Origin of the sequence: Lysinibacillus sp. Bpr_S20 (assembly GCF_023337835.1) — a bacterium.
Taxonomy (GTDB): Bacteria; Bacillota; Bacilli; order Bacillales_A; family Planococcaceae; genus Lysinibacillus.
The window spans coordinates 57,672-115,342 of record NZ_JALNLQ010000011.1 but is presented as its reverse complement, the minus strand read 5'-3'; the positions used below and the strand labels follow the sequence as shown (position 1 = coordinate 115,342).

The following is a 57,671-nucleotide window of genomic DNA, read 5'->3' as shown; positions in this document are numbered from 1 at the left end:
AGGAAGGGGCGAATAGAATGGATCCAGTATGGAAAATTACAGAATTACGTCAGCAAATAGCTGTTATTGATGGTAAAAAAGCACCGGATATAGTATTAAAAAATGCACGTTATTTACATAGCATGCTCAAACAGTGGATAGTAGGGAACATTTGGATTTTAGGGGATCGTATTGTCTATGCTGGTGATAGAATGCCTCCGTTATTAGATGGGACAGAGGTGGTTGATTGTACGCATAAAACAATTGTACCAGGATATATTGAGCCACATGTTCATCCGTTCCAGTTATACCATCCGCAATCTTTTGCTGATTTTTGTGGACAGCTAGGAACGACAACGTTCATTTCAGATAATTTAAGCTTCTTTTTATCTTTAGAAAATAAGAAAGCGTTTTCAATACTAGATAATTTGAAAAAGCTGCCGTTTTCATTTTATTGGTGGGCTCGTTTTGATTCGCAAACTGAAATGGAACAGGAGGAAGAAATTTTTTCAAACACGTCCATTTTAGAATGGCTAGAACGAGATGATGTTTTACTTGGAGGCGAATTAACGGGCTGGCCAAAGTTGTTACATGGTGATGACCAAATGCTCTATCGGATGCAAATGGCTAAAATCTATGGGAAAAAAATTGAAGGGCACTTCCCTGGTGCATCCGAACGAACTTTAGCACGTATGAAGCTACTTGGTGCAGATGGTGATCATGAAGCTATGACAGTGGAAGAAGTAGAGCGACGTATTATGCAAGGGTATGCTGTAACGCTGCGTCATTCTTCAATCCGCCCAGACTTACCACATTTATTAAAAGGAATAGTTGAAAAAGAGCTACCGATTTTTGATCATTTAATGATGACAACAGATGGCTCAACACCTTCTTTTCATGTGGATGGTGTGATGGATAAATGTATTCAAGTAGCATTAGATGCTGGTGTAGCACCAATAGATGCTTATCAAATGGCTTCTTATAATGTGGCACGATATTATAATATGTCCAACTTACATGGCTTTATCGCAACGGGTCGATTTGCCTCTCTTAATATTTTACAAGATGAATGGCATCCAGTTCCTGAGAGTGTATTATCGAAGGGTGTTTGGTTAAAACGCGACGGAGAGCGAGTGCAAAGACTTGCTGAAATTGATTATTCAGCTTTCCCTGCATTTGACTTAGATTTTTCGTTAACGTCTCATGATTTTCAATTCTCCATGCCTTTTGGCATTGAAATGGTGAATGATGTTATTACGAAACCCTACAACTCATTAATTACTAGAGAAGGGCAGCTTGCAGATCATGATGAATGTTATTTAATGCTCATTAATAGAGAGGGCAATTGGCATGTTAACACGATGATTAAAGGTTTTGCTACTAGTGTTCAAGGCTTTGCCTCCTCTTATTCGAACACAGGCGATATTTTACTGATCGGAAAAAATAAAGACGATATGTTCAAAGCCTTTGAAGAAATGAAGGCGATGCGTGGTGGTATTGTCCTTGTTGAAAAAGGAGAAGTAATTACTGCAATTCCTTTAACAATTGGCGGTCTTTTATATGATGGAGATGTTAAGGAGCTAGCAGAAAAAGAGCAGTTCTTAAAACTAGCATTAGCGGATCGTGGTTACCAATTAGGGGATGCAATTTATTCACTATTATTTTTACAATCTACACATTTACCATATATCCGTATAACGCCAAAAGGGATTTTTGATGTTATGAAGAATAAGTTATTATTACCAGCAGTGATGCGTTAGTTGAAGTTTCCCTACCGGTATAGCCACAGAAATTACAGTTGTAATGACTAAAGGAGAGTAATGCTTGTGTTCAAATCAAAGAAACTATTTATCGCCATGGCTTTTAGTACCTTGTTGATAGGAGGATGTTCCAAAGATTCATCGGAAGTGAAGGAAGATGATACGACCAAGGTTGACGATGGGACTGCAATTGAAGAGCCTGTACAAGAAGGAACGAAAGTTGCTCCGTTAACAGGTGAAGCTGTGAAGGAAGAAATTACGCAACGCCCAATTATTGTTACCATTAATAATCATCCGAAAGCACGTCCGCAATCGGGAATAGAAGCGGCAGATATCATTTATGAAATGCTGGCAGAAGGCGATGTTACGCGTTTATTAGCAGTTTATCAAAGTGAGCTGCCAGAAAATATAGGGCCTGTTCGTAGTGCTCGATCTTATTTTGTTGATCTTGCGAAAGGCTTTGATGCATTTTACGTAGCACATGGCTATAGTCCAGAGGCAAAATCGATGCTTACTAATCATGTAGTCGACAATATAAATGGTATGGATTATGATGGTACACTTTTTAAACGTTCAAAAGATCGTGTTGCTCCACATAACTCGTATATTACATCTGAAAATATAGTAGACGGAGCGAAAAAAGTGGGCGCTTCAATGAGTTACCGTGAAAAAGTACAAGAGGCTTTTTATGAACCCGATGAACGTGGTAAAATAGGCAATGAAACAAGTCGAGTTGACATTTACTACGGAAATAGTGAGTATTTCCATAATTCGTATTTATATGATAAGCAAAGTAATCGTTATGGACGACAATCGGCTGGCGTTGACACAAAGGATATGTTAACAGGTGACACATTATCATTTGCAAATGTTCTATTTTTTGAAATGAAACATCGAACTATTGATAATGAGGGGCGCCAAGAAATTGATTTAACTTCTGGTGGAAATGCGTATGTATTTCAAAATGGCTATATGAGGGAAGTTAAATGGGCTAATATTGATGGAATACCAATGGCTGTTGAAGAGTCTGGGGAGCTTGTGAAGCTAGTACCCGGGAAGTCTTGGGTTAATTTCGTACCAACTTCACCAGGATTAAAAGCAATGGTGAAAACGCAGCCTTAAAGGGAGGAAAATTGCATGCAAATCGAAAAAATTCGAGGGCATCAAACAGATCAATTATTTAAAGCAGTGTTAGAGCTGAAAGACATTGAAGAATGCTATAAATTTTTTGATGATTTATGTACGATTAGTGAAATTCAATCGCTGGCACAACGCTTTGAGGTTGCGCATTTATTACGTTTAAAGAAAACCTATGAATCCATTAAAAAGGAAACAGGTGCAAGTACAGCAACTATTTCGCGTGTACGTCGTTGTTTTGATTATGGGAATGATACTTATGATGAAATGTTAGGTCGTTTGTATCCAGATGAAAAGCCGTTTCAAGCACCAAAAGAATAGTAGGTAAAGAGGCTGGGTAGAGGTTCTGCTCAGTCTTTTTCATTTTTTTGTAGACAGTCATAAGCTATACTTGTAAACGAATAGATAGAAAATGATAGGTGGTAAAATAGATGGATTATTTAGAATGGAGACATGTGTTCAAGCTAGACCCAGCTAAAGATATTTCAGATGAAGCACTAGAAAAAATTTGTGAATCAGGTACAGATGTTATTATAGTTGGTGGAACTGACGGTGTAACTTTAGATGGTGTATTAGATTTACTTGTTCGTGTAAGACGCTTTGAAGTACCAATCGCGCTTGAAATTTCTTCGATTGATTCGGTAACACCCGGTTATGACTATTATTTCATTCCAACCGTGTTGAATAGTGATGATCCAAAGTGGATTAAAAATCTACACCACGAAGCCATTAAAGAATATGGAGATATTATGGTATGGGATGAATTAGTCGCTGAAGGTTATTGTATTTTAAATCCAAATTGTAAAGTAGCGCAAGTAACAAATGCAAAAACGGATATATCTATTGATGATGTTGTTGCCTACGCACGTATGGCTGAAAATTTCTTTAGACTACCTGTATTTTATGTCGAATATAGCGGTACTTATGGAGATATTGAGGTTGTAAGTGCTGTTAAAAATGAACTAAAAAATACTCGACTGTTTTACGGTGGAGGTATTACATCTGCTAAGCAAGCTGCGGAAATGGCAAAATATGCAGATACAGTAGTAGTGGGTAATATTATTTACGAAGATTTAAAAGCTGCACTTGCGACTGTTAAGGCTGTAAAAAATAATATATAATAAATCATATAAGAACAAATGTTTGTAAGGCGGTGCGAAATGGAGCAGTTAACGAAAAACTTATTAGCAGGTATGAACCCTGAGCAGGAAAATGCAGTTAAAACAACTGAAGGACCGCTTCTTATTATGGCGGGTGCTGGATCAGGGAAGACACGTGTATTGACACATCGTATAGCATACTTAGTAATCGAAAAAGAAGTATATCCATCAAAGATTTTAGCTATCACATTTACTAATAAAGCTGCACGTGAAATGCGAGAGCGTATAGATGGTATTCTCGGTAATGGAACTGGCGATAGTATGTGGGTATCAACATTCCACTCAATGTGTGTACGAATTTTACGACGCAATATCGATCAGCTTGGGATATCACGTAACTTTTCAATTTTAGATTCTACTGATCAGCTATCCGTTATTAAAAATGTGATGAAGGATGAAAATCTTGACACGAAGCGTTTTGAACCGCGTGCGATTTTAAATGCGATTAGTTCAGCAAAAAACGAATGTAAAACTGCGGACGATTATGCAGGTCAAATGAATGAAAATAATCCTTATGAAAAAACAATTGCCCGTGTTTATAAAGGTTATGAAAAAAGACTACGCCGCAATCAGTCACTCGATTTTGATGATTTAATTATGACAACTATTACATTATTCAAGCGTGTACCAGAAGTGCTTGAATACTATCAAAATAAATTCCAATATATTCACGTAGATGAATATCAAGATACGAATAAATCCCAATATTTACTCGTTCAGTTGCTTGCTAAGAAATTTAAAAATATTTGTGTTGTAGGTGATTCAGACCAATCGATTTATCGTTGGCGTGGTGCAGATATTGGTAATATTCTTTCATTTGAAAAGGATTATCCAAATGCTAAAGTCATTATGCTTGAGCAAAATTATCGTTCAACAAAACGCATCCTACAAGCGGCAAATGACGTCATTCAAAATAATACAACACGTTATCCAAAAGAACTGCGTACAGAAAATGCCGATGGTGAAAAAATTGTATTGTACAAAGCTTATAACGAGCAAGAGGAAGCGCAATTCGTTGTACAAACAATCCAACAGCTTATTCAAAAAGAAAATCGTTCATTTGATGACTTTGCGATACTATATCGTACAAATGCTCAGTCTCGTGTGATGGAGGAAGTACTTGTTAAGTCCAATATGGCTTATCAAATAGTTGGTGGTACTAAGTTCTATGATCGTAAAGAGATTAAGGATTTACTTGCCTACTTGCGCCTCATTGCCAATAATGATGATGATTTATCACTTGCGCGTATTATTAATGAGCCAAAGCGTAGTATAGGTGCAACCTCCTTTGAAAAAATGGCGCGCTATGCGATTGAACAAGATCGCTCTATTTTTGATGCCATGAACGATCTTGTATTCATGGGGCTTACAGGGAAGGCTGCTAATTCAGCCGAGCAATTTTATGCGATGATTAAAGGCTTTACAGAAATGCAAGAGTATTTATCGGTGACAGAAATTGTGGAGCAGGTCATTGATAAATCTGGTTATCGTGCAATGTTACAAAACGAAAAGACGATTGAAGCAGAAAGCCGCTTAGAAAATATTGAAGAATTTTTATCAGTAACAAAGGCTTTTGAAGAGCGTAGTGATGATAAGAGCTTAATTGCCTTTTTAACAGATCTAGCGCTAATTGCAGATATTGATGCACTTGATAAAGATGATGCATCGAAGGGTAATATTATTTTAATGACGATGCATGCCGCTAAGGGCTTAGAATTCCCTATCGTCTTTATCATTGGAATGGAGGAAAATATCTTCCCGCATTCTCGTTCACTAGATGATATGGATGAAATGGAAGAAGAACGTCGTCTAGCATATGTAGGTATAACTCGCGCAGAGGAACGTTTATATTTAACAAGTGCACAAAGTCGTACAATTTTTGGGCGTTCTAGCTATAATAATGTCTCACGTTTCTTAGGTGAAATTTCGGAGGATATTACAGAATCAATATCCAAAGGAGGTTCTAAGCCTGAAGTTCCGTTTGCTTCTAGTAATCGTTCGGCAGGTGGCTATCAAAAACGTACACTTGGAGCAATTCAGAAAACACAGCCTGCAACAGCTCGTTTACAAACAACTGGTGGAGACCAATTTGGCTGGAAGGCCGGAGACAAGGCGATCCATAAAAAATGGGGAACAGGTATGGTTGTTAGTGTAAAAGGTGAAGGTGATAGTACAGAGCTAGATATTGCCTTCCCACAACCTGTTGGTATTAAGCGATTACTAGCACAATTTGCACCTATTGAAAAAGGGTAAGCGGGGGAAATGAAATGAACGAAATTGAACAGCGCATTGCGGAGTTAAATAAATTATTGCACGAATACGGTCATGCCTATTACGTGTTGGATAAACCTGTCGTAGCAGATAGTGTTTATGACCAATTATTACATGAGCTTATTGCATTAGAGGAAGCAAATCCATCACTTATTTATCCAGATTCACCGACACAGCGTGTTGGTGGGGCTGTGGTAGAAGGCTTTAAAAAAGTGACGCACGATTACCCTATGCTCAGCCTATCAAATGCTTTTAATGAAGAAGACTTACGCGAATTTGACCGTAAAGTGCGTCAAGCAATCGGTGATAACTTTTCCTATGTTTGCGAGCTAAAAATTGATGGTCTTGCCATTTCATTAAAATACGAAAATGGCGTTTTTGTACAAGGAGCAACGCGAGGAGACGGTGTTGTAGGGGAAGATATTACAGCAAATTTAAAAACGATTCGAGCAATACCTCTTCGATTGAAGGAACCAATTACAATTGAAGTACGTGGCGAAGCGTATATGCCTAAAAAGTCATTTGAAAAATTGAATACCCTCCGTGCTGAAAATGAAGAAGAATTATTTGCTAATCCTAGAAATGCAGCTGCTGGCTCTTTACGCCAGTTAGATCCTAAAATAGCAGCAAGTCGTCAGCTATCAACCTTTATTTATGCAATTGGGGGAGATGGTGAGGCATACGGTATCGACGGTCATGCAGAGATGCTCGATTATTTAGAGGGTCTAGGTTTTCCATCGAACAAAGAGCGCCAACGCTGTTCAACGATTGAAGATGTACTAGCCTTTATCGAAAAATGGACAGAAAACCGTCCGAATTTAGCCTATGAAATTGACGGTATTGTTATTAAGGTGGATCGCTATGCGCAACAGGATGAGCTTGGTTATACAGCAAAGAGTCCACGTTGGGCAATTGCCTATAAGTTCCCTGCTGAGGAAGTAGTGACAACATTACTTGATATTGATTTAACGGTTGGGCGTACAGGCGTTGTTACACCAACGGCTATTTTATCGCCTGTACAAGTGGCAGGTACAACGGTTCAACGTGCATCATTACACAATGAGGATTTAATTCGAGAGAAAGATATTCGACTAGGAGATACAGTCATTATTCGAAAAGCAGGAGATATTATTCCACAAGTTGTAGGTGTCATACTGGAGCAGCGCCCAGAGGACTCAGTACCATATGAAATGCCTGAAAATTGTCCTGTTTGCGATAGTGAACTTATTCGTATCGAAGGAGAAGTGGCATTACGTTGTGTAAATCCTGCATGCTTTGCACAAATTGCAGAGAGCATTAAATATTTTGTATCACGAAATGCTATGAATATTGACGGTCTTGGCGATAAAGTCGTTGAGCAATTATTACGTGCAGATTTAATTCATGATGTCTCTGACTTGTACCACTTAACTGTAGAACAGCTTGTCGAGCTGGAGCGTATGGGAGAAAAGTCAGCGGCGAATTTAGTCAATGCTATTCAGGCTTCCAAGGAAAATTCGATGGAGCGTTTACTTATTGGATTAGGTATACGACATGTTGGTGAAAAAGCTGCAAAAATTGTTTCAGAGGAGTTTGGTACGATAGAAGCGGTGATGGCAGCAACAGAGGACCAACTAGTGGCGATTCATGAAATCGGCGATAAGATGGCTTCATCCCTTGTCGAATATTTCTCAAATGAGGATGCACGTGCAGTCATCGGGCGCCTTGCTGATGTAGGCGTCAATATGACGTATAAAGGTAAAAAAGTAGAGGTAGCTGTAGGGGATAATCCTTTTGCAGGTAAAACAATTGTATTAACTGGTAAACTTGAGCAATTGACACGTAACGAAGCAAAAGCGAAAATAGAAGAGTTAGGTGGTATTGTTACAGGTAGTGTCAGCAAAAAAACTGATCTTGTTATTGCAGGAGCAGATGCGGGATCTAAACTAACAAAAGCTGAGCAGTTAGGTATTGAAGTTTGGAATGAAGACAGCCTTGTCGAACAATTTAACCTCGCCAAATAATGAAAAATATAAAGTTCAACACCAAAAATTGTGACGGGGATGCATGGAGATTACTAATAGAGAAAAGAAGGCTTAGCTTCACCTGTGATAATGCCTTCGTGACCAACCACATCTTGGTACGACGCTCAGGAAAAGCGCCCGTCAGAGCGGAAATTAACCACATGTTATGGTGATGAGCCAAATATTATAGTAAAGTAAGATGAATTGTCCTAGCTTCTTGGTGGAAAGTAGAGGTATTTTAGAGGTCTCTTTCTACCAAGAGGTAGGTATGAAATTTCAGTAAAGGAGTATTAAAATAATGAAGTCATTTCGACTCATTCCAGCAATTGTCGCTGCTGCAATGCTAGTCGGCTGTGTGCCTTCTAAAGAGAAGGGAACAGAGCTTACACAGGATACGCAACAGGAAAAAGCGGAAACAACTATTATTCCAAGCTTACAGATTGATGAATCATATTATAGAACACTAACTCCTTACAAACCAAGTGCCAGCAGAGGATTAGTAGTTTCAAATGTTTTTACAAAATATGATATGAAGGAAGTTGAAACAGGTTTAATGCGTCTTTCTCAAAATGAGTTTGACACAGAAAACTACTTCTTCCAAGAGGGGCAGTATTTAGCGGAAAACACAGTGGGAAATTGGCTTTCACGTAGTTCACAAAAGAAGGAAGGTTTAAATCCCCCAACGACGGATTCAATGCCTGCAGAAGAACGTGCAACAAAGGCCCCAATTTATTTATCACATATTGTTGAGCAAAATTATTTAACAAAAACTAGTGATAACAAAGTAAAATTAGGCGGTATATCGATAGGCCTTTCCTTAAACTCTATTTATTACTACCAAAAAGAAAAATACGGAGATTATTTTGAGCAACCAATTCCGGAGTCAAAACTCGTTGAGCAAGGGAAGAAAATGGCCGCTGAAATTGTGTCCCGCCTAAGAAGTCGTGACGAATTGAAAGATATACCGATTGTAGTAGGCTTGTTTAAACAAAAAGCTCGCAATGACGTAATCCCAGGAACATACTTTACCTATGGCGTAGCAAAAGCAGGTCAAAACGATGTATCTGATTGGAAAGGGATTGACGAAGAGTATGTACTATTCCCAACGAGCGAAACACAGGATGTATACCGAGATGATAGTAAAAACTTTATGAATTTTAAGCTAGATGTAGATAAATACTTTTCTAACTATACTAGTGTAGTAGGAACGGGCTTCTATAAAAATAAATCAATTCAAAAGCTAACGATTGAAGTGCCAATCCAATTCTTCGGTAAGCTTGAAATTATAGGCTTTACTCAATATTTAACAGGTGCTCTTATCAAACGATTTGATAACATCAATGTTGAAGTAAGTATTACCTCAATCAATGGTCCGGAGGCATTAATCGTAAAGAATGCCAACGAAAAGGAACCATACGTCCATATCTATTAAAGTATAGTCAGCCTTGTGCTGACTATTTTTTTGTGGAAGAAAAAAGAGATTTGATAATATTCGTTGGAAGAATTAATCAGAATGATGGATAGACTCTTTAGGGTGACGGATAGAAGAGCGAAAGCGACGGAAAGATTCCTCGGAGTGACGGAAAAAGTCTTCGAATCGACGGAAAGAAAAAAGGCGACGGAAAGCCCGGCCGAAGTGACGGATAGAAAAGCGAAAGCGACGGAAAGATTCCTCGGAGCGACGGAAAAAGCCCTCGAAACGACGGATAGCCTCCCCTACTCGACAAATAAAAGAAAGCACAGCGACACAATCCACGCCTTACTCCCGAAAAGCGAAGTCTATAAAAAGGACTCTTAAGACAGTCCCTAAAGACAACACTTCGTCATAGTAGTGAAAGTTTCTTTATTTTTGGTGAAAGTTGTGATTTTTAATATGAAAAATGTTATGATTATTTGCATGGTTAACTTTATTCAACCCTATTGTTATCGACAAAAACAATGATATGAATGAGTATTCGGAGGTGTGAAAAATGGCAAAATTAACAAAAGAAGAAGTTAAGCACGTTGCAAATTTAGCACGTCTTGCAATTACGGAGGAAGAAGCAGAGAAATTTGCGGAACAACTTGGTAAAATTACAGACTTCGCAGAGCAGCTAAACGAGTTAGATACAACAAATGTTGAACCAACAACTCATGTTTTACCACTAGTAAACGTAATGCGTGAAGATGTGGCAACAAAAGGCTTAGACCGCGAAGTAATGATGTTAAACGTAAAAGAACAAGAAGATGGTCAAGTAAAAGTACCAGCTATCATGTAATACTAAAACATAGGAGGATTCCTCATGACGTTATTTGAACGTTCAGCAAAGGAGCTACAAGCTGACATTAAAGCGGGTAACCTAACAATCGCTGACTTAACAAAAGAAGCATACGAACGAGTGGCGAAGCTTGACGGCGATGTACAAGCATTCCTTGCTTCAAACGAAGAAAAAGCAACTGCACAAGCAGCTGAAATGGACAAAGTTCCATTTGAAGAGCGTGGACCACTTTTCGGTCTTCCTATCGGTGTTAAAGACAACATCGTTACAGAAGGTTTAGAAACAACTTGTGCTTCTAAAATTCTAGAAGGCTTTATGCCAATTTACGATGCAACAGTAGTAAAAAAACTACGTGAAGCTGGTATGATCACTATCGGTAAATTAAACATGGACGAGTTTGCAATGGGTTCTTCAAATGAAAACTCATACTATAAAACAACAAAGAATCCATGGAACTTAAACCACGTGCCAGGTGGATCTTCAGGTGCATCTGCAGCAGCAGTAGCAGCAGGCGAAGTACCATTCTCACTTGGTTCTGATACAGGTGGTTCAATCCGTCAACCAGCAGCTTATTGCGGTGTTGTAGGGATGAAACCTACATATGGTCGTGTATCTCGTTTTGGTCTAGTTGCCTTTGCATCTTCTTTAGATCAAATCGGACCAATTACACGTAATGTTGAAGACAACGCTCTTTTACTTGAAGCCATTGCAGGATTAGACGCAAACGATTCAACTTCTGCAAACGTAGAAGTACCAAACTACGCAGCAGCCCTTACTGGTGATGTAAAAGGTTTACGTATCGCTGTACCAAAAGAATTCCTTGGTGAAGGTGTGGGCGAAGCAGCACGTCAATCAGTGCTTGATGCATTAGAAGTATTAAAAGGCTTAGGTGCGACAGTAGAGGAAGTATCACTTCCTCACTCGAAATATGCATTAGCAGCGTACTATATTCTTTCTTCTTCAGAAGCGTCTTCAAACCTTTCTCGTTTTGATGGTATCCGTTATGGTTTCCGTGCAGAAAATGTTAATAATTTGATGGACCTTTATAAAGAAACACGTGCACAAGGCTTTGGCGATGAAGTAAAACGTCGTATCATGCTTGGTACTTACTCACTAAGCGCAGGTACGTATGATGCTTACTACAAAAAAGCTCAACAAGCACGTACACTGATCAAAGCAGACTACGACAAAGTATTTGAAGACTTTGACGTAATCATTGGACCAACATCTCCTACACCAGCATTTAAAATTGGTGAAAACGTCGATGATCCAATGACGATGTATGCGAACGATATTTTAACGATTCCTATGAACTTAGCTGGTGTGCCGGCCATCTCAATTCCATGCGGTATGGAAAATGGTCTACCATTAGGCTTACAAATTATCGGTAAATATTTCGATGAAGCAACAATTTACCGTGTAGCTCATGCTTTTGAACAAGCAACGGAGTTCCATAAACAAGTTCCTCAAATTTGGGAGGGAAAATAACATGAACTTTGAAACAGTCATTGGTTTAGAAGTACACGTTGAGTTAAAAACGAACTCAAAAATCTTCTCATCAGCACCAGCCCATTTCGGTGCTGAACCAAATACAAATACTACAGTTATCGACCTAGGCTATCCTGGTGTCCTTCCTGTACTAAATAAAAATGTTGTAGATTTCGCAATGCGTGCAGCACTTGCACTTAACATGGAAATCGAACAAGAAACAAAATTTGACCGTAAAAACTACTTCTATCCAGATAATCCGAAAGCTTATCAAATTTCTCAATTCGATAAACCAATCGGTAAAAACGGCTGGGTTGATATCGAAGTAGATGGTTACACAAAACGTATTGGTATTACTCGTCTTCATATGGAAGAAGATGCGGGTAAACTGTCTCACAGTGGCGATCACTCTTTAGTTGACTTTAACCGTCAAGGTACACCACTTGTAGAAATCGTTTCTGAGCCAGATATTCGCACACCGAACGAAGCGTATGCGTATCTTGAAAAAATAAAATCAATCATCCAATATGCAGATGTTTCAGACTGTAAAATGGAAGAGGGATCTTTACGTTGTGATGCCAACATCTCAATCCGCCCATACGGTCAAGAAGAATTCGGTACGAAAACAGAGCTTAAAAACCTGAACTCATTCAACTATGTTCGTCGTGGTTTAGAGCACGAGGAATTACGCCAAGCGGATGTTCTTCTTTCAGGTGGGGTAATTGAGCAAGAAACTCGCCGTTTTGATGAAAAAACAGGTAAAACAATCCTTATGCGTGTTAAAGAAGGAACAGACGATTATCGCTACTTCCCAGAGCCAGACTTAGTACGTCTATCCATCGATGATGAATGGTTAGAGCGAGTAAAATCAGAAATTCCAGAGCTTCCAGACGCTCGTAAAAAACGTTATGTTGAAGAACTAGGCTTAACGCCATATGATGCAGGAGTTCTTGTTATTTCAAAAGAAATTTCAGACTTCTTCGAGGCTATGGTAGCTAACAATGCGGATGCTAAGCTTTCTGCAAACTGGCTTATGGGTGATGTTTCTGCATACTTAAATGCAGAACAAAAAGATCTAAAAGATACTGCATTAACGCCAGAAAACCTTGCGGAAATGGTGAAATTAATCACGGACGGTACTATTTCTTCTAAAATCGGTAAAAAGGTATTTGCTGAATTAGTAGAAAAAGGCGGTTCGGCAGCAGAAATCGTTAAAGCAAAAGGTTTAGTTCAAATTTCTGATGAAGGTGCATTACTTGCTATCGTTACAGAAGTTCTAGACAATAATGCACAATCAATCGAAGACTTCAAAAACGGTAAGGATCGTGCTATTGGCTTCTTAGTAGGTCAAATTATGAAAGCCACTAAAGGTCAAGCGAACCCACCAATGGTCAACAAATTATTACAACAAGAGATTGCAAAACGTTAATGACAATTGCAACAAAAGGCCAAGAGAGCAAATTTGTTTTCTTGGCTTTTTCTATACATACAAAAACAAGGTAAGTGTCAGTATTGTGCTTAGGTAAGTTACTGTGTGACCATTCCGCTTCGGGGATAATGAGATGCAGCTGACCCTGGTAAGCGAGTGACCAGAACGTCCATGATGGAACATAAATTAACTTAATATGGCTAATAATTACCAAATTAGCACTTAATAGTTGTCTTAAAAGAGTATTCATAGCAAAATATAGAATAGAACATGATAAAACTTTAGGAGGTCAATCAATGAAAACTGAACAACAATATTTCAATGATGCGATTTCGATTCAACAATATATGGAAAATATGACGACGTTAAAAGAAGAAAGCTTTCGTATTTATGATGGCTTCGAAGTGCCATTAAACGATGGCTTTGTCGAACTACTGAAGGACAAGCAACCAAAAATTTTAACAATTACTGAGGACTGGTGCGGAGACGCAATGTTAAACAATCCAATTATTCGTCGAGTTGCAGAGGCAGCAGGATTAGACATGCGCACAGTACTTCGTGACGCGGACACAGATTTAATTGATCGCTATTTAACAAATGGTGGCCGAGCAATTCCGGTTTATATTTTATTAGATGATGCTGGTCAAGTTGTTGGAAAATGGGGCCCCCGTGCACCAGAGTTACAGGAATTAGTAGTGAGTAAACGAGCTAGTTTACCTGCTAAAGAAGATCCTACATTTGAAGATGCACAAAAAGCGCTTTATGCTGAAATTCGTGAAGAGAATATGACGAACAAATCCTATTGGACATTTGTTTATGAGGATTTTAAAAAGCAAATAACAGCTGCATTGCAATAATGATAAGTCGTAAGGCTACATGTCAGAGAATGGAGGACATGCCTTGTTTGGGTTGACGATTGGAAGCTAATGCAACATTTAAACGAAAAATTCGTTGAAAGAAATAGAATCTTATGAAGCAGGAAGGTATGTTATGAAACGAGCAAGAATCATTTATAATCCTACATCTGGGCGTGAAGTGTTTAAAAAGCATCTACCAGAAGTATTAGCAAAATTAGAGGTAGCAGGCTATGAGACATCTTGTCACGCAACAACCTGTGAAGGCGATGCAACTATTGCAGCAAAAAATGCAGTTGAACGTGGCTTTGATATCATCATTGCAGTTGGTGGAGATGGCACATTAAATGAAGTTGTTTCAGGTGTGAGTGCATTCGAGAAGCGCCCGAAAGTTGGCTTAATCCCAATGGGTACAACGAATGACTTTGCCCGTGCAGTGCATATTCCCCGTAATATCGAAGCTGCCGTTGAAATCATAATTAAAGGCGAAACGTTGCCGGTTGATGTTGGTTTATTAAATGGGGAACGCTATTTCATCAATATTGCCGCTGGCGGACGTATTACAGAGTTAACTTATGAAGTGCCAAGTAAAATGAAAACAATGCTAGGACAGTTAGCTTACTATTTAAAAGCAGTAGAAATGATCCCATCCATTAAAGCGTCCCATATGCGTATCGAATATGATGGCGAAGTGTTTGATGGGGATGCCATGATGTTTTTATGCGGCTTAACAAATTCAGTGGGTGGCTTTGAAAAGCTTGCACCTGACGCAAGTATTAACGATGGCTACTTTACTTTATTAGTATTGAAAAAAGTAAGCTTGCCTGAATTTATTCAGCTTGCCGCAATGGCTTTAAGAGGCGAGCATTTAAATGATGATCGTGTAATTTATAAAAAGGCAAGTGTCGTGAAAGTATCTACTGAAGATGAAATACATTTAAACTTAGATGGTGAGTATGGTGGAGATGCACCTGCTACATTTGAAAACTTAAAGCGCCACATTGAAATCTTTGTTCCACTAGCAGATATTCGTGAGGAAGACCGTATGTAATTGTACATTCCGCTCGGGTTGGCCTGAAAGTGATCAGGTAGTGCCTCAAACTGCTCGGGTTGGCCTCAAATTTGATCGAGTCGCCAATTTTGAAGGAAATTTTATGACCTAAATTGGTTGAAATTCTATATATAGGTATAAATATTACCTGTAATTGGTATTGTGAATGAATTAAGAAAAATGTTTGGCAAATGTGCGTATATTACTTGAACAAAATTTGAAACCTTTATAATAGACCGAAATCTCGGTCCGTTATAAAGGTTTTTTTCGTTGTAATAGTGGAAAATGGGGGTATGAATAAGGGAAAGGAAGTGTTGCCTTTGTATAAATCACAAGAAAGAAAGCTCATTTGGCTAAGCTTTGGTGTTGCAATTATTATGCTTCTTTCCATACTGGGAAGAATATTTGGAAGTTAGGGGGGCGATGAAATGGTGAATGAATCAGCAGTCTTTTGGAGTAGAGCATTAACAGAGCTAACTTTATCGTTCCATATTATTTATGCAACGATTGGTGTGGGCGTCCCGTTAATGATTATGATTGCACAATGGACTGGGTATAAAAAGAATGATGAGCACTATATTTTAATGGCAAGACGTTGGGCACGAGGTTTTGTTATTACTGTTGCGGTCGGAGTTGTCACAGGGACAGCAATTGGCTTACAGTTATCTTTACTTTGGCCGAATTTTATGCAGCTTGCCGGTCAAACAATTGCATTACCACTTTTTATGGAAACGTTCGCATTTTTCTTTGAAGCCATTTTCCTAGGCATCTATCTATATACTTGGGATCGCTTCGATAGTCAGAAAAAGCATATGCTGCTGTTAATTCCGGTGGCTGTCGGTGCATCGATGTCAGCTGTGTTTATAACAATTGTTAATGCGTTTATGAATGCACCACAAGGATTTGACATTGTGGACGGCCAGCTTGTGAATATTCAACCCTTTTTAGCAATGTTTAATCCAGCAATGCCGACAAAAGTAGCGCATGTTGTTGTTACAGCCTATATGACATCTGCATTTGTGTTAGCAGCCATTGCAGGATATCGTCTACTTAGAGGTTCTAAGCATGTATACCATAAAAAATCTTTATACCTACTTATGAAAGTCGGGCTGATTTTCTCCATTGCATCAGCGATTATTGGAGACTTTTCAGGAAAATATTTAGCAGAATATCAGCCAGAAAAATTAGCTGCAGCAGAGTGGCATTTTGAAACGGGAGACAAAGCTTCCCTTATACTTTTTGGTGTATTAAATGGTGAAGAAGTAAAATATGCTATAAAAGTACCTTATGCTTTGAGTGTTTTAGCACATAATAATCCAAATGCAGAGGTAATTGGTTTAGATCAATTTGCTAAAGAAGATCGACCACCACTGTATATTCATTACCTATTTAATATCATGGTGTTTATTGGCATGTTCATGGCATTGGTTTCACTGCTTTATGTAACCGGGAAAGCACGTGATTGGCAGTTTATTCATAGACGATGGTTTAGATGGATTGTTGTAGCAGGTGGGCCACTTTCCATTATTGCGATTGAAGCGGGATGGTGGCTTGCTGAAGTTGGACGACAGCCTTGGATCTTATATGGATTAATGCGAACACCAGAAGGGGCCACAACGAGTGATCATGTAGATTTAATGATGCTGTTGTTTACAGGTGTATATGCCGTATTAGGAATAGGAAGTATGGTGGTATTGGTTCGTATGTTTAAAAAGAATCCTATTGAACGAGAAATAGAAGACCGCCATGCTGAAAAGGGCGGTGACATCATATGACATTAGAGATTTTAGGTATTTCAGTTTTATGGATTTTCCTATTCGGCTATGTCATTGTTGCGTCAATCGATTTTGGTGCAGGATTTTTTAATGCTTACAGTCTACTGATCGGAAAAAATCACATTTTAACGAATATTATTAAGCGTTATTTATCACCTGTTTGGGAAGTAACCAATGTCTTTTTAGTATTCTTCTTTGTTGGGATTGTTGGATTTTTCCCACAAACAGCTTTCTATTATGGAACGATTTTACTTGTCCCAGTTAGTATTTCGCTAGTGCTCCTTGCCATTCGAGGCTCCTACTATGCGTTTGAATCATATGGTACACGTGGACATATCGGTTACACGCTGACATATGGAATCACAGGTTTGCTCATTCCAGCCTCACTCTCTGTTGTTTTCGCGATTGCTGCTGGGGGCTATGTGGATATTGTTGACGGGCAACCTGTTTTGAACTATTGGACATTGTATACGAGTCCATTTGCTTGGAGTATTGTCGTGTTGAGTATTGCGGCTGTACTATATATTTCAGCCGTGTTTTTAACTTGGTATGCGCATAAAGCAAAGGATCGAGAAGCAACAAATTTAATGCGAAAATATGCACTTGCTTGGGCAGCACCATTAATGGTTAGTGCGCTTGGCATTATGTACGAAATGAAATTCATCAACCCAGAAAGTTACGATCATATGGTGAATTTGTGGTGGATGTTCGCCGTTTCGGGCGTATTATTTATAATTACGGTAGTGTTCATATGGATGCGAAAAAATTATGGTTTTGCGGTTGGGTTGTTGATTGCCCAATTTGCAGTGGCGTTCTTTGCATATGGTATCGCACAATATCCATATTTACTATATCCGTATTTAACAATTTACGATAGCTTTACAAGTACTCAAATGGCGATTGCACTCGTCATTGCGTTTATTTTAGGATTGTGTCTACTGATTCCATCACTGTTCTTGTTGTTGAAATTATTCCTCTTCAACAAAAATTATGTGACTGGAAAAGAAGACAATCACGCATAGGAGGGATAAACTATGGCAAGTTTTTTAATTTTTTATGCGCCATTTATAGTCGTCATCCTTGGGGTAGTCGCTGCTTTCTGGTGGGCACCAAGAGATTATCATACAGTAAGGAAAGAGGGGAAGAGTCGCGACTAGCGACTCTTTTTTCTACTCGTGTAAATCGGATATTCGGGTAAGCTGAGCAGATTACTTTTGGTGCAAGCTGAGCAGTTTGGGATTAGAGCGGATCACATTTTGGGGATACCTGAGCAGTTTGGGGTCAGAGCGGATCACATTTTGGGGATACCTGAGCAGTTTGGGAGGGGAGCGGATCACATTCTTGGTATACCCGAGCAGTTTGGGATCGAAGCGGATCACATTCTTGGTATACCTGAGCAGTTTTGGAGGAAAGCGGATCACTTCCTCTACACACCCAAGCAGTTAATATGAAGCCTTGTTCTTTTTTCATCCGCCACAACATGCTACAATAAAGAGATTGAAATGGAGGATGTACGAATGTCAGCACCCGTGAAAAAGAATGACCGACTAACAGTTTATATAGAAGATTTAACACATGATGGAAATGGCGTCGCAAAGGTCGATGGCTATCCATTATTTATCCAAGGTGCACTTCCTAATGAAACGGCGGAAGTACACGTTTTAAAAACATTAAAAAATTACGGCTTTGCAAAGGTTGTAGAAATTCTCAAGCCCTCGCCAGATCGAGTAGAGGCACCTTGTGAATATTTCAAGCAATGTGGCGGCTGTCAATTACAGCATCTGTCTTATGAAGGCCAGTTAAAATGGAAAGAGAATATGGTGCGAAATGTTATGCAACGTATTGGTAAAATTGATGCGCCTGTTCTACCTGTGAAAGGCATGGAAGAGCCTTGGCAATATCGCAATAAAGCACAAATTCCTTTCTCCTCGAATGAAGCAGGACAAGCAATTGCTGGTTTCTATAAAACGAAGTCTCATAGCATTGTTGATATGGAGCGTTGCTTGATTCAAACAGGGGAAGCGGACGCTATTCTTGCTGGCTTGAAAAAGGAACTAGCGACAATCGGAATTCAACCATACAACGAGCAAACACATGAGGGAATGCTGCGCCACCTAGTGATTCGTAAAGCACGAGCAACTGGTGAAGTGATGGTTGTTCTTGTAACTAAAAAGAAAAAATTCCCGCAAAAAGAAGCTGCTGTTGGGACAATCCAGAAGCTTGTCCCAAATGTAACATCCATTATGCAAAATGTTAACATCGACAAAACAAACGTTATTTTCGGTGATGAAACCGTAAACCTGTGGGGCAAAGACGTTATTATTGATACAATTGGCGACGTTCGCTTTGAAATTTCAGCACGTTCATTTTATCAAGTAAACCCTGAACAAACGGAAGTCCTATATAAACAAGCATTAGACTACGCTGACCTGCAGGGTGATGAACGAGTAATTGATGCTTATTGTGGTATCGGCACAATTTCATTATTCCTTGCACAAAAAGCAAAGGCTGTTATGGGGGTTGAAATTGTACCGCAAGCCATTGAAGATGCAAAACGCAACGCCGCACTAAATGGCTTTACGAATACGTATTTCGAGGCGGGACCAGCAGAGGAAGTTATTCCACGTTGGTATAAGGAAGGCAAAGAAGCGGATGTTTTAGTAGTCGACCCACCACGCAAAGGCTGCGATGATGCGCTGCTAACGACAATTTTAGAGCAACGTCCTAAGCGTGTTGTTTATGTGTCCTGTAACCCAGCTACACTAGCGCGTGACCTTCGAATTTTGGAGGATGGGGGTTATCAAACACAGGAGATTCAACCTGTGGATATGTTCCCGCATTCGACGCATTGTGAAGCAGTCGCATGGTTGGAGTTAGTATAATAAAATAAAAGTAAAAATCTCATCAATAAAATAATAAAAATATCCAAAACACCCCGGATTTGTTCCACACGAATCCGGGTCTTTTTCTGGCATGATTGAACTTCTTTTAGCGGATGTTAGAGAAAAGATTCAACAGTTTTATCCGTAAATACGTCATGTCTTACTTTTAAGGCTATTCCTCGTAAAAATTTTTGACGACACTGAATGTCTCGTGCTCGGAAAAAAGCAGTGATTAAACTTTCACTTTTTTTATTACCAAATCACGCTGACAAGAACAATTTAAAACCGCTCGCATTATGAAAATGATCAAGAGTAGTCGTGTTGCTCTCCAATATGACTTAAAAGCGATTCTGTCAATTCTCGTCTTATTTGCGTAATATGTTTTTCCATGAGTTGTTTGGCTTGATTGGCATCACCAGCTGCGATTGCTAGGAAAATTTCCTTATGCTCATCTATGGTCTCTTGCATACGTTCAGGATCTTTCAAGCGTTGTGTTCGGGTAACACGTATTGTGTCTTGCATATGTTCACTTAGGGTTTGGAATAATTGTAAAAATATTGAATTATGTGACGCGAGAACGATATTAATATGGAAACTTAGGTCAGCTTGAATTCCTAGTTCTACATCATCTTTAACTAGATCCATCATTTCTAATGCTTTCCCAATTCGTTCTAAGTCTTCGGAAGTGGCTCGTCGTGAAGCTAAAAAAGCACATTCAACTTCAAGTGTCTGACGAAGTTCTAACATTTCATATATTCGTTTTTTTTCAGTTTTTACAATTGTAGCTGAAAGTTCTTCTCCTAACGAATGGTATTCTGGTGTTTTGATAAAGCTGCCACTGCCTTGTTTAATTTCAATAATTCCATTGATTTCAAGTTTGCGAAGCGCCTCTCTAACCGATGTTCTACTTACATTAAAACGACTCGCTAATTCTCTTTCCGTCGGGAGTTTATCTCCAGGCTGTAATTCCCCATTTAAAAAATATTCTCTTATTTGATCAACAATTACTTGATATGCTTTTTTCTTTGGTTGTGGCATGACCAATGTCACTCCCTTCAAATACAGAGTACTGTAAACGTTTTAATCATACATGATTATCAATTTAATAAAAATATAATTATAATTATTGATATTTTCAGAATATTTAGTACAATAAAAAGAGGTTGGACCAATTTGAAGAGTTCAATAAATTGGTATGACATTTTCTAACAACTTAAATCATTTAAATACTTTGAAAGAATGAGCGTAAAAGGGGGAGAATAAAATGATTACAACAACTGAAGAATTAGTGATTGCTCTACGGAGTGTTCTTACAGATAGCCAAGTAACGATCAATCAAACGATTTTAGAACAACATAGTCGTGATGAATCGTATCATCATGACAGTCTACCAGATATTGTAGTGTTTCCGGCAACGACGGAAGAAGTGAGGAACATAATAAACATCGCAAATCAATATAAAGTACCGATAGTGCCATATGGAAGAGGAACCAGCTTAGAAGGGCATGTTATTCCTTATGAACATGGGATTACGGTTGATTTTTCCCTCATGAATAAAATTTTAGAAGTTAGGGAAAAAGACTTTCTTGTGAAAGTTCAACCAGGAGTGACACGTTCTCAGTTGAATATGGAGCTAAAAAAATATGGCTTGTTTTTCTCTGTGGATCCAGGAGCAGATGCAACACTTGGGGGGATGGCAGCAACAAATGCTAGCGGAACAACATCTGTGAAATATGGGATAATGCGCGATCAGGTTCGAGATTTAGAGGTTGTTCTCTCAGATGGTACGGTGATTCATACGGGGAATTTAGCAGAAAAATCTTCATCCGGCTATCATTTAAACGGTTTATTTGTAGGATCTGAGGGAACTCTTGGTTGCTTTACTGAATTGACGGTAAAAGTCTATGGGATTCCTGAATATGTTATGGCTGCTCGAGCATCCTTCAAAACAGTCAATGATGCTATCGAAGCAGTCGTTAGTATTTTACAAGCGGGAATCCCGATTGCAAGAGTTGAACTCGTAGATGAACTTTCAATGAAACAAGTAAATTTACATAGTCAAACAACTTATAAAGAACAACCAACCTTATTTTTAGAGTTTCATGGAAATGAAGCTGGCCTAAAGCAAGATGTTGAATTTATGAAAGAAATTGTCGCATCTCACAATTGCGAAAATATTGAATTTGAAACCGATAATGCAGCACGAAATCAACTGTGGGAAGCGCGCCATAATTTAGCTTACGCCTATGTCCATGGACACCCAGGGAAAAAACTAATGGTGACCGATGTTTGTTTACCGATTTCCGAATTAGCAGGTGCAATTGCTCATGCGAGAGAAGCACTTGATTTATTAGCACTTACAGGGGGAATTGTTGGCCATGTCGGTGATGGCAATTTCCATGTTCTTTTAATGATTGATATGAATGATTCTAATGAAATAAAAAAAGCAGATGAGTTTAATGAATTGATTGTAATGTATGCACTTGAACGAGGGGGGACTTGCACAGGAGAACATGGTGTCGGTATTGGTAAACAGAAATATCAAGAGAAAGAACATGGAGAAGCATTGCTTGTAATGGAAAAGATCAAACAAGTGCTTGATCCGGATTCACTTTTAAATCCAAATAAAATATTAAAAATAAAGAAATAGGGGTGAAAATATGAAAGTCTTAGAAGCCATTAGTACGATAGCTGGAAAATACTTTGCCGTTTGGGTCATCTGTATTGCTGTGATTGCCTTTATAGCTCCAGATCCATTTTTAATATTTGGGGGATACATCACCATTTTGCTAGGTATTGTTATGTTTGGCATGGGGCTAACGTTAAAAGTGGTTGATTTTAAACTGATCTTAACGAATCCAGTACCAGTCATCATTGGTGTTTGTGCCCAATATATTATCATGCCACTTACAGCTTTTCTAATTGCTTATATTATGAACTTGCCAGCAGAATTAGCTGCGGGGCTAGTCCTTCTTGGTTCTGTGCCTGGAGGTACCGCTTCAAACGTCATGGTGTATCTAGCTAAAGGTAATGTACCATTATCAATCACAATGACATCTTTTTCGACTTTATTAGCCCCCATTGCAACACCATTTATACTGTTATTACTTGCAGGTAAATGGATGCCGGTGGATCCAATAGCAATGTTTACTTCCATTATTCAAGTAATCATTTTCCCAATTATCCTAGGTATTGTTATAAGGAAATTTGCCCCTCAGGTTGTAGAAAAGAGCATTAATGTCATTCCACTTATCTCAGTAGTGGCTATTATGATCATTGTTTCTGCTGTTGTTGCTGGTAATGTCAATAGCATCGCTTCGGCTGGGGCCTTTGTTTTTATGGCAGTAGTGTTTCATAATGCATTCGGATTGTTATTGGGCTACTTAACAGCTCTAGCGTTAGGACTCGATGAAAGTAATCGAAGGGCTATTTCTATTGAAGTGGGCATGCAAAACTCTGGACTAGGTGTAGCATTAGCGACTGCCCATTTTGGTCCTTTAGCTGCCTTACCTAGTGTTCTTGGCGCTGTTTGGCATAATATCTCTGGTCCGATTCTCGCCACATATTGGTCGAAGAAACCAGAGAACGTAAAGATACCGTCTAATGAGCATATTCAAGAAGGCAGTGGCGAAACCCGTATTTAAAAGTGAAGTTGCTATAATTGAAAAGCAGATGATATAGAAAAATCTATATCACCTGCTTTTTTGTTGATAAAATTCCATTCAGGGACGATTTTCGTTAAAATAGACATTGTCGATTTTCACAATTTATAAATGTCCAAATGCACTTGTATTTGATAATCAGTTATTAAGCATGATATAAGTGTAAAGGAAGTGGAACATTTGGCTTTATATTTCATCGAGAGTATGAAGTGGTATCCATAGTGAGAGGATTTGAGTTTGACATGATAGATAATTTTTGGCGTGATTTACCACGACCATTTTTTGTACTTGCACCAATGGAAGATGTGACGGATGTTGTTTTTCGTCACGTAGTAAGTGAAGCCGGTCGACCGGACGTATTTTTCACTGAGTTTACAAACTCGGATAGCTATTGTCATCCAGAGGGCATGAAAAGTGTGCGAGGTCGTTTGATTTTTACAGAGGATGAACAGCCGATGGTGGCACATATTTGGGGGGATAATCCTGAATATTTCCGTCAAATGAGTATTGGTATGGCAGAGCTAGGGTTTAAAGGCATCGATATTAATATGGGCTGCCCTGTACCGAATGTGGCATCGAGAGGGAAAGGCAGTGGCCTTATTCTGCGTCCAGACGTTGCGGCAGAACTTATTCAAGCAGCAAAAGCTGGCGGACTACCTGTCAGCGTAAAAACACGACTTGGCTTTACAGAGGTAAATGAGTGGGAGGAATGGCTGACGCATATTTTAAAACAGGATATAGCGAACCTTTCTATTCATTTACGGACAAGAAAAGAAATGAGCCAAGTAGATGCGCATTGGGAGCTAATTCCGGAAATCAAAAAATTACGTGACCGTATCGCACCAAATACGCTACTAACCATCAATGGAGATATTCCTGACCGTCAGACGGGTCTGCAGCTTGCAGAACAATATGGGATTGATGGCGTGATGATCGGACGTGGTATTTTTAAAAATCCTTTTGCTTTTGAAAAAGAGCCAAAAGAGCATAGCAGTAAAGAGTACCTTGATCTTTTAAGACTGCAGCTTGATCTTCAAGATCAATATGCGGAAGTACTACCACGTTCTATCTCTGGGCTTCATCGCTTTTTCAAAATATATGTTAAAGGATTCCGTGGAGCCGGTGAATTAAGAAATCAATTGATGAACACGAAATCAACAGATGAAGTGCGTGCTGTGCTTGATCACTTTGAATCAAATAATGTTGATGACGATGGACGGTAGATAGCAAAGAGGGGCAAAGAACCCCTCTTTTTTTGTTGCCTAATTTAGTTTTGTAAAGTATCTTATCTCTTCTTTATCCGTATAAAAGCCAACAGATTCGTATAGAGTTAAGGCTGATTTATTTGTAGTTAATACCATGAGAGTAGTTTTTTCTAGCTGATGAGACTTAAGATATTTCAAAGCCTGTGTAAGTAAATATTTGGCTATACCTCGCTTTCTCCATGGTTCACGAACAAAAACGTCCTCTATTACACCGTAGTCTTCTTCTTGCCATGCCATCAATCCGCCAGCAATAGCGTCTGTTTGACGTATGACCATGGATGTCCACAGCTTGTTATTCTTGTATTCAGTTAGTCTATTAAGACCAAGGGGAGTGTCAGGCCAAATTTCAGCCTCAATATCAAGATAATCACTTTCTTCGCTAGTTGTACCCATCTTCCAATATGAAAATTGAAATCCTTCTTGTAGTTTTAAATCAGGAATCGGTGTATTCAAATCCCGATTCATGCGATATAAACTATTCAGAGGGAGGTAACCTTTTTTGATAAAAAACTGATTGTTTGCTGTTTCTTCCGAATCATTACCAACACAAAGTATTGTTCCGTATTCTTTAGGCAAAGCTTCCTTTAACTGATGTGCTCTTGTGAAAAGATATTGATATACTTTGTCGAGCAGAGCCATGTCATGTTCTCTTTCAGAAATGGTTTTCAGATTAACGTATATGGAGTGATTGCTCTCTTTTGAACGTCCGGGAGGTACAACGTTAATGATGCTAACTTGCCCCTTAGCGACCATCTTCCCATCTTCAAATGCGCAATAAACGTTACCCCAATTATCTTCGTCCCCGACCCACCAAAATGTCGCGTTTTCTTTAGCAGTTACGGATCGGTACAACTCGCCAAGTAAAGGCATATCTCCATGTTCGAAGTTACGAATGAAAATTTCTGTTGATGATTGACTCAAAATAATCCCCCTATCAGTAGTAGGGGATTTTCGCAGCCTGCTATGCGGGTTCCACATCTTGATACTATTTATACATTGTATATTATAAAATGGTATTATATGTAACAGGTTATTTAGTGTTCCTAAGTGTGATTCTTTAAATAACTCTTTCTAAAATAGTGTTACACATTTCCTAAAAGGAGAATTAACTATGTACAAACTTATGCTTATTGAAGACGATACTGAACTAAGTGCGCTTATTCAAGAAAACCTGGAGCGCTACGGGTATACTGTTGTACAGCCTGAAAACTTTTTGAATATAGAGGATGAGTTTACGAGAATTAAACCTGATTTAATTTTATTGGATATTAATTTACCTTATTATGATGGCTATTATTTATGCAGGGCTTTTCGTAAGCAATCGAATGTACCTATTTTAATTATCTCTGCTCGTAATCAAGAGCTAGATCAGATTATGGCGATTGAACTTGGGGCTGATGACTATATTACGAAACCATTTACGTTTGACATACTGCAATCGAAGGTGAAAGCGACGACTAGAAGAGTATATGGAGAATATGCAGCAAATGGACAAAATCTTACGTGTGCTGGTCAGCTATGTATTAATGCCGATACACTTGTTTTAACTTTCCGTGAAAAAAAGATTAACCTTAGCAAAAATGAATTCAAATTAATGAAAAAATTAATAGACAATAAGAATACATTTATTTCGAGAGAAGAACTAATCGAAGAAGTATGGGACTCGATTACATTTGTAGAGGATAATACATTAACGGTTAATATGACGAGAATAAAGCATATACTATCTGAATTAGGATTTGATGATGTAATCAAAAGCAAAAGAGGAGTAGGGTACATGTTTCACTATTCTAATTCTACGAGGGGTTCGCAATGTTAAAGCATATTTTAATAAAATTCTTAAAAGACAGGTTTCTACTAATCATGTTTTATTTAATAAATATGATTTGCGTTATTACCTTTTTTCATCTAAATGAGCCAGCAAATGATGAAGTTTTATATCCAGTATCGATAGGATTATTTTTATTAACTGTGTATTTAGTAATTGATTGGCTTAACTATTATCAAACGAATAAAGCCATTGAGCTTATGTTGAGAGGACGATTTGTCGAAATAAACCCACATACAGAGGAACAGAAGGCGTTTTATCAATTGCTACAGAATAATATAAGTGAACACACTCGCAAATACAACACAATGAAGGAACAGAAAAATGAAAGTCTATATTTTTTATCCCATTGGATGCACTTTTTAAAAACGCCTGTTTCTGTAATAGAACTGATCATTAGTAAAGAAAAAACAGAGGATGCTACAGTCCTTTTTGAAAAAATTCAGCGGGAAAACAAACGAATACATACATCAATAGAGCAAGCATTAACAATGGTGAGAATGGAAAGCTTTGAAAACGATTTGGACATACATGCAGTAGATTTACTTACTACGTTGAGAAAAGTCATTAATGAGCGAAAAAGGGAATGCATTTACCATTCCGTATTTCCGATTATTGAATTTGATGAAGAAGAAGCTTTGATTGTTACTGATGTAAAATGGAGCGAAATTCTATTAGACCAAATCATTTCTAATGCTATTAAATATTCAAGCTTAAAAAGCGGGAAGAAGCAGCTTGTTTTTAAAATTGAACGACTAGGGGAACACATTACATTATCTGTTATTGATGAAGGAATAGGCATGCCTTCTTATGATGTCGATAGAGTATTTCAACCATTTTTTACAGGAGAAAATGGAAGGAAGATGCCCAATTCCACAGGTATCGGACTTTATATTAGTAAAAAAATAGCAGACAAGCTTGGGCAAACGATTGACGTACAATCTGAAGTGTCGACAGGTACAACGGTAACGATTCGATGTCAAGCAGCAGAGAATCAGTTATAACCAAACCTTACAGAGTTGTAAGGTTTTTTTAGTGAATCAAATTTGTGCAATTCCACTTGAGACTTAGAATGTATTTAATAACGATTTCCGTGGGGGGAGAACAATGGTTATTTTAGACGCGAGAAATATAGTTAAAATATATGGAGAATCACTAGAAGAAGGTTCCACGACAGCCCTGGGAGGAATAAGCTTATCCATGAAGAAAGGGGAATTTGTTGCCATTATGGGACCTTCCGGAAGCGGAAAAACAACAATACTTAATATATTAAGTGGAATTGATAAGCCGACCTCTGGTGAAGTTGTAATTGAAGGCAAAGCTATAAGTGAAATGAGCACAGACGAATTAGCGTTGTTCCGCCGACAACAATTAGGATTCGTCTTTCAGGAGTTTAACCTTTTAGATAGTTTAACGGTAAAAGAAAATATTATGTTACCTATGATCTTAGAGAAAAAAGGTGCAGCTGAAATGGAGGAGAAGGTACAAAGCTTATCTAAGCTTTTTGGCATTGATACAATCTTAAATAAATATCCCTATAACGTATCGGGGGGACAGGGGCAGCGAACGGCTGTTAGTAGAGCCCTAGTTAACGAGCCTAGTATTATCTTTGCTGATGAACCAACGGGAAACCTGGATTCTAAAACATCAGAAGTAATTATGGAATGCTTTGAAAAGATCGTTCAAGAGCTTGAGGCAACCATTCTTCTTGTGACCCATGATGTCTTTGCAGCTAGCTATTGTCAAAAAGTAGTCTTTATAAAAGACGGTGTTATTCATTCTTACATTGTGAAAAAGGGCAATAAGAAAGAATTTCTCAATCAAATCATTGATAATCTAGCAGTCTTAGGGGGAAGTTGCCATGACATTTAAGCAAGTTGTATGGAAAATGGCAAAGGTGCATTATAAAAAATATCTTTTATACTTGCTCTGTAATAGCTTTGTCGTTATGTTTTTCTTTATGTTTTCTACCCTCTATTTCAATGAGCAAATTGAACAAGTTAAAAAGCTGGAATCCTTAGATTATGTGTTGAATATACCAGCAATTGCCCTGATCATTTTTTCGATGTTTTTCATTACCTATGCGCATGGTATTTTTATCAAAAGAAGAAAAAACGAGTTTGGACTATTCATAAAGTTGGGTATGACCAATCGCGATATTAGTAAATTATTATCGTTAGAGAATACTCTTATTGCTTTTCTTGCTATAGTAATCGGACTTCTTTCAGGGGGCGTATTTTCGAGGCTATTCTTTTTACTCCTCATAAATAGTGTGGGTTTAGAGAGAATTTCTTTTCAGTTAAATAGCAAGATGTTTTATTTCCCAATTATTATTTTCATCATCATCTACTTTTTTGCTGTGGGGAAATCACTTTATTTGATATTAAAACAAAATCTTCTACAAAGCTTAAAAAGCAATAAGGTTGCAGAATCAATTAAATTAAAAAGTCCGAAGCTTGGAGTGCTTGGACTTGTGTTAATTATTGGTTCAGTTCTGGGGCTTTTTATTACGTATGGTGGTCCACATGCTGGTGAATTTCTATATATTTGGTTCACCATAACGACTGTAGGTTTATATCTTTGTCTTTCTCAGTTCATGAGCTTTTTTTTAGAGCTAGCGAAGCAAAATAATGAATTTTATTATCAACGGTTATTGTTATTGACGAGTATTGACTATAAATTAAGGCAGCTCACCTCTATATTAATGCTGGTGACAATGATGATTATGATCACCATTTTGTACAGTACTATTATAGTATCTACATATATGTTAAATGAGCAGGAAATGCTGAGTCGAAATCCTTTTGATATAGCATTTCTCCAACCGGAAACGAAAGATAATTTATCTATAGCAGACCTTGATTCAATACTAAAAAATGAGGAAAATCCTGTTCAACAGCATATAGTGATTCCATTATATTCTTACTATGAGAAAACGTACGATGGTTGGTATAACCTTTATAACATAATGACCGTTGAACATTTTAATGAGTTAACTTCTAAAGAGGTAAAATTACAAGGGCGAGAATATCTTCACTATTTGAATGTAGAACCAGAGTATGCTGGGGATGAGAATAAAGTTATTCAAGAGTGGATAATCCCAGGTAGAGAAGGCGATATCACTTATTCACTAAAAAAAACTATTATTGAAAGTAATATTAATTCTTTTTTAGGTCTATCAGATTTTATCATTGTCAGTAAATCAGAATTAGAGTTTCTTAAAGCGAACGTAAATGGTTTTGCATCGAAACTTCATTTGATAAATGTGGTCAACTGGAAAGAGACAAGAAAGACTGTTGAGGCTTTAGAGGGAATATTTGATAACGAAAAGATTCCGCCAATTTTAGATGTTAGAGGAGAGAATATATCACAAGAGAACCCATTTCAAATTGCCTCTAAAATAGATGGCCATAATCGTAACATCCATTCTAATGGTATGGCATTTTTTGTGACGACTTTTTTGAGTATTATATTCTTTTTTGCTTCATTTATTTTATTATATTTAAATCTTTTTTCAGAGATTGATAAAGAAAAAGCGAAGTATCAAAAACTTTATAATATAGGGGTTACAACTACAGAAGTAAAGCGGATGATATGTAGGGAGATAACAATCACATTTTTTATCCCAACACTATCAGGCATGGGCTTAGCCTTTCTATATGTTATTTCTATGACAAATAAAATAGGTGGTATCTTGAGGAATCCAGAAATACTATGGCAGTTCTTTAGTGTTTCAGGAATTTACCTGATCATTCAAATAGGATTTTATCTATTTGCAAAGAGAAAGATGTTATCTCATTTAATTCAGGAGAAATGAAACATCATATCTCAACTTTCTTTTAAATCGGTGGAGCAATTGTCGGTTTCTACTCGAATGGTATGTTCGCGGGGTTTGGAGCTTTAATTAGTAGCTTCTATCCAGTGCAAATCAGAAGTACAGCTACAAATACGATTTTTAATTTCGGTAGAGCTATTGGAGGATTTTCGCCGACCTTTGTAGGTTATATTCTTCAAAGATATGATATGACGGTCGTTATGGTCTATTTAGCTGCCTTATATTGCATTTCCTTTATCGTGATGCTGACTTTTAAAAAAGGAGCAAACGAAGCTTTACAACTAGTTGAAATTAAATAAATGAAAACATGAAAGAACGAATTCCAATTTTAAAAAAGGGATTCGTTCTTTTTAAATTTATTATTATAATAAACCTTTTGAACGTTTTTCAGCCATTTCTACGAGGCGTTTTGTGATTTCTCCTCCGACTGATCCGTTTGCACGAGAAGAGGCTTCTGGCCCTAATTGTACATTAAATTCTTGTGCGATTTCATATTTCAATTGATCAACAGCTTCATGTACGCCAGGAACTAGAAGTTTATTTGAACTACGATTAGCCATTTTTCTCACCTCCTTGTGATTAGAATGGTCGAGAGTTGGCTAATCATACATGTTAAAAAGTAAAATGCACATTCTAAATACTATTGTAAAGTAACTTTTGGAAAGCTAGCTAAAATTGTGAATGTCTCTGCTATAATAAAGTAATGCTTCAATCCCGTGGCATGATGGTTAGAAGCGCTTTTACAGTCAAAATGGAGGTTTTTTTAAAATGACAAACAATGATATATTAATTCGTTTAAGATATGCATTAGATATCAAAAATAAAGATATGGTTGAAATTTTTAAACTAGGTGGCATGGACTTTACGAAGGAAGAAGTTTTGAACATGCTTATGAAGGTTAATGATGAGGAAGAAGCACCAGAAGAATACATCAAATGTAATAATAAAATGTTAGAGGCTTTTTTAAATGGATTTATTACATTTAAACGAGGTCCGCAAAAGCCTAAGCCTGGACAACCAGAAGGACCACCAGCTGTTTCAGGAAAAGAAAGCCCTAATAATATGCTGTTGAAGAAAGTGAAGATTGCGCTAGCCTTAACGAGTGAGGAGATGCTTGATATTTTATATGATGGAGGCGTTAACGTTTCAAAAGGTGAATTAGGAGCTATTTTAAGAAATCCAAGTCATCGTAACTATAAAGAATGTGGCGATCGCTTTGTTAGAAATTTTTTAAGAGGGCTAACGTATAAATACAGAGAATAAAATGGCTTCACACTAAAGTCTGTTCTTGATTAAAAAGTCGTACTTCCGGAATAGTCAAGCGAAAATTTTGGTGAAAGCCAATAAATTAATGATTATCTAAGCAACTGCAATTGTGCAGTTGCTTTTTTTATGATTAATTTTACATATATTTCTCCTTTGTGATAAAAAATATCTGTAAAAAACTAATTTTTCTTAGTTAAATCTAGTTGACAGTTTGTGACGAAATTGTGTACACTTTAAGTGACACAAAGTTGTCACAAAGAGGAAAATAAATGTTCACGAACAGAGGGGTGCTTTTATGTTTGGTTTAAACATTTTATTAGTTGCTATCGCATGTATTACGATTCCACTTTTTGTTGCTTCAATTATGGTAGACATTTTTTATGCAGAAAAGAAACAGGTTCGTTTTTCATTACGCCGTACATCTATGTGGTATTCCTGCATGTTTGCTGTATCATTCATACCATCAGTCTTATACATGACACTAAAATAGATATCTTTAATATGAATAATCATTTAGGGGTAATTGATTATTTAAAATTATAGGAACAGCTACAATAGTACATTGTAGCTGTTTTACTGTAGACAAATACTTACTCGTACATAAAAACTTTATTAATGGGCAGACACCGTTTAGCATGTTGATGTGGTGATCCCTGTCTTGGCATTTAATAATTGCTATTTCACTATTTTGTTTTACATTGAAGCCAAGCTCGCGGAAAGCGCCGAGGCGAAAGTGAAGATCGACCTGTGTTTATGGATACGTAAAAATTTAATTTATTCTTTTGCCAACAAGCATGCAGCTACACTATTATGTTGTAGCTGTTTTTTATTGCACTGAAGAGAATTGTGAATGAAATGAGAAAATAATGTAAAAATATTCATTTCATACCTATAGTGAAATAGTAAAAATTATGTGTATTTTCTTCTGTAACATTGACTACTTTTACCCATTGTGTTAATTTGAGGAGGAAAAAGATGGGCAAATCTACTGAAAGGTAGAGACGCAAAGCAACAGGTCTAAGGTAATAAATACTATGATGGCTGAGCTGCAAAGAAGTACTAGTTAAGTACATATATTGCTAGTTATATTCTTTGATGCCTATTTCTTTGAAATAGGTTATTTTTTTGCTAAAAACATGATAAAGGGGGAAGTAATAATCATGAAGTTGTTAAAAAATGCATCATTAAAAAACAAACTTTTATTAACGGTTTCTATTATTGTTTTGCTTTTAATTGCTATTATTACGACGCAAAGTATTAGAGAATTAAACAATCGAATGTCTGTTGATTTAGAAGAAGAATTGAAAAGTGTTGGTTTATTGACAGCTATGAATCTTGATAGTGATGATATTAAAGATTTGTTGGATAACAAGGGAGAGACTAGCGCTGAATTCAAGAAAATTCAAAAACAACTCGATAAGATTCAAGAAGAACAAGGAATTATGAGTTGGAGCTATATTTGGGATGTAAAGGATACAGAGGGCGTTACCCCGATAGGCTATACTTCGAATTTGAACGATGTATATGAAGCGGGTGAACTCTTTACTGATTTAGCAGATGAACATGTGAAAACAGCTAAATTAGCAATTGAAAATAAAAGTACTGAGGTAACTAATATTTTCAAAGATCCATATGGTTCATGGCGAACTGTATTTAGCCCTATTAAAGATGACAATGGAAAACTCATTGCGTTATTAGGAATTGATTATTCTGCGGACTACATAAAAACGATCATTAAAACAAGTGTCATTAAACAAATTGTTATAGCTGTTATTGGAATTTTAATTTTATTAATTTTACTTTACATAATTATTGATCGTCTATTAAAGCCACTTAATAAGGTAGTTAATGCTGCAAATCAAGTAGCGAATGGGGAATTAGTAAATGTAGATTTAGAAATAACGAAGGACGAGATTGGAAATTTATCTAAATCCATTAATACGATGGTTTCAAATTTACAGCATATCATTTTAAATATTAGAAACACATCTGATAACGTATCTTCTGCTGCTAATCAGCTAACTGTTAATGCTGCAGAAACGTATAATAGTGCGACAAATATTGCTCAAGACATGGGGCAAATCACGCAAAATGCCGAGGCTTCAATGGTTATGACTGAGGAAACAGCTGCCGCTATGGAGGAAACAGCGACAGGCATCCAGCAAATTGCTGACTCTGCAAATACTGCCGCTGAATCTTCTATTTCTGCTTCACAAGCATCAGAACGTGGAAATCATGTGGTTCAGCAAGTCATTGCACAAATGGAGCTGATTAATGATTCTGTTGAACAAATCGGTACAACGATCAACGGATTACATATCAATACGAAAAAAATTAGCGATATTGTCAATCTTATTACAGCCATAGCAGATCAAACAAATTTACTAGCATTAAATGCGGCAATCGAAGCTGCTAGAGCTGGAGAGCATGGGAAAGGCTTCGCGGTTGTCGCTGATGAGGTGAGACGATTAGCAGAGCAATCATCACAATCTGCAACGGAAATATACAATTTAATTAGTACAATACAAGCTGATTCTAACGCTTCTATCAATGTTATGGAAAAAGGTAAAGAAGATGTAAAGGCTGGTATGGAGTTTACAACTGAAGTAGGGGAAATCTTTAAAGAGATTCTCACTTCATCAGAAGAAGTTGCAAGTCAGATTCGCGAAATTTCAGCTGCATCACAACAAATTTCTGCTTCATCTGAGGAAGTAGCAGCATCTGTCAATAATATTAAGCAATCTGCGGAGCAGTCATCTGAATTCTCTGCGAATGTGTCAAATGCAACGCAAGAGCAATTGACGACTATGCAAGAGGTGAAAGAGGCATCTTCTTCATTAGGAAACACAGCGGAAGAATTGCAGGGACTTGTAGCAAAATTTAAATTGGAGAACGATCAATAATGGAAATTAATTTTAAAGGAAAAAATGTACTCATTACAGGTTCAAGTAAAGGAATCGGCAAAGCCATTGCTTTAGGCTTTGCCGAGCAAGGGGCCAACGTATGCATCAATTATATTGGTGATGACAACGAGGCAGAGGAGGTTCGTGCACAAGCAGAAAAGTTTGGTGGACAGGCTATCAAATTTAATGCAGATGTATCGAATTCTCAGCAAGTTCAAGCTATGTATCAATATATGGACAACCAGTTAGGCGAAATTGATATTCTTGTCAATAACGCTGGCTTCGCACAGGCTTCAAGCATTACGGATTTAACAGATGAGCAGTGGGATAAAATGATTAAAGTTCATCTATATGGTTGCTTCTACAATTGCCGAGAAGCCGCAAAAAGAATGAAAGAACAAAACAAAGGGAAAATTATTAATATTTCTTCTGATATTGGTAGTTTAGGTTGTGAGGAATTCACGCATTATTCAGCTGCAAAGGGTGGCATTAATGCATTTACGAAGGCTTTAGCACGAGAGTTAGCACCTTCGATATTAGTCAATGCAGTAGCTCCTAGTGGTACTTTTACAGACATCCTAAAGGAATTTGGGGAGAATTATGTAGAGGAAGAGTCTGCTAAATATCCGTTAAAACGATTAGCTCAACCTGAAGAAATCGCGAAGACTGTGTTATTTTTAGCTTCAGAAAATGCGAATTTCTATACGGGGCAAGTATTAACGCCTAATGGCGGAGTCGTTATGAACGGTTAATGTGGAGAACTGAGGAGCAATACTATGTTAAATTTAATCATCTTTAGCTTATACTTAATTTTTATTTATTACATTGGATATAAAGGATACAAACGAGTAAATACTGCGGAGGATTTGATTGTTGCTGGGTGGAGTATGCCTTTATCTGTTGTCACAGGAAGTCTAGTAGCGGCCTTATTAGCAGCTCCATTCTTTTTTGCTGCAGTAGGCTCTGGTTACACAAGTGGTGGCTTTGAAGGTTCAGCAACAATGGGCGGTTTAGGAACTTGTATGATTCTTGGAGCACTCATTTGGACGAAACCACTACGTAGATTAAAGGGCTGGACATTAGCAGACTACTACGGATTAAGATATGGTAGTAAAAAGCTAGGTGCTTATACAGGCGCTGTAATGGCGATTGCCTTTGGTGTCTTTAATGCTGCAGCGTTAACAGTAGGTGGCACGTATATTATTCAGCAGCTATTGCAAATTGACTTCGTTCCAGCGGCATTACTTTTTGTGTCGTTAACTGCCTTGTATTCTGTTATTGGTGGCTTATGGGCTGTAGCCTATACGGAAATTGTTCAGGGAGCACTAGCAGTAGCGGGTATATTGGGGATTACAATTTTTATCTTATTCTATTATCCTGACGTAACATTTAACCCAGAGTGGTGGAATATTAGTGAACTCTTCAATAAGGCTGGAGCAGAGTTTTGGACACTATATCTTGTGTTAGCATTGGGTGATATACCAGCGGTGGATTTAGGACAAAGGGTAGCCGCTGCGAAAAGTCCAAAAGTAGCACAGCGTAGTATGATTATAGCTGGCATCATTATTATCGCAATCAGCTGGATTCCGGGTATGTTAGGAGAAGCGTTTAAAACGATTTATCCGGATAGTTCAAACCCAGAGACGTTAATGCTTGCCTTTGCACAAGGATATTTCCCGCCGTTGTTAGCGGCGATCTTTTTAACGGCAATGGCGGCGATGGGGATGTCTACTGTAGCCGCATGTTATGTTGCGACTTCAGGGATTATTACCAAAAACATTTATTTAGACTTTATTAATCGTAATCCGGATCCTAAAAAACTATTAAGATTTTCAAGACTTATTATTATTTTAAGCGCTTTGCTAGGCTTAGTTCTAGCAGTCAGCTTCCAGAAAGTAATTGATTTAGCCTATTTGGCATGGGATATTGTATTCGTAACAATTTTCTGGCCTATCGTTTTGGGACCGTTTTGGAAGCGAGTAAGTACACCTGCAGTTTGGACAAGTATATCTGTCGGGTTAGTATATTACATCGTTACATCTCTAACCTATGTACCTAGTTTTAATATTCAATCTGAAGGATTTTTAGGTTTATTAAATGAGCTATGGCAGGCACCTGTATTCTCAGGAGTTGTGATTACAGGTCTAACAATTGTTATCGTTAGTTTGCTTATTCCACCTTCACAACACGTTCTCGAGATGCATAAAATTGAAAAAGATAAGACTTTGGACAATGTCGGTAGTAAAGAGGAATTAAAGGAACAATAAAATAAAAAATTTATAAACACAAGAGCATTATTTTCAATGCCCTTGTGTTTTTTTAGAATATTACCTTAAAAATGGCCATTTTTAGCTAGTTTTGGCAAATAAAAATCGATATTTAGAAAATACCAACATTGTACTAGTGGGAATGTTGTAAAATTTATTGTTACTAAAATTTCAACTTCTTTCAGCAATGGGTTTCTGTAGCGAAAGCGGAGCGTCAGCTACAAATGTTTTCAGTAGCGACAGCTAGAAATTTGCAACGGAAGTTACAGAAGCCTCTCACCTTTAGGCGCAATTAGACAGTGGCATCATTGATGTTTTGCAGTAAGCATTCACATAGAAAATAAAAAATAACTTTGGGGAGTTTTACGATGAGAAGTAGCTTAAAAATTAAAATGTTAATGGTATTTTCTATTTTACTTGTTATCTCGTGTTTACTGATTAGCTTTTTTATTTATCGTTCATCATTGGAGCTGGTAAAAAAGACAGTTGGTCAGCAAAATGTAAATATGATTGATCAGGCAATCTCAAAGATAGATAGTAATGGCTATCAAAAATTAGAAATCGGTGGCAAAAAAGATGACTATTACTATGAGTTACAAAAAGAATTGAGCACTGTTAAAGAGCTTCATAAAGTATCTAGTTTGTATACGATGACTCGCATACAAAATGGTGAGGGATATGACTACTACTATATGATAGATAGTGTACCGAATGATGATGAAACGATTGGTAATCAAGAGGACTCACCAGATTCTTACCCTAAAATGAAGCAAGTATTTGAAACAGGGCAAATACAATTTCAGCTTTCAAATGATTCACAATACGGAGCTGTACTTGCCATCTACGCGCCAATAAAAAATGATGCTGGCGAAGTAGTAGGATTACTAGGGGCAGATTTAGATGCCACAGAAGTTTATGCAGATATGAATGCTAATCAAATGAAAATCATATTGATTACGCTAATTGTACTAATATTAGGCATCTGTATTGTTTATTTCTTCACAGATTATTTAACGAAGCCAATAAGAAATTTAACATCGCAAGTAAAACAAGTTGGCAATGGAGATTTAACGATAAAAATAGAAACAGATCGAAAAGATGAAATCGGCGTTTTAACAAATGCATTCCAACAAATGGTGCTAGATTTACAAAAAATTATTATTGGAATCAATTCTAGCTCTAAGCAGTTAATCGATACGACGAACGGAGTAGCAAGAAGTAGTGAACAGGCAAATGAGGCGATTAGTCATATTTCTGCCTCCATCCAAGAAGTGTCGGCTGGAGCACATGCACAGTATAAAAGCGCAGGGGAAAGCTCTGCTACATTAGAGCAAATGTCGGAGGGTATTCAACATATTGCCGAGGCTTCTTCCAATGTATCTCAATTATCATCTATTAGCTTACAAAACGTAGAGCTTGGAAATGGGAACATTGAAAAAGTAATTCATCAAATGAAAATTATTAATGAATCCGTTCAATTATCCGCAAATGCAATTAAAAAATTAGAGAATCAATCAAATGAAGTATCACTTATTATCAATATGATTCGTGATATTGCTTCACAAACGAATCTACTTGCTTTAAATGCTGCGATTGAAGCGGCTAGAGCTGGCGAATCCGGAAAGGGCTTTGCCGTAGTAGCTGAAGAAGTAAGGAAACTTGCTGAGCAATCAGAAAAATCGGCGGCTAGTATAGCCAATTTGATTTCCAAAATAAATGAAGATACGAGCTTAACGGTGCAAACTATGAATGTTGTAACAGGAAATGTAGAAGACGGTTTACAAGCTGTTGAAGAAGCTGGAAAATCATTTGAAAGTATTCTGCAATCTATTCAGGGCGTAGTATCTCATACCAAACAAGTTTCTGTAACCTCAGAAGAAATGTCCGCATTTTCTGAGGAGATCATAGCAGGCGTGATGGAAACAACGATCCTTGCTAATAAGGCTGCAAAGGCAACAGAAAGTGTTGTAGAGCGTACGATGGAGCAAGAAAGCTACAATCAAGATATCCTGCATTCTGTTTTACAACTGAACAAAATGGCAGAAGAACTAGAAAAGTCCGTTTCAAAGTTTGAAGTAGACGCTAAAAACACAAATAATTCCCACAAAATTTAAGAATGAAAAGATAATTATTAGAATAAAATTGCTATTAACATGAATGAAATCATTCTATCGATGATCTTTTTGAGGGTGGGATATGGATGAAAACCTTTTTTCTTTTCTTTCTAGGGATAATCTATTTATTACTAGCAAAGTCATTCGAATCTGCTATTTTTAGTAAAGTTTTTTTTATCATTGGTTTAGGACTTTTAATCGCAGGGATTATTCGATTTGTAAAAGAACAATATATCTATAACAATCTATTTAATGCAATGAAAGAGGCAAGTGAGGAGGAGCTTAAGGCAATTCCTCATACACATTGCATCATCTCAAATGATTGTTTAAATGCTTTATTATTAAATGAACCTACAAATAAACTTTTTCTCGTAAGTAGAGAAGATTTAGAAGAAGATTTGATAAAAAAAGAAATTCCATTCAATAAAATATATGAAGTTGCTATAGTAGAGGACGAAATGTATATTGCTAGGACTAGCAATACTTTAATAAGTGGCTCATTACTTGGAGAAGAACTGGATATAGAAGAGGAATACGAATACGATGAAAAGGACCCTGAGTATAACACTGTGTCTCAATTGACGTTAAAAATTGTAGCGGATAACTTATCTGATCCTATTCTAGAATATGTTTTTCTGGATAGCGATGAGCCTTTATCAAGAGAAGAAGATGAGTATCAAGAGGCGCTAGAGTCATGTGAGGAATGGTTTCAGAAGATCAGTGTTATTATAAAACGTTATGAGCTTGAAAGGGTGCCAATTAGACAGTGGCAATAAACGAATATGTAGTAAGAAAGCTATCTCGAATTAATATCGAGATAGCTTTTTAGGTAGAGATTCTAAACGCTCAGGTAGTGAACCAAAGTGCTCGGGTGAACCAAAGAAGTGATCCGGTATCTTCTCAAAGTGCTCGGGTAAGCCAAAGAAGTGATCCGCTCTGACTCCAAACTGCTCGGGTAAGCTCAAAAAGTGATCCGCTCAACTCCAAACCGGTCGGGGTACCAAAGAACTCCGTTAGAGACTCAACACATTCACGTTCTCCAAATTAAGAATCCTAATTTAAATTTTAAATTGCTGTAATTGGATATTTAGCTCTTCCGCCATACTAGCAAGCTGATTTGCACTTCTTGAAATTTCCTCCATCGTAGCGGCAGTTTCCTCTACAGTTGCTGTTGTTTGTTCTACACCAGCTGCAGACTCTTGAGAAATAGAAGCCATTTCATCAACAGAGGTATTGATAGACTGTGAATTTTGAGCTACTTTATTTATATTGCTTGAAATGGTATTTATGTTAAGAATCATTTCTGCAACTGCATCCGAAATTTGGTCGAATGTTTCATTTGTTTGATTTAGTTGTGCTGTTCCTCTTTTTACTTCATTATACCCGGATTGTAGAGCGGTTGTTACATTGCTAGTTTCACCTTGTATGCGGTTGACGATTGTTGAAATATCAGTGACAGAGAATTGTACTTGTTCGGCAAGCTTACGAACTTCATCAGCTACAACTGCAAAACCTTTACCATGTTCTCCTGCGCGAGCTGCTTCGATGGCAGCATTTAAGGCAAGTAAATTTGTTTGATTTGAAATATCATCAATGACAGAAACTAGCTTGGTAATTTCAGCAGACTGCCTATTTAAGCCTTCTACTTTTTTCACTGAATCTAAAACGATCTCATTTATAGTAGTCATTTGTTGTGTTGATTGTTTCATTAAGTCTTTACCTGTTGTTGTTAGTTCTTGTACATGACTTGAATGCTCTTTTAATTCAATACCTTCCTGTGTTGTTTCATGGATACTGCGCTGGAAAGAAGCCATTGTTTCGGCTAAATCACCTGCTGTAGATGCTTGTGTTTCTGTGCCTGAGGCTAGCTCCTGCATTGTCACGGTAATTTGTTCTGTGCCTGACTGTACCTCATTAGAAGATTGGGCTAGCTCTTCACTACTAGCTGCTACTGTTTGAGAAACCGTATGGATGGAGCTTATGGTTTGCTTTAATTTTTCATTCATTTCATTGGCGGAACGCATTAATTGACCAATTTCATCACGATGAGTTATTGGAAGTAGTTCATGTTGCAAGTTACCGTCCGCTAATTCATTCATACGCGTTGAAACGATGGTAATAGGTTTTGAAATATCTCTAGCAGTGACAATAGCGATTAGGACACCTGCGATTGTCAATACTATGCTAACAATCAGTCCAACTATTTTATTGTTTAAACTTGTTGATACTACGTCATCTCCTACCGTAGTAATGGCATCTGAGCGTTTATTGGCTAATTCTTCATAACCAACACGCACGTCGGTTACCAGATTATTGATAGCTGTTAAATTTTTTAATGCTAATTGTTTATCCCCTTTTTTATAAACATCGAATACTTCGGTATTCACGCGATTACTCCATGTGCGTGCCATTTCTACTAGCGCCGCACGCTCAGGCGTATTTTCGTATTTCTCCACAATACTATTGTTTTCCTCAGCAATTTGACGATATTCATTAAACGTTTCTATGTATTTTTCTTCACCAGATACGACATAACTTAAAGCTGCAGAGAGACGAACACTCATTGACATAGCTAAATTTTTACTAGCAGTTAAGACAAGTAAATCTTCTTGCACTAAACTTTCTGCTTGTTTTTCCATCTTATTATTAGAAATGTAAGTAAAGGTTGTAAAACAAACAACTAATACTAATAAAAGAATAAATGCACTTAATATTCGAGCTTTAAGTGTTTTAAACTGAAAAAAACCTTTCATCTTTTCCCACCCTTTGCTAAATGGTTTTTGCAAAATAAATTGTTATAGTACAAATATTATTTTATAACTAAATCTTTATATAAATAAGCCCTTTTAATGGAAAAATGAAAAATGGTTTTTTAGTACAATAACATTTTCGTGTTCATGAGATAGGTAGTTAAAAATATATGTCTACAGTGTAATTATGGAGTTTTTTTAATACATTTATGTATTTTTTCCTACTTAATGAGAAAAAGCACTTGCTGCACCAAGCGCTCCGAATTTTATTTTTTTTCTTTTTTAGCTATTCGCTCCCATTGTAGTAATGATGGATATGGATCAAATGCCCATTCTGTACGTCCATTGAACTTGTATATTCCATAGTGAAGATGAGGTGGGAATTTTCCTGACGTTCCTTCTTTTCCGTAGCCAGAGCTACCAACATAACCGAGAACAGTTCCAGGTTCGACAAGGTCTCCTACTTTAATCTTCTTATTATAACTACCAAGATGGGCATAATAATGATATGAGTTATGGTTATCTCGAATTCCTATGCGCCAACCACCAAATTGGTTCCAGCCCTTTATTTCGACTATTCCGTAAGAAGTAGAAAGTACTGGAGTACCATAGCTAGCGAAAATATCTGTCCCTTCGTGAATACGGCGTCCACCCCAGCCCCGATTGTCACCCCATGTGCTCCGATAACTGTAATCGTAATTAGTAGGGATTGGGAATGTGTGATTATCGAGCTCAGTTGTTTTGAAATGACTATACATTTTGGAAATGGTGAAGATTTGATTTACGGCTTGTTCACTCCCGTAATATTCCCATAAAGCTAATTTAAAGTCCTCATCTGTCGTTCCAAATTTACTTAAAAAAGTAGCCATGGAGAATATGGTATCGGCATCATCCTTTGGGCTGGCAACTCCATCACCATTGCCGTCTAGTCCCATTCCGCCAAAGTAACTAATTGTTTCTGGGCGGGTATCATCTCGTACAGGATTTAAAGCACCTGACCAATATTCATCAGAAAATTGAATGGCGATAATACCATCCCTTTTCGGAATATCTTTACGAACTGATTGTAAATTGCGTTCATATTGGTCAATGGCTGCTAAGAAATGCCATGGAATGAGTAATTCGTCAAATTGTACGTAATAGGCCATACGTTGCTGCACAATTTCTTCTTGATTGGGTTCTTCTTTTGCAAAAGCAAAAGTGGGGAGAGTAAAACTCCAAAATAGCATCCATGAGAAAAGGAATAAAAAATGGCGATTCAATAATGGACCTCCTTTCTAACGTTAGAATAACCGAATTTTTTATCTTCATTCAGTACTTTTTGTGGGAATACAAAGATGTAGAAATGAGCAATTTTTGTAAAAAAACCTGGCTCATAGCGTGTGGTTGATTTCCGTTCCGGCTGGGCGCTTTGCCGCTGACGCTTCGCTTTCGCGCAGATAAAACATTGTAGCTGACGCTTCGCTTTCGCTACAGATAAAACATTGTAGCTGACGCTTCGCTTTCGCACAGAGCAAAGCTTCCTGGGGGCGTCCGATGAGCCGCTTGGGCCAACAGATGTTTTTTGCGCGAAAGCGTAGTGTTAACGCAGCGGCAGCAGAGGGTTTTGTTTGTGCGAAAGCGCAGCGACAGCAACAGCAGGATGTTGGTCACGAAGGCGTTATCACAGGATGTGATGCTCTTAGCCTTCGTTCCTCTATGTGCTCGCTCCAGGGTCTCATCTGTGACGCTAATCCCCGAAGAGTCGCCCATCCTCCACTCCAATCAACTTATATACATAGCAAATGTTTTAATAAATGTCATCCCAAACTTTTGGTGATGTGCCAATAAAATGCCAGTCGAAATGAATAATGTTTCAATTCATTCTTTCGTTCAGCAAAAAAAATATAGGCAATATAAGAAGAAACTTTGACAAAGAAAAAGTAATGGGTATCATAATGTCTTTTCCTTCATACTATGTTATAAATCAAGCCCTGAATGGAGGGAAGGCTATCAACATTTTAGATAAAGTGAAAAGCTATCGCGAAGAAGAAAATCGGCTGAAGTGGGAAGGAACATTTGCAGATTATTTAAACATCATCAAGGAAAGACCTGAAGTTGCTCAAACAGCCCATTCACGCGTCTACAATATGGTAAAAAGTGCTGGTGTAGAGGAACGCGATGGGCAAAAAATGTATAAATTTTTCGGTCAGGAAATTTTTGGGCTTGAAACAGCAATTGAAAGACTGGTGGAGGAATATTTCCATCCAGCAGCGCGAAGATTGGATGTTAGAAAACGTATTTTGTTATTAATGGGACCAGTAAGTGGTGGTAAATCAACAATAGTGACCTTGTTGAAACGTGGACTCGAGCAATTTTCGAGAACAGATGAAGGCGCAGTTTTCGCCATTAAGGGATGTCCAATGCATGAGGATCCCTTACATTTAATTCCGCATCATTTACGTAATGAATTTTATGAGGAGTATGGTATACGAATTGAAGGAAGCTTATCGCCTTTAAATACGATGCGTCTTGAAAAGGAGTACGACGGACGTATCGAAAATGTAATGATTGAACGTATTACTTTTTCTGAAGACAAACGTGTGGGTATAGGAACATTTACGCCATCAGATCCAAAATCGCAGGATATTGCTGACTTAACAGGTAGTATTGATTTCTCAACAATTGGAGAATTTGGTTCTGAATCTGACCCTCGTGCTTATCGTTTTGATGGTGAACTAAATAAGGCAAATAGAGGTATGATGGAATTCCAAGAAATGTTAAAGCTCGATGAGAAATTCTTGTGGAATTTATTATCTTTAACGCAGGAAGGAAATTTTAAAGCAGGTAGGTTTGCATTAATTAGTGCAGATGAGTTAATTGTTGCGCATACGAACGAAACAGAGTATCGTTCATTTATTTCAAATAAAAAGAATGAGGCGTTACATTCACGAATTATTGTCATGCCGATTCCGTATAACTTAAAAGTAAGTCAGGAAGAATTGATTTACGAAAAAATGATTAAAGAAAGCGATATGTCACATGTTCATATTGCGCCGCATGCATTGAAGGCCGCAGCAATCTTTTCGGTTCTAACAAGACTTGAAGTACCGAAAAAACAAGGTGTGGATCTTATTAAAAAAATGAGACTGTACGACGGAGAAAATGTGGAGGGATTTAATTCCGTTGACTTAGAGGAGCTTAAAAAAGAGTTTCCGAACGAAGGCATGAACGGTATTGATCCACGGTATATTATTAATCGTATTTCTTCTGCTATTATCCGAAAAGAGGTACCATCTATCAATGCGTTAGATGTTCTGCGTGCACTTAAGGATGGGCTTGACCAGCACGCTTCCATTTCTCAGGAAGATCGAGAAAAATATATGAACTATATTGCAGTTGCTCGAAGAGAGTATGATGAAATTGCCAAAAATGAAGTGCAAAAAGCATTCGTTTATTCGTATGAAGAGTCTGCAAAAACATTGATGAATAATTATCTTGATAATGTAGAAGCGTTTTGTAATAAAAATAAAATTTTCGATCCATTGACTGGTGAGGAAATGAATCCTGATGAAAAATTAATGCGCTCTATTGAGGAGCAAATTGGCATTTCGGAAAATGCGAAAAAAGCATTCCGAGAGGAGATATTAATTCGTATCTCTGCTTATGCTCGAAAAGGGAAGCGTTTTGATTATAATTCTCATGAAAGATTACGAGAAGCCATACAGAAGAAACTATTTGCGGATCTTAAGGATGTCGTAAAAATTACAACATCCTCAAAAATGCCGGATGAGTCACAGCTTAAGAAGATTAATGAGGTTGTGGCGAGACTTGTTGATGAGCATGGCTATAATACAACTTCTGCTAATGAGTTATTGCAGTATGTAGGTAGTCTGTTAAATCGTTAATGACTTTGACTGACCTATTCAGTGGAAACTATAAGACTATTGATAGGAATGAATAGGAGTGTCCCATTTTAGGGCACTCCTTTTATCTTCATTTTAACTTTTTTGCAAGTAACATCACGTTGGCCTAAAGCCTCCGGCGGATGTTACGGAATGATGCTGAGGCATAATTGATAGTTCATGAAAGTGAATCACCAGCATAGTATAGAAAAAAGCGAATTTGATAGATGGGTGAGGATAAAAATGACTGAAAACGAAAATAAACGCTTTGCCATTTCTCAGGAAAATTGGTCCCTCCATCGTAAAGGGCACCAAGATCAGCAACGGCATATGGAAAAAGTAAAAGATGCTATTAAGAATAATTTACCTGATTTAGTTAGTGAAGAAAGTATTGTCATGTCCAATGGTCGCGAGGTAATTAAAATACCTATTCGTTCACTTGATGAATATAAAATTCGATATAACTATGATAATTCCAAGCATGTTGGCCAAGGTCAAGGAGAAAGTAATGTAGGTGATGTAGTTGCGCGCGATGCCAGCAAAGGCAATCAGGCTAATGGTAAAGGAAAAGAAGCTGGTGACAAGCCAGGTCATGATTATTATGAAGCTGAAGTAAGCATCGAAGAGGTTCAAAATGTGTTATTTAACGAGCTTGAGCTTCCAAACTTACAGCAAAAAGAAAAAACGGATATTAAGACGGAAAAAATTGAGTTTAACGATATTCGGAAAAAAGGTTTAATGGGAAATGTGGATAAAAAGCGCACAATTCTCAATGCGCTAAAGCGTAACGCTATGCAAGGAAAAGCAGAAATTACGCCAATTCATAATGATGATCTACGTTTTAAAACGTGGGATGAAGTAGAAAAACCGGAGTCAAAGGCAGTGGTCCTTGCCATGATGGATACAAGTGGCTCGATGGGCTCCTTCGAAAAATATTGCGCAAGGAGCTTCTTCTTTTGGATGACTAAATTTTTGCGCTCTAAGTATGAAACAGTGGAAATTGAGTTTATTGCGCATCATACCGAGGCAAAGGTAGTGACAGAAGAGGAGTTTTTCACGAAGGGAGAAAGTGGTGGAACGATTTGTTCATCTGCTTATAAAAAGGCATTGGAACTAGTTCACGAAAAGTATAATCCTGCTCGCTATAATATTTATCCTGTACATTTTTCAGATGGTGAAAATATATCAATGGATAATGAAAAGTGCTTGAAGCTAGTGGCAGAGTTAATGGAAGTATCGAGCATGTTTGGATACGGTGAGGTCAATCAGCATAACCGCTTCTCTACACTTATGTACACTTACAAAAAAATAGATGACCCTAAATTTAGATATCATATTTTGAGAAAAAAAGGTGATGTGTACGATGCCTTAAAGAGCTTTTTCAAAAAAAGTGAAACGTAAATCATGTTCAAGGGAGGGGACGGAAAAGTGGAGATGAACGAGCTTGAACGAGCGATTGATGAAATTACAGAAATTGCCTCAAGCTTTGGCTTAGATTTTTTTCCAATGCGCTATGAAATATGTCCGGCAGATATTATTTATACATTTGGCGCATATGGTATGCCTACTCGATTTTCACATTGGAGCTTCGGTAAACAATTTCACAAAATGAAGCTTCAATATGATTTAGGGTTAAGTCAAATCTATGAGCTAGTGATAAATTCAAACCCGTGCTATGCATTTTTACTTGATACAAATACGTTAACACAAAATAAATTAATTATTGCGCATGTATTGGCGCACTGTGATTTCTTTAAAAATAATGTACGCTTCTCCAATACTAGGAGAGATATGGTGGAGAGTATGACTGCAACAGCTGAACGGATTGCTGGCTATGAAAGAGAATATGGAAAGGATGAGGTCGAACAGTTTTTAGATGCGGTTTTAGCGATTCAGGAGCATATCGATCCATCTCTTTTACGGCCTAAATTGTCTTGGAATACGGAGGATGAACATGAAGAAGATATGCCTCAAGCAAGATCACCGTATGATGATCTATGGAGATTAGATGATAAGGAAACGGAGTATAAATCGGTAAGGCGAAAAATAAAGAACTTCCCGCCAAAGCCCGAAAAAGATTTGCTGCTATTTTTAGAGGAACATAGTCGCGAGCTGGAGGACTGGCAGCGAGATATTTTAACAATGATGCGTGAGGAAATGCTTTATTTTTGGCCACAACTAGAGACAAAAATTATGAATGAGGGTTGGGCTTCCTTTTGGCATCAACGCATTATGCGTGAGCTTAAGTTAACGACAGCGGAAACAATTGAATACGCTAAATTAAATGCAGGTGTTGTGCAGCCTTCAAAGACAACTATTAATCCTTATTACCTTGGTGTGAAAATTTTCGAGGATATAGAAAACCGCTATAATCATCCGACAGAGGAGATGAGGAAGCTAGGTGTTCAACCGAACTCAGGTCGAGAGAAAATGTTCGAGGTAAGGGAGATTGAGTCGGATATATCCTTTATCCGTAACTATTTAACGAAGGATTTAGCAAAACGAGAGGACCTTTATTTATTCCAGAAAAAGGGAAATGAATACCGTATTACAGACAAGGAGCATGAAATGGTACGAGATCAGCTCGTATCAATGCGCGTAAACGGAGGTTTCCCATATATCGTCGTTAAAAATGGAGATTACCTTCGTAACGGAGAGCTTTATTTAGTTCATGGATATGAAGGGATGGAGCTTGATCCGCACTATTTAGAAAATGTTTTGCCATATATTTATCAGCTATGGGGTCGTCCTGTTCATTTAGAAACATATGTGGATGGAAAACCAATGCTTTATTCATATGATGGTACCAAAAATTATAAACGGAATATGTGAGGCGTGATTCCTAGGTGGATAATCCAAATCAAAAAAACTTCTATCTGTTGGGTTGAAATATTCCAGCAGATAGAAGTTTTAATTTTTGATAGTATTACATAAAGGTTCATCGCCATAATGTGGGGGTGATTTCCGTTCCGGCTGGGCGTTTTGCTGTCGCTTCGCTTTCGCTACAGATATTATGATGCTGCGCCCAAATAAACTTTATGCGTTTTTATCTTCATCTAACAATGGAGAGAACTCATTTCCATCTTCACTACTTTCACTATGATTCGAAGATAAAGGGGTGTCACTGTCTCTTACTTTTATTCCTTGTTGTCCGCCAACTTCGTCATTATTGTCACCTGTAATACCGCTTCTCCCGTTTATGGCATTTTGGCCTCCTTCGTTGGCATTAGTACCTACATCTTTATTTATTTGCCCTTTACCTCCAGCCCTTTGTTCAAAGTGGATTTCTTTATTGCCAATATTAAAAGTAAGATTGATAATAAAATGATTTTTAGATGGTTCCTTTGAGGGTTCTTTATCAGGCATCGTTTTCACCTCCTTCATTTCAGCAATACTACTAAGTTATTAATTTTTCTCTAGCTTACTTGTTTATGTAGCCCTAAAATGTATAAATAATTTGAAGGGAAGGAGACTGAAAAAATGTTCCTTATCGCAAAATTTGTTAAAATGAATAGGATTTGAATATAAGAAGAACTGGAACGGTGAATCAACGTTGAGAACATTTAAAAAGGTTTATATAGAAATAACGAGTGTTTGTAATTTAGCATGTAGTTTTTGTCCGCCAACTGCTCGTGCAAAGGGACTTATTAAAGTAGAACAGTTTAATAAAATATTGGATGAAATACGTCCTCATACGAAATATATTTATTTGCATGTTAAAGGGGAGCCACTATTACACCCACGTATTGATCAGCTGCTTGACGCGGCTCATGAGAAAGGCTTTAAAGTTAACATTACAACGAACGGTACACTGATTAAAAAGAATCGTGACAAGATACTAGGGAAACCGGCATTACGCCAAATCAATTTTTCTTTGCACAGTTTCGATGGTCATGAGGGGTCGGAAAATCGTGAGAAATATTTAGGGGATATATTAGACTTTGTGCGTGATTCAAAAGAATATAATACAATTATTTCCTATCGTTTATGGAATTTACAAAAGGATCATGTGACAGATATTGCGGCACGAAGAAATCGTGAAACGCTTGAAATTCTAGAAAATGAATATAATCTTGATTATCGCATCGAAGAAAAAGTGCAGCCTGGTAAAGGTGTAAAGATCGCTAATAATGTTTATTTAAATCAGGATCATGAATTCAAATGGCCAAGCTTACTGGAACCTGAGGATGAAGGCAAAGGCTTTTGCCATGCACTGAGAAGCCAAGCCGCTATTTTAGTGGACGGTACAGTAGTGCCATGCTGTCTTGATGGCGAGGGCGTTATAAATTTAGGGAATGTGAACGAGACATCCTTCACAGATATTGTTCAAGGAGAACGTGCAAATAATATTGTCGACGGATTTTCACGTAGAGAAGCAGTCGAAGAGCTATGTAGAAAATGTGGTTATCGTCAAAAATTTGGCATGTAATAGAAAGATCCATTTGGTTATAGACTAAATGGATTTTTTATATGTTTGTAGCTAATCATCAAAAACAGCGCCAACGTTACTGACCATTGGAGCTGTTTTTCTTTGATTGTGAATCAATAGTATTTAAAAAATCATTCGTAATGCGTACTACGTATTTCACCTCGTCTAAATTGCGCTCCCTTAATACTGATCGATGTATGTCAAGCATAAGGTTCTTTTCTTCAATATCAGTAACACCAGATAATTTTTGAAAATTAAAAAGCTCCTCGGGTGCAATATCTAATGCTTTCATCAGAGTTTCTAGAGTGCTTAATGTAATATTAGATTGCCCGTGTTCAATGTTTGAGATTCGTCCTTTACTAAAACCTAGCTTCCCCGTTTTTTCTGCTACTTCTTCCTGACTAAGCCCCTTGGAAACCCTAATAATACGGAGTTGTTCGCCTACTAGCTTTAAAAAGTCTGACATATAATTCACCTCTATGTAAAAAACTAGTGAAAAACATTGAAAATGCCTATACCATTATAGTGGTATAATAGAGATAAAGTTACGGTAAAATGGTACAATGTTTGGTAGAGAGTTTATTAAGAGAAAAGACTTATGTAAAAAAGCGTTGATGATTCTTCAGTAAGGTATAGCTAATTAAGTTAAGGATTGGAGGATTCAGGCATGGTAAAGCGTTATCGATTAGATGAGGTTGCTAAAATAGAAGAGGGGAAAATAGTACCGAAGAAAAAGTATTTTACAAACGTCGGAGTACCCCTAATTACAGCAGAAAATTTAAAAAAGCTAATGCTAAATGGTGATATTGAACAATTACCAAAAGTTAATATTACATTTAAAAAACATTTTAAGTGTGCACCAGTACCGGCTAAAACCATCATTCTTACGAAAGCTAATTTGAAGGAAACAAATAAATATATCTATCAATGCGAAACTGAAGTATGTATTGCAAATGATGTCATCGCTATTATTCCGGATGAAACAATTATTTTTAGTGATTATTTATTGCACTTCCTTAGATGGTATCAAACAAATAAAGAATGGCATCATTTGTACCATATATCCATGGATCTTCCGATGATTGATATCCAACATCATGTGGCGCAAGTTTTAAATACGATTCAGCTCTTATTAAAAAAGAGAGCGTCTTTGATGACAGCAGTAGAGGGGTTACCGCAGCATTTTGAAAATCTCTCGAATCAAATAGACAATCACTCGGAAAGTTTACAAAATGGGTTTAGTCAGGCTCAGTATCTTTACAATGATCTGTTACATAAAATTTTCAAGATTAATGCAGGGTAAAATAATGTAGTCGGTGTAAAGGTAACCCCTAGTACACCGACTTTTTTAAATTTCGATAATGATTGGTAAAATCATTGGTTTTCGTTTTGTTTGTGTAAATAGGTATTGACCAACAGCCCTTTTTATTTCTCTTTTTAAGACATGGATTGGCTGCTTACTCTCTTCCTGAAGTTCATGTACCGTCTCTTTGACTAGAATATTTACTTTAGTTAAAAGGTCCTCAAAGTCTTTGGCATAAACAAAGCCTCGGGAAATAGTATCTGGCTCTGAAATAAAAGCACCATCTATTTTATTAAGTGTGATAACGATAACAAGCATACCGTCTTCTGACAGCTGTTTGCGATCTCGTAAGACAATTCCTTCGACTTCTCCGATACCGATACCGTCGACATAAGTATCACCTGAAGGGATTTTACGTGTTTGTCTAGCCATTGAATTTTCAATATCAACAACATCCCCATTTTTCATAATAAACGTATGCCCTCGTTTAACACCAACGGACTCAGCTAGCAAACGATGCTGATGTAACATACGGAATTCACCGTGAATCGGAATGAAAAATTTAGGCTTCATTAGCGTTAGCATTAGTTTTAAATCTTCTTGGTAGCCATGACCTGAAACGTGCATACCTGTATGACTAGCCGAGCCATATATAACCTTTGCACCTAGCTGGAACAAATTATCAACAATCCGTGATACACCCTTTTCATTCCCTGGAATAGGGGATGAAGCTAAAATAACTGTGTCATCTGGTAAAATTTTGACTTCGCGATGATTTCCATTTGCCAAGCGAGAGAGTGCAGCTAATGGCTCACCCTGACTACCGGTACAAAGTACAACCACGTCTTCTGGTGGAAGATATTTTACTTCACGTGCATCTATTAACATATCCTCTGGAATATTTAAATAGCCTCGTTCAAGTGCAACATCTACAACATTCACCATACTACGGCCAAGTAAAGCAAGCTTTCTATTTGTAGTAATCGCTGCATTTACAATTTGCTGTATGCGATTAACATTAGAAGCAAATGTAGAGATAACGATTTTACGCTCGGCATGTAAAAATGCATCTTCGATATGATTACCGACAAGCTTCTCAGAAGGAGTTAACCCTGGTCGTTCGGCATTCGTACTTTCAGAAATAAGTAATAGCACACCTTCTGATCCTATATCAGCCATCTTATGAATATCTGCAAACTGATTATTGACAGGTGTTAAATCAAATTTAAAATCTCCTGTGTGGACAACATTTCCTTCAGGTGTATTTATAACGATTCCTAAGCAATCAGGTATACTATGGTTTGTTCTAAAGAAACTAACATCTACCTGTCCGAAATTTAAAGATGAATCAGAATGAATTTCTTTTAATTCGGTTTCTCTTAAAAGTTTATGTTCTTTTAGCTTTAGCTCGATTAACCCAAGGGTAAAACGTGTTGCATAAATAGGGACATTTATTTTTTTTAACAGATAAGGGATACCGCCAATATGATCCTCATGACCATGTGTCACAATTAATGCTTTGATTTTTTCTTTATTTTCCAGTAGATACGTAATATCAGGGATTATTAAATCAATACCTAGCAAGCTTTCGTCTGGGAACTTAGCGCCGCAGTCGATAATTAAAATTTCATTGCCATACTGTACTCCATACATATTTTTGCCAATCTCATTAATGCCACCTAAGGCGAAAATCGATAATGTATTGTCTTTTGTGGACAAGCCTTTTCCCTCCTGATTTTAGGTAAATTTGGTTTCGTTTCTTCAGCATTATGTAGTATAGCTTTAAGCGTTTCATCCTATACGAAAAGACAATGTAACTTCTTGCAGCAAATGTTTTTAGTAGCGAAAGTAAAGCGACAGCTACAAATGTTTTTAGTAGCGAAAGCAAAGCGACAGGCATATTTGATGGTTAAGTATTAATATTAGGTTTTCAATAAGAATAGAATAGAGGAACGTATAGATAAAGGGGATGTTGCGGGTTGTCGAATTACTTACAACATGCGGTGTTTGAACATAAGTTTTGGTTAAGGATACTGAAAGACCATTCTCAATTTATTCATGATTCATTGTATCCATCAGAAACAGAGGATATTAAAAGAGCGAATTCATTTATTCTTCAATTTTCTCAGCTTCTTGCCTATGTTAATTCGATAGATGCCAATAATGCGGTTTCCTTTTCACTTACAGTTGATGAAGCTGTAGAACAACTAAAGCAATTTAAATTTTATCTCCTTAGAAAGCAATTAACGGGAAATATTAATATTCATCTATCACCTACCTTTATTAATCATATGGTGAATGAATTAGAGGAGTATCAGAATGTACTTAGTTATCTGAAGAAGGGGGAAGTCCCACCAATCTTTCATGAGCTACATCATCACTTACTCTGGTTGTTAGATGCATCAGGACATGCAGGTATCATTCATGACGATTTAGATGGTGTAGAAAGAAGATTGAGGCAGAAAAGTACTACCTTTGCTCAACACTTTGAACAATTTTATTTAAAAGCAGTTGAGCTAACAGGATATTTGCGTTCAAATATAAGCTCATTCCCCGCATTAACTCGTTTTAATCGTGATGTGGATATAGAAATGGGGTTATTCAAAATTTTTTTACGTGAGTTAGAGGAGATGGAGCTAAGTGCAGAGGTATTAGGCACTTTTACAGCCCTAATGGCAGATCATATGCTGAGAGAGGAACAATACTACTTATCGAAGCTTGCCCAATCTAGAGGCGAAGGTTAAAAGGGATTCTTAGCAAAAAGTGAAGGCAATCTGAGGTTTTCAGGTTGCCTTATTCCGATAAAACTAGTAAACATTCCGATAAATCTGCATTTTGATCCGATAAATCTTATATTGTTCCGATAAACTAAAAAACTTTAGTCAGAATTATGGGATGTTGATTTTTAGGGATGAATAAAAACACCAGTGCCAATTGGGATAATGCTTGCAAGCTCTTCGACATCCTTATTGTGCATACGGATACAGCCACGTGAAACGGCATGACCAATAGAGCTAGGATTATTAGTTCCGTGAATACCATAGTGCTCTTTAGATAAACTCATCCACATTGTCCCAAACGGACCACCGGGATTTGGATCCTTATTAATAATTATAAAATTACCAGTGGGTGTACCATGTAACATCCTACCAACTGCAATAGGGTATTGCTTTTGAAGAATATTATCTTTATATAACCGTAGCCATCGATTTTCAGTAGAAATATCTATTCTATAAGGAATCGTATTTGGATTAGGAAATCCAGGTATAACAATTTGTTGTCCAATATAAATTACATTCGGATCTAACCCGGGATTCGCAGCCATTATAGACGATAATGGCGTACGATAATTTCTTGCTATTTGGGCCAATGTTTCTCCCGCTTTAACTGTATGGATCACATTTTTTACCTCCTATAAAATAAGAACCACCACCAAAATTGAATAACAGATGCCTTTACATAAGTGATTAGCGTGAAGACTGGATGTCCTCTGGAAAGTGCCCCAACCTCATTTTATGGTGATGCCTAAAATAATTGCTTTAATACAGGTTATGCCGTAGATGTAGAAAATACCTTTAACTTCTTCAGTGTGTCTAAACGCCACGTCCTTTGGCAATTTTGCCGAGACATAATTGATTTTTGCTTAGTTGGATATGATAAGCAATAACCAATCAAATCCAGTAATCGAGGAGCTTTTTATGAAAGAATTTAAAATTACTTATTTTTTTGATGAAATGCATTATATAAGGAGATTTATCCATATCGAATCACAGGATAAGGCCGAGGCATTAGTTCGAAGCGAGCGGGATCAGTATATATCTTTTACAGATAGTAGAGGGATGTATCATGAACTGCATACAAGAAATGTTCGGGTCATTCAAATATCTGAATATCATCGCATCGATAAAAGTTCGAAAACGAAAGGTGCATGAATTGTCCAACATTGCACATACTATAGGTAAAGGAGTGAGCAATGATGGACATAGAAAACATACCACATGAGAAAAAAATATTTATGAACTTAGCCAGTAAAGATAAGCCAGACATGGTTGAATCAGATACTATAAGTCTTTTTGATTTGCATGAAGATATGCAAACAGTTGATGCTATACCAGTTAGAGAGCTCAATAAAAGAGTTGAGCGTGAGGGCGATGAATTGATCGAATTGCAGCCGGATGAATTATAGAAGGTAGGGATTTGCATGACAGACCATAACGAAAATCAGTATACTTCTGCTGGAACAAATATTAATGAAGTAAAAAGGCAAAATGCAGAAAGTGGTTTATCTTACAATGAGGTGAAAAAGTTGCTAGCCCAAAGAGGTGGGGTTGGTACGGAAATATATAGTGATACAGATGTCGAAGAAGTAAAGCAACAGATTCATGGAAAAAATCAATAAGCTATTTGAGGGGAGTATGAAATGAAGTACTCCTCTTTTTATTTATTACGATGTAAAGTACATGTAAGGAGGTGTACGAATGAAAGAAAAATGTTGTCCATTATGTGGGGAAGAAAATCATTGCGGTGTAGTAAATGGAAAAAAAGATTGCTGGTGTATGACAGAAAGTTTTCCTAAAGAAATTCTTGAAGCGGTAACTAAAGAGCAATGTATTTGTCAAAAATGCTTGGATACATATCAAAAAGATTAATCGTTTTGCCTTGAAAATACCTTCTTTCGCTGTTACGGAACAATAGAAATCAGTTGGTACAATTGTCTACCGCATAACAACCTATCAGGCATATATTACTCTGAAAGGAGTGTGTCTAATGACTAAAACAATTGTACTTAGTAATGTTACAAAGGCTTATTTAGAGGATAACCAAAGGATTATCGATAAAATGATGCAAGGCATGACCTATGTGACAATTACATGTAGTATTTCAGAAAATTTTATCAAGCAAATATTGCCGCATCAAGTAGCTGCTATTAGATTGTCGGAAAATGTTTTGCGATACACCACTAATATACCTGTACAAAATCTTGCATTAGAAATAATAGCAACAACTACAGAGACTGTAGAATGCCTCGAAGCGATACAAAATAGGTGTTGTATCGTACAAAATTCAGAATGTGAATTGTACGAATATATGTGTGCCTATAAAGAAATCACTGGGGCTATGTTCCAAGCAATGAGTTTACCGCCAGTTTCCAATAATATTAATATAAACTTTTTACGAGCAATGATTGTTCACCATCAGGCAGGGGTTCGACTAGCGCAAAATGTGTTAAGGTTCTGCATTTGCCAAGAATTAATACCAATCCTTCGAAATATGATTCAAACGATGTGCGATCGTATTTGCGATATGGAAAAATTACTAGATGCATTAAAGGATTGCGAGAATTGTTAGTTTGACAAACTATAAAGGAAAAAACGCTAGAATCGAAATCGATTTTAGCGTTTTTTTGACTCGGAGTATTTTTAGCAACGTTAATTAAACATTCTCAACAGAAGGAGCACACATAAATGTTATTGTTCGTTTATTACTATCGTAAAGACACCACTCACGGTGATTAACAACGGATCCAACATTGATGCCATATTGTTTTTCTTGTAATGCGATTGGTTGGCCAAAGCGAATACGAATAGGTAACTTTTTATTGCGATGATAAAGACCTGATTCATGGCTATGTCCAAAGAAAAGGAGCGATTTTTTGAATGGCGGAAATGTAGGCTTCCACGTCACACTCCATTTAAATTGATGCCCATGCATCAGTGTTGCTCCATCAATCTCCATTGTTTCAGGTAGCTCTGTAAAACGTTTGATACCAGTTACACGTGTAATGCGTTCTTCCTGATTGCCACGAATAGAGGGGAATGTTAGTAAATTTTCAAAATCATTTTCTATTATCGCAGCTTTTTGTAGTGGTATACCCGATATTGTTTGAGCCTTTTTCTTACTTACAGTACATTCATATAAATCGCCTAATCCCAATACCTTTGCATCTTTCGCAGATTGCTGAATATGGGCTAGAACGGCCTTAGTATCTTCTATATTAGAATGTAAATCTCCTAAAAGTGCATACAGCATTATAATCAGGCCTTTCTTAAAATCAATTATCCTCGGCATCATTGTAGCTGCCGCTCCGCTTTCGCTACACAAACCATTTGTAGCTGCC

Annotated in this window: 54 protein-coding genes, 1 pseudogene and 1 riboswitch; of the genes and pseudogenes, 43 read left to right on the top strand and 12 right to left on the bottom strand. The window is 37.3% G+C overall.

Annotation, left to right across the window (positions count from 1 at the left end):
• The first annotated feature begins 17 nt into the window (after positions 1-17).
• The 7 genes from MWJ95_RS21020 (at position 18) to MWJ95_RS20990 (ending at position 9,742) form a co-directional block, all read left to right on the top strand.
• Entirely contained in the window at positions 18-1,739 is a 1,722-nt protein-coding gene (locus tag MWJ95_RS21020; protein ID WP_249107160.1) for an adenine deaminase C-terminal domain-containing protein, read from the top strand.
• Positions 1,740-1,805: 66 nt separating this feature from the next.
• The gene (locus tag MWJ95_RS21015) at positions 1,806-2,861 is read left to right on the top strand and encodes a DUF3048 domain-containing protein (protein WP_249075458.1); all 1,056 of its coding nucleotides are present in this window, start codon (positions 1,806-1,808) and stop codon (positions 2,859-2,861) included.
• A gap of 15 nt (positions 2,862-2,876) precedes the next feature.
• Entirely contained in the window at positions 2,877-3,197 is a 321-nt protein-coding gene (locus MWJ95_RS21010) for a YerC/YecD family TrpR-related protein (protein WP_004225717.1), read from the top strand.
• Between the two features lie 110 nt (positions 3,198-3,307).
• On the top strand, positions 3,308-3,997 hold the full coding sequence (pcrB, locus tag MWJ95_RS21005; RefSeq protein WP_249075459.1) for a heptaprenylglyceryl phosphate synthase: 690 nt from the start codon (positions 3,308-3,310) through the stop codon (positions 3,995-3,997).
• A gap of 39 nt (positions 3,998-4,036) precedes the next feature.
• On the top strand, positions 4,037-6,289 hold the full coding sequence (gene pcrA / locus MWJ95_RS21000; RefSeq protein ID WP_249107159.1) for a DNA helicase PcrA: 2,253 nt from the start codon (positions 4,037-4,039) through the stop codon (positions 6,287-6,289).
• Between the two features lie 14 nt (positions 6,290-6,303).
• Positions 6,304-8,310, top strand: coding sequence for an NAD-dependent DNA ligase LigA (gene ligA, locus MWJ95_RS20995; RefSeq protein WP_249075461.1), 2,007 nt, complete (start codon positions 6,304-6,306; stop codon positions 8,308-8,310).
• A gap of 298 nt (positions 8,311-8,608) precedes the next feature.
• On the top strand, positions 8,609-9,742 hold the full coding sequence (locus MWJ95_RS20990) for a CamS family sex pheromone protein (RefSeq protein ID WP_249075462.1): 1,134 nt from the start codon (positions 8,609-8,611) through the stop codon (positions 9,740-9,742).
• 72 nt (positions 9,743-9,814) lie between these two features.
• On the opposite strand, the gene MWJ95_RS20985 is transcribed toward MWJ95_RS20990, so the two are convergent.
• Complete coding sequence (locus MWJ95_RS20985; RefSeq protein WP_249075463.1) at positions 9,815-10,066, bottom strand: hypothetical protein; 252 nt, start codon at positions 10,064-10,066, stop codon at positions 9,815-9,817.
• 214 nt (positions 10,067-10,280) lie between these two features.
• On the opposite strand from MWJ95_RS20985, the gene gatC reads away from it, so the two are divergent.
• From gatC to rlmD, 9 genes are all read left to right on the top strand, one after another.
• Positions 10,281-10,568, top strand: coding sequence for an Asp-tRNA(Asn)/Glu-tRNA(Gln) amidotransferase subunit GatC (gene gatC, locus MWJ95_RS20980; RefSeq protein ID WP_010857153.1), 288 nt, complete (start codon positions 10,281-10,283; stop codon positions 10,566-10,568).
• A 24-nt stretch (positions 10,569-10,592) separates the two neighbouring features.
• Positions 10,593-12,056 (top strand): Asp-tRNA(Asn)/Glu-tRNA(Gln) amidotransferase subunit GatA, encoded by a 1,464-nt coding sequence (gene gatA / locus MWJ95_RS20975; RefSeq protein ID WP_249075464.1) that lies wholly within the window; start codon positions 10,593-10,595, stop codon positions 12,054-12,056.
• 1 nt (position 12,057) lies between these two features.
• On the top strand, positions 12,058-13,485 hold the full coding sequence (gene gatB / locus MWJ95_RS20970) for an Asp-tRNA(Asn)/Glu-tRNA(Gln) amidotransferase subunit GatB (RefSeq protein ID WP_249075465.1): 1,428 nt from the start codon (positions 12,058-12,060) through the stop codon (positions 13,483-13,485).
• 296 nt (positions 13,486-13,781) lie between these two features.
• On the top strand, positions 13,782-14,342 hold the full coding sequence (locus tag MWJ95_RS20965) for a thioredoxin family protein (protein ID WP_249107158.1): 561 nt from the start codon (positions 13,782-13,784) through the stop codon (positions 14,340-14,342).
• A gap of 133 nt (positions 14,343-14,475) precedes the next feature.
• Entirely contained in the window at positions 14,476-15,390 is a 915-nt protein-coding gene (locus tag MWJ95_RS20960; RefSeq protein WP_249075467.1) for a diacylglycerol kinase, read from the top strand.
• Between the two features lie 428 nt (positions 15,391-15,818).
• Complete coding sequence (locus MWJ95_RS20955; protein WP_249075468.1) at positions 15,819-17,165, top strand: cytochrome ubiquinol oxidase subunit I; 1,347 nt, start codon at positions 15,819-15,821, stop codon at positions 17,163-17,165.
• The gene (locus MWJ95_RS20950; RefSeq protein ID WP_249075469.1) at positions 17,162-18,187 is read left to right on the top strand and encodes a cytochrome d ubiquinol oxidase subunit II; all 1,026 of its coding nucleotides are present in this window, start codon (positions 17,162-17,164) and stop codon (positions 18,185-18,187) included. Before MWJ95_RS20955 ends, MWJ95_RS20950 begins: the two co-directional genes overlap by 4 nt.
• A gap of 12 nt (positions 18,188-18,199) precedes the next feature.
• Complete coding sequence (cydS, locus tag MWJ95_RS24550) at positions 18,200-18,322, top strand: cytochrome bd oxidase small subunit CydS family protein (RefSeq protein ID WP_283164798.1); 123 nt, start codon at positions 18,200-18,202, stop codon at positions 18,320-18,322.
• A 360-nt stretch (positions 18,323-18,682) separates the two neighbouring features.
• Positions 18,683-20,047: a 23S rRNA (uracil(1939)-C(5))-methyltransferase RlmD gene (gene rlmD, locus MWJ95_RS20945; RefSeq protein ID WP_249107157.1), complete on the top strand. Its 1,365-nt coding sequence runs from the start codon at positions 18,683-18,685 to the stop codon at positions 20,045-20,047.
• Between the two features lie 306 nt (positions 20,048-20,353).
• Here rlmD and MWJ95_RS20940 read toward each other — a convergent pair whose 3' ends face one another.
• Positions 20,354-21,085 (bottom strand): FadR/GntR family transcriptional regulator, encoded by a 732-nt coding sequence (locus tag MWJ95_RS20940; RefSeq protein ID WP_249107156.1) that lies wholly within the window; start codon positions 21,083-21,085, stop codon positions 20,354-20,356.
• Positions 21,086-21,311: 226 nt separating this feature from the next.
• Between MWJ95_RS20940 and MWJ95_RS20935 the strand changes: the two genes are divergently transcribed.
• From MWJ95_RS20935 to MWJ95_RS20925, 3 genes are all read left to right on the top strand, one after another.
• Entirely contained in the window at positions 21,312-22,697 is a 1,386-nt protein-coding gene (locus MWJ95_RS20935; protein WP_249107155.1) for an FAD-binding oxidoreductase, read from the top strand.
• A 10-nt stretch (positions 22,698-22,707) separates the two neighbouring features.
• Entirely contained in the window at positions 22,708-23,691 is a 984-nt protein-coding gene (locus tag MWJ95_RS20930) for a bile acid:sodium symporter family protein (protein ID WP_249107154.1), read from the top strand.
• 260 nt (positions 23,692-23,951) lie between these two features.
• Positions 23,952-24,932 (top strand): tRNA dihydrouridine synthase, encoded by a 981-nt coding sequence (locus MWJ95_RS20925; protein ID WP_249075475.1) that lies wholly within the window; start codon positions 23,952-23,954, stop codon positions 24,930-24,932.
• A gap of 39 nt (positions 24,933-24,971) precedes the next feature.
• Here the strand turns inward: MWJ95_RS20925 and MWJ95_RS20920 are convergent, their stop codons facing one another.
• The gene (locus MWJ95_RS20920) at positions 24,972-25,895 is read right to left on the bottom strand and encodes a GNAT family N-acetyltransferase (protein ID WP_249107153.1); all 924 of its coding nucleotides are present in this window, start codon (positions 25,893-25,895) and stop codon (positions 24,972-24,974) included.
• A gap of 190 nt (positions 25,896-26,085) precedes the next feature.
• On the opposite strand from MWJ95_RS20920, the gene MWJ95_RS20915 reads away from it, so the two are divergent.
• From MWJ95_RS20915 to MWJ95_RS20895, 5 genes and pseudogenes are all read left to right on the top strand, one after another.
• Positions 26,086-26,793, top strand: coding sequence for a response regulator transcription factor (locus MWJ95_RS20915; protein ID WP_249075476.1), 708 nt, complete (start codon positions 26,086-26,088; stop codon positions 26,791-26,793).
• Entirely contained in the window at positions 26,787-27,806 is a 1,020-nt protein-coding gene (locus tag MWJ95_RS20910) for a sensor histidine kinase (protein ID WP_249107152.1), read from the top strand. Before MWJ95_RS20915 ends, MWJ95_RS20910 begins: the two co-directional genes overlap by 7 nt.
• A gap of 103 nt (positions 27,807-27,909) precedes the next feature.
• Complete coding sequence (locus tag MWJ95_RS20905) at positions 27,910-28,674, top strand: ABC transporter ATP-binding protein (RefSeq protein ID WP_249107151.1); 765 nt, start codon at positions 27,910-27,912, stop codon at positions 28,672-28,674.
• The gene (locus MWJ95_RS20900) at positions 28,664-30,619 is read left to right on the top strand and encodes an ABC transporter permease (RefSeq protein ID WP_249107150.1); all 1,956 of its coding nucleotides are present in this window, start codon (positions 28,664-28,666) and stop codon (positions 30,617-30,619) included. Before MWJ95_RS20905 ends, MWJ95_RS20900 begins: the two co-directional genes overlap by 11 nt.
• Before the next feature lie 26 nt (positions 30,620-30,645).
• Positions 30,646-30,936 (top strand): annotated as a pseudogene (locus MWJ95_RS20895) (MFS transporter); the annotation flags it as partial.
• Between the two features lie 63 nt (positions 30,937-30,999).
• Here the strand turns inward: MWJ95_RS20895 and MWJ95_RS20890 are convergent.
• Complete coding sequence (locus MWJ95_RS20890) at positions 31,000-31,197, bottom strand: alpha/beta-type small acid-soluble spore protein (protein WP_049668804.1); 198 nt, start codon at positions 31,195-31,197, stop codon at positions 31,000-31,002.
• A gap of 208 nt (positions 31,198-31,405) precedes the next feature.
• Here MWJ95_RS20890 and MWJ95_RS20885 point away from each other — a divergent pair, with 208 nt between their 5' ends.
• From MWJ95_RS20885 to MWJ95_RS20855, 7 genes are all read left to right on the top strand, one after another.
• Positions 31,406-31,900 (top strand): YehS family protein, encoded by a 495-nt coding sequence (locus tag MWJ95_RS20885; protein WP_249075480.1) that lies wholly within the window; start codon positions 31,406-31,408, stop codon positions 31,898-31,900.
• Between the two features lie 298 nt (positions 31,901-32,198).
• Positions 32,199-32,393 (top strand): hypothetical protein, encoded by a 195-nt coding sequence (locus MWJ95_RS20880; protein ID WP_249075481.1) that lies wholly within the window; start codon positions 32,199-32,201, stop codon positions 32,391-32,393.
• A gap of 478 nt (positions 32,394-32,871) precedes the next feature.
• A riboswitch (cyclic di-GMP riboswitch) is annotated at positions 32,872-32,957 on the top strand.
• A 106-nt stretch (positions 32,958-33,063) separates the two neighbouring features.
• A complete protein-coding gene (locus MWJ95_RS20875) occupies positions 33,064-34,806 on the top strand; it encodes a methyl-accepting chemotaxis protein (RefSeq protein ID WP_249107149.1) in 1,743 nt (580 codons plus the stop codon).
• Positions 34,806-35,558: an SDR family NAD(P)-dependent oxidoreductase gene (locus tag MWJ95_RS20870; protein ID WP_249107148.1), complete on the top strand. Its 753-nt coding sequence runs from the start codon at positions 34,806-34,808 to the stop codon at positions 35,556-35,558. The genes MWJ95_RS20875 and MWJ95_RS20870 overlap by 1 nt, the downstream gene beginning before the upstream one ends.
• A 24-nt stretch (positions 35,559-35,582) precedes the next feature.
• Positions 35,583-37,073, top strand: a complete 1,491-nt coding sequence (locus MWJ95_RS20865) for a sodium:solute symporter family protein (RefSeq protein WP_249107147.1) — start codon at positions 35,583-35,585, stop codon at positions 37,071-37,073.
• A gap of 368 nt (positions 37,074-37,441) precedes the next feature.
• On the top strand, positions 37,442-39,187 hold the full coding sequence (locus tag MWJ95_RS20860) for a methyl-accepting chemotaxis protein (protein WP_249107146.1): 1,746 nt from the start codon (positions 37,442-37,444) through the stop codon (positions 39,185-39,187).
• Between the two features lie 86 nt (positions 39,188-39,273).
• Positions 39,274-39,963 carry a hypothetical protein gene (locus MWJ95_RS20855; protein ID WP_249107145.1) on the top strand — a complete coding sequence of 230 codons (690 nt, stop codon included), beginning with the start codon at positions 39,274-39,276 and terminating at the stop codon, positions 39,961-39,963.
• A 282-nt stretch (positions 39,964-40,245) separates the two neighbouring features.
• Here MWJ95_RS20855 and MWJ95_RS20850 read toward each other — a convergent pair whose 3' ends face one another.
• The 3 genes from MWJ95_RS20850 to MWJ95_RS20840 form a co-directional block, all read right to left on the bottom strand.
• Positions 40,246-41,940 (bottom strand): methyl-accepting chemotaxis protein, encoded by a 1,695-nt coding sequence (locus MWJ95_RS20850; protein WP_249107144.1) that lies wholly within the window; start codon positions 41,938-41,940, stop codon positions 40,246-40,248.
• A gap of 263 nt (positions 41,941-42,203) precedes the next feature.
• Positions 42,204-43,199, bottom strand: a complete 996-nt coding sequence (locus tag MWJ95_RS20845; protein ID WP_249075488.1) for a M23 family metallopeptidase — start codon at positions 43,197-43,199, stop codon at positions 42,204-42,206.
• Entirely contained in the window at positions 43,196-43,447 is a 252-nt protein-coding gene (locus MWJ95_RS20840) for a hypothetical protein (RefSeq protein WP_249075489.1), read from the bottom strand. Before MWJ95_RS20840 ends, MWJ95_RS20845 begins: the two co-directional genes overlap by 4 nt.
• A gap of 26 nt (positions 43,448-43,473) precedes the next feature.
• Here MWJ95_RS20840 and MWJ95_RS20835 point away from each other — a divergent pair, with 26 nt between their 5' ends.
• The 4 genes from MWJ95_RS20835 to MWJ95_RS20820 all read left to right on the top strand — a co-directional run bounded on the left by MWJ95_RS20835 (position 43,474) and on the right by MWJ95_RS20820 (position 48,653).
• A complete protein-coding gene (locus MWJ95_RS20835) occupies positions 43,474-43,767 on the top strand; it encodes a hypothetical protein (protein WP_249107143.1) in 294 nt (97 codons plus the stop codon).
• Positions 43,768-43,928: 161 nt separating this feature from the next.
• The gene (locus tag MWJ95_RS20830; protein WP_249075548.1) at positions 43,929-45,824 is read left to right on the top strand and encodes a PrkA family serine protein kinase; all 1,896 of its coding nucleotides are present in this window, start codon (positions 43,929-43,931) and stop codon (positions 45,822-45,824) included.
• Between the two features lie 240 nt (positions 45,825-46,064).
• Positions 46,065-47,222 carry a sporulation protein YhbH gene (yhbH, locus tag MWJ95_RS20825; protein WP_249107142.1) on the top strand — a complete coding sequence of 386 codons (1,158 nt, stop codon included), beginning with the start codon at positions 46,065-46,067 and terminating at the stop codon, positions 47,220-47,222.
• A gap of 33 nt (positions 47,223-47,255) precedes the next feature.
• Positions 47,256-48,653, top strand: coding sequence for a SpoVR family protein (locus MWJ95_RS20820; RefSeq protein ID WP_249075549.1), 1,398 nt, complete (start codon positions 47,256-47,258; stop codon positions 48,651-48,653).
• Positions 48,654-48,857: 204 nt separating this feature from the next.
• On the opposite strand, the gene MWJ95_RS20815 is transcribed toward MWJ95_RS20820, so the two are convergent.
• Positions 48,858-49,187, bottom strand: a complete 330-nt coding sequence (locus tag MWJ95_RS20815; protein WP_249107141.1) for a hypothetical protein — start codon at positions 49,185-49,187, stop codon at positions 48,858-48,860.
• A 187-nt stretch (positions 49,188-49,374) separates the two neighbouring features.
• Between MWJ95_RS20815 and MWJ95_RS20810 the strand changes: the two genes are divergently transcribed.
• On the top strand, positions 49,375-50,250 hold the full coding sequence (locus MWJ95_RS20810; RefSeq protein ID WP_249075492.1) for a radical SAM/SPASM domain-containing protein: 876 nt from the start codon (positions 49,375-49,377) through the stop codon (positions 50,248-50,250).
• A gap of 76 nt (positions 50,251-50,326) precedes the next feature.
• On the opposite strand, the gene MWJ95_RS20805 is transcribed toward MWJ95_RS20810, so the two are convergent.
• Positions 50,327-50,716: a helix-turn-helix domain-containing protein gene (locus MWJ95_RS20805; RefSeq protein WP_249075493.1), complete on the bottom strand. Its 390-nt coding sequence runs from the start codon at positions 50,714-50,716 to the stop codon at positions 50,327-50,329.
• 201 nt (positions 50,717-50,917) lie between these two features.
• Between MWJ95_RS20805 and MWJ95_RS20800 the strand changes: the two genes are divergently transcribed.
• Positions 50,918-51,553 carry a restriction endonuclease subunit S gene (locus MWJ95_RS20800; RefSeq protein WP_249075494.1) on the top strand — a complete coding sequence of 212 codons (636 nt, stop codon included), beginning with the start codon at positions 50,918-50,920 and terminating at the stop codon, positions 51,551-51,553.
• 45 nt (positions 51,554-51,598) lie between these two features.
• Here MWJ95_RS20800 and MWJ95_RS20795 read toward each other — a convergent pair whose 3' ends face one another.
• The gene (locus MWJ95_RS20795; RefSeq protein WP_249075495.1) at positions 51,599-53,272 is read right to left on the bottom strand and encodes a ribonuclease J; all 1,674 of its coding nucleotides are present in this window, start codon (positions 53,270-53,272) and stop codon (positions 51,599-51,601) included.
• 260 nt (positions 53,273-53,532) lie between these two features.
• Here MWJ95_RS20795 and MWJ95_RS20790 point away from each other — a divergent pair, with 260 nt between their 5' ends.
• Entirely contained in the window at positions 53,533-54,297 is a 765-nt protein-coding gene (locus MWJ95_RS20790) for a DUF2935 domain-containing protein (protein WP_249075496.1), read from the top strand.
• 161 nt (positions 54,298-54,458) lie between these two features.
• Here MWJ95_RS20790 and MWJ95_RS20785 read toward each other — a convergent pair whose 3' ends face one another.
• Positions 54,459-54,953: a L,D-transpeptidase family protein gene (locus tag MWJ95_RS20785; protein WP_249107140.1), complete on the bottom strand. Its 495-nt coding sequence runs from the start codon at positions 54,951-54,953 to the stop codon at positions 54,459-54,461.
• A gap of 298 nt (positions 54,954-55,251) precedes the next feature.
• On the opposite strand from MWJ95_RS20785, the gene MWJ95_RS20780 reads away from it, so the two are divergent.
• The 5 genes from MWJ95_RS20780 (at position 55,252) to MWJ95_RS20760 (ending at position 56,902) form a co-directional block, all read left to right on the top strand.
• Complete coding sequence (locus MWJ95_RS20780; RefSeq protein WP_249107139.1) at positions 55,252-55,485, top strand: hypothetical protein; 234 nt, start codon at positions 55,252-55,254, stop codon at positions 55,483-55,485.
• Between the two features lie 41 nt (positions 55,486-55,526).
• A complete protein-coding gene (locus tag MWJ95_RS20775; protein ID WP_249075499.1) occupies positions 55,527-55,739 on the top strand; it encodes a hypothetical protein in 213 nt (70 codons plus the stop codon).
• 15 nt (positions 55,740-55,754) lie between these two features.
• On the top strand, positions 55,755-55,952 hold the full coding sequence (locus MWJ95_RS20770) for a gamma-type small acid-soluble spore protein (RefSeq protein WP_249075500.1): 198 nt from the start codon (positions 55,755-55,757) through the stop codon (positions 55,950-55,952).
• Positions 55,953-56,031: 79 nt separating this feature from the next.
• Positions 56,032-56,202 (top strand): cysteine-rich CWC family protein, encoded by a 171-nt coding sequence (locus tag MWJ95_RS20765; RefSeq protein ID WP_249075501.1) that lies wholly within the window; start codon positions 56,032-56,034, stop codon positions 56,200-56,202.
• Between the two features lie 118 nt (positions 56,203-56,320).
• The gene (locus MWJ95_RS20760; RefSeq protein ID WP_249075502.1) at positions 56,321-56,902 is read left to right on the top strand and encodes a DUF305 domain-containing protein; all 582 of its coding nucleotides are present in this window, start codon (positions 56,321-56,323) and stop codon (positions 56,900-56,902) included.
• A gap of 84 nt (positions 56,903-56,986) precedes the next feature.
• Here MWJ95_RS20760 and MWJ95_RS20755 read toward each other — a convergent pair whose 3' ends face one another.
• Complete coding sequence (locus MWJ95_RS20755; RefSeq protein ID WP_249075550.1) at positions 56,987-57,583, bottom strand: metallophosphoesterase family protein; 597 nt, start codon at positions 57,581-57,583, stop codon at positions 56,987-56,989.
• Positions 57,584-57,671: the final 88 nt, after the last annotated feature.

Excerpts from the sequence above, each read along its gene's own strand:
- MWJ95_RS20925 (WP_249075475.1), top strand. The coding sequence starts at position 23,952 with ATGATAGATAATTTTTGGCGTGATTTACCACGACCATTTTTTGTACTT.
- MWJ95_RS20965 (WP_249107158.1), top strand. The coding sequence starts at position 13,782 with ATGAAAACTGAACAACAATATTTCAATGATGCGATTTCGATTCAACAA.
- MWJ95_RS20955 (WP_249075468.1), top strand. The coding sequence starts at position 15,819 with ATGGTGAATGAATCAGCAGTCTTTTGGAGTAGAGCATTAACAGAGCTA.
- MWJ95_RS20755 (WP_249075550.1), bottom strand. The coding sequence starts at position 57,583 with ATGCTGTATGCACTTTTAGGAGATTTACATTCTAATATAGAAGATACT.
- MWJ95_RS20890 (WP_049668804.1), bottom strand. The coding sequence starts at position 31,197 with ATGGCTAATCGTAGTTCAAATAAACTTCTAGTTCCTGGCGTACATGAA.
- MWJ95_RS20885 (WP_249075480.1), top strand. The coding sequence starts at position 31,406 with ATGACAAACAATGATATATTAATTCGTTTAAGATATGCATTAGATATC.
- yhbH (WP_249107142.1), top strand. The coding sequence starts at position 46,065 with ATGACTGAAAACGAAAATAAACGCTTTGCCATTTCTCAGGAAAATTGG.
- MWJ95_RS20960 (WP_249075467.1), top strand. The coding sequence starts at position 14,476 with ATGAAACGAGCAAGAATCATTTATAATCCTACATCTGGGCGTGAAGTG.
- gatA (WP_249075464.1), top strand. The coding sequence starts at position 10,593 with ATGACGTTATTTGAACGTTCAGCAAAGGAGCTACAAGCTGACATTAAA.
- MWJ95_RS21020 (WP_249107160.1), top strand. The coding sequence starts at position 18 with ATGGATCCAGTATGGAAAATTACAGAATTACGTCAGCAAATAGCTGTT.
- MWJ95_RS20760 (WP_249075502.1), top strand. The coding sequence starts at position 56,321 with ATGACTAAAACAATTGTACTTAGTAATGTTACAAAGGCTTATTTAGAG.
- gatC (WP_010857153.1), top strand. The coding sequence starts at position 10,281 with ATGGCAAAATTAACAAAAGAAGAAGTTAAGCACGTTGCAAATTTAGCA.
- MWJ95_RS20915 (WP_249075476.1), top strand. The coding sequence starts at position 26,086 with ATGTACAAACTTATGCTTATTGAAGACGATACTGAACTAAGTGCGCTT.
- MWJ95_RS20990 (WP_249075462.1), top strand. The coding sequence starts at position 8,609 with ATGAAGTCATTTCGACTCATTCCAGCAATTGTCGCTGCTGCAATGCTA.
- MWJ95_RS20770 (WP_249075500.1), top strand. The coding sequence starts at position 55,755 with ATGACAGACCATAACGAAAATCAGTATACTTCTGCTGGAACAAATATT.
- MWJ95_RS20855 (WP_249107145.1), top strand. The coding sequence starts at position 39,274 with ATGAAAACCTTTTTTCTTTTCTTTCTAGGGATAATCTATTTATTACTA.
- MWJ95_RS20775 (WP_249075499.1), top strand. The coding sequence starts at position 55,527 with ATGATGGACATAGAAAACATACCACATGAGAAAAAAATATTTATGAAC.
- MWJ95_RS20805 (WP_249075493.1), bottom strand. The coding sequence starts at position 50,716 with ATGTCAGACTTTTTAAAGCTAGTAGGCGAACAACTCCGTATTATTAGG.
- MWJ95_RS21010 (WP_004225717.1), top strand. The coding sequence starts at position 2,877 with ATGCAAATCGAAAAAATTCGAGGGCATCAAACAGATCAATTATTTAAA.
- ligA (WP_249075461.1), top strand. The coding sequence starts at position 6,304 with ATGAACGAAATTGAACAGCGCATTGCGGAGTTAAATAAATTATTGCAC.
- MWJ95_RS20835 (WP_249107143.1), top strand. The coding sequence starts at position 43,474 with ATGAGCCGCTTGGGCCAACAGATGTTTTTTGCGCGAAAGCGTAGTGTT.
- MWJ95_RS20910 (WP_249107152.1), top strand. The coding sequence starts at position 26,787 with ATGTTAAAGCATATTTTAATAAAATTCTTAAAAGACAGGTTTCTACTA.
- MWJ95_RS20765 (WP_249075501.1), top strand. The coding sequence starts at position 56,032 with ATGAAAGAAAAATGTTGTCCATTATGTGGGGAAGAAAATCATTGCGGT.
- MWJ95_RS20880 (WP_249075481.1), top strand. The coding sequence starts at position 32,199 with ATGTTTGGTTTAAACATTTTATTAGTTGCTATCGCATGTATTACGATT.
- rlmD (WP_249107157.1), top strand. The coding sequence starts at position 18,683 with ATGTCAGCACCCGTGAAAAAGAATGACCGACTAACAGTTTATATAGAA.
- MWJ95_RS20870 (WP_249107148.1), top strand. The coding sequence starts at position 34,806 with ATGGAAATTAATTTTAAAGGAAAAAATGTACTCATTACAGGTTCAAGT.
- MWJ95_RS20800 (WP_249075494.1), top strand. The coding sequence starts at position 50,918 with ATGGTAAAGCGTTATCGATTAGATGAGGTTGCTAAAATAGAAGAGGGG.
- gatB (WP_249075465.1), top strand. The coding sequence starts at position 12,058 with ATGAACTTTGAAACAGTCATTGGTTTAGAAGTACACGTTGAGTTAAAA.
- MWJ95_RS20860 (WP_249107146.1), top strand. The coding sequence starts at position 37,442 with ATGAGAAGTAGCTTAAAAATTAAAATGTTAATGGTATTTTCTATTTTA.
- pcrA (WP_249107159.1), top strand. The coding sequence starts at position 4,037 with ATGGAGCAGTTAACGAAAAACTTATTAGCAGGTATGAACCCTGAGCAG.
- MWJ95_RS20930 (WP_249107154.1), top strand. The coding sequence starts at position 22,708 with ATGAAAGTCTTAGAAGCCATTAGTACGATAGCTGGAAAATACTTTGCC.
- MWJ95_RS20900 (WP_249107150.1), top strand. The coding sequence starts at position 28,664 with ATGACATTTAAGCAAGTTGTATGGAAAATGGCAAAGGTGCATTATAAA.
- MWJ95_RS20905 (WP_249107151.1), top strand. The coding sequence starts at position 27,910 with ATGGTTATTTTAGACGCGAGAAATATAGTTAAAATATATGGAGAATCA.
- MWJ95_RS20875 (WP_249107149.1), top strand. The coding sequence starts at position 33,064 with ATGAAGTTGTTAAAAAATGCATCATTAAAAAACAAACTTTTATTAACG.
- MWJ95_RS20935 (WP_249107155.1), top strand. The coding sequence starts at position 21,312 with ATGATTACAACAACTGAAGAATTAGTGATTGCTCTACGGAGTGTTCTT.
- MWJ95_RS20850 (WP_249107144.1), bottom strand. The coding sequence starts at position 41,940 with ATGAAAGGTTTTTTTCAGTTTAAAACACTTAAAGCTCGAATATTAAGT.
- MWJ95_RS20865 (WP_249107147.1), top strand. The coding sequence starts at position 35,583 with ATGTTAAATTTAATCATCTTTAGCTTATACTTAATTTTTATTTATTAC.
- pcrB (WP_249075459.1), top strand. The coding sequence starts at position 3,308 with ATGGATTATTTAGAATGGAGACATGTGTTCAAGCTAGACCCAGCTAAA.
- MWJ95_RS20940 (WP_249107156.1), bottom strand. The coding sequence starts at position 21,085 with ATGCCACAACCAAAGAAAAAAGCATATCAAGTAATTGTTGATCAAATA.
- cydS (WP_283164798.1), top strand. The coding sequence starts at position 18,200 with ATGGCAAGTTTTTTAATTTTTTATGCGCCATTTATAGTCGTCATCCTT.
- MWJ95_RS20815 (WP_249107141.1), bottom strand. The coding sequence starts at position 49,187 with ATGCCTGATAAAGAACCCTCAAAGGAACCATCTAAAAATCATTTTATT.
- MWJ95_RS20820 (WP_249075549.1), top strand. The coding sequence starts at position 47,256 with ATGAACGAGCTTGAACGAGCGATTGATGAAATTACAGAAATTGCCTCA.
- MWJ95_RS20950 (WP_249075469.1), top strand. The coding sequence starts at position 17,162 with ATGACATTAGAGATTTTAGGTATTTCAGTTTTATGGATTTTCCTATTC.
- MWJ95_RS20780 (WP_249107139.1), top strand. The coding sequence starts at position 55,252 with ATGAAAGAATTTAAAATTACTTATTTTTTTGATGAAATGCATTATATA.